Below are 56,542 nucleotides of genomic sequence, written 5' to 3'. Positions count from 1 at the left end.
TGCCGCTCTACACCTACGTCGTGAAGGCGCTGGACAAGCTCGGTCTCGCTTATCTGCACTTCATCGAGCCACGCTCCAGCGGCGCCGGCCGTGCCGACGTCCATTGGGAGAACGTGCCATCGGCGATGGTGCTGTTCCGTCCGCTCTACAGCGGCGTGCTGATGACCGCCGGCGGCTTCACCGGCGAGACCGCGAACGCGGCGATCGCCGACGGCCACGCCGACGTCATCGCCTTCGGCCGCATCTTCATCTCCAACCCCGATCTGCCGCACCGCCTCGCGCACGATTATCCGATCACGCCGTACAACCGTGCGACGTTCTATGGCGGCGAGGAAAAGGGGTATACGGATTATCCGGTGTATGACGAGTTGACGCCGGCTTAGCTACGGGACTCTTGTGTCGCTCCGCCGGCCATCTCAAACTCCGTCATTGCGAGCGCAGCGAAGCAATGACGACGGAGAGACACCAATGGCCAAAGCCGCCGCCGCCGCAGGGATCGCCGCCGGCCAATGCCTCTGCGGCAAGGTCACCTTCGAGATCGACGTCCCCGCGCGCTGGGCCTGGCATGATCACTCCGCGGCCAGTCGCCGCGCCCATGGCGCGGCCTACGCCACCTACGTTGGAAGCTGGAAGAAGCGCTTCCGCATCACCTCCGGCAAGACCGCGCTCACGCGCTATGAGGACAAGGCGACCAAGACCGCGCGCAGCTTCTGCTCGCATTGCGGCACGCCGATCGCCTATGAGCGTCCGCGCGGGCCCCATATGGTCAACATCCCCCGCGCGCTGTTTCGGGAACGCACCGGCCGGCAGCCGCTCTACCACATCGCGATCGAAGAGCTGCAGGAATGGGCCTATATCGGCGAGCCGCTGGTGCCGCTGAAGGGCTTTCCCGGCGTGGTCTGGCAGCGCTCGAAAAGGAAGAAGCGCGCGGGCGGCGAGGACCCGTTCGAGCTGGGGCGGGAGGAAATCTAGCCCGCCATTTGCTCCGCTCGTGCCCCGGACGCAGCGCGGCGCGAAGTGCCGCACTGCCGAGCCGGGGCCCATGCGTCAGCGAGCTCGGTGCGGATTCTAGGTCCCGGCTCTGCGTCGCAACGTTGCACGTTGCGCCGCGTCCGGGACACGAGACCGTCACACGCAACGCAGCCATGACCGCGCTTCCTTGCGCGCTCCCTTCGACTTCGGCCATCATGCCTTCAGTCCTTGCGGCAACGTCCGCTCCTGGAGGAAAGATGAAGAACAAGATCACCGGCCGCTCCGCCTTTCTTGCGCTGCTCAAGGACGAGGGCATCACGCATCTGTTCGGCAATCCCGGCACCACCGAGCTGCCGATCATGCATGCGCTGAAAGACCATCCTGACCTCACCTACGTGATGGCGATGCAGGAGAGCCTGGTGGTCGCGATCGCCGACGGTTATAGCCGCGCCTCCGGCAAGCTCGTCGCCTGCAACGTCCACGTCGCGCCCGGCCTCGGCAACGCCATGGGCTCGCTCTACAACGCCCAGTTCACGGGCACGCCGATGATCCTGACGGCCGGCCAGCAGGAACAGGGCCACGGGCTGATGGAGCCGGTGCTGTATGGGCCGCTCGTGCGCATGGCCGAGCCGCTGGTGAAATGGGCGGTCGAGGTGACGCGGCTTGAGGATTTGCCGCGCATCGTGCGCCGCGCCGCCAAGGTCGCGACCACGCCGCCGACCGGGCCGGTGTTCATTTCGCTGCCCGGCGACATCCTGAACAGCGAGGCCGGAATCGACCTCGGCCGCTCCACCCGCATCGACGCTCGCGTGAAACCGTCGGACGAAGCCTTGAAGGTTTTTGCCGCGCGGCTCCTCAGGGCGGAGCGCCCTGCCATTGTGACCATGGACGAGGTGGTGAAGAGCGACGCACTGAGGGAAGCCGCCGAGCTCGCCGAGCTGCTCGGTGCGGCCGCTTACCAGTCTTCGACGCCGTATGGATCGCACTTCCTCTCGGAGAGCCCGAGCTTCGTCGGCACACTGGCGCGCGTGCAGAAGGTCGCGCGCGATATGCTGGCGCCCTATGACCTCTTGATTGCGCTCGGCGGCGATCCCTTGCGGATGTCGGTCTATAGCGAGATCGATGCGCTGCCGGATGGACTCGGCATCGTGCAGATCGGTCTCGTCGATTGGGAGATCGCCAAGAATTACGGCGCCGAGATCGCGCTGAAGGCGGATCTGAAGGAAACGCTGCGCGCGCTGATCCCGGTGCTGAAGGAGATGGGCGGCCCGACGCTCGCGGGCCGCGCGAGGCAACGCCTCGCCGAGCTCGCGCCGAAGAACTGGACCGCACGCCGCGCGGCGCTGGTCGAGCAGATCGGCAAGAGCGCAGGCCGCGCGCCGATCGATCCGGACTTTTTGGTGCTGCAGATGATCGAGGCGATGCCCGACAGCGCCATCCTGATCGACGAAGGCCTCACCTCCAGCCGCCAGATCACGGCGCTGCGGCCGCATCGTGACCGCTATGGCTATCACGGCCTTGCTTCCGGCGGCATCGGCTGGGGCCTGCCGGCCTCCGTCGGCGCCAGCATCGCCAATCCGGATCGTCCGGTCGTCTGCTTCTCGGGCGATGGCAGCGCGATGTATTCGATCCAGTCGCTGTGGACGGCGGCGCATCACAAGCTGCCGCTCAACGTCGTCATCGCCAACAATGGCGGTTACCGCATCATCAAGCAGCGCCTGCTCGCCTTCCACGGCGACGACAATTACGTTGGCATGGACTTCGTCGATCCCCCCGTGGATTTTGCCGGCGTCGCGAAGGCGCTGGGCTGCGAGGCGATCAGGATCAGCGACCCCCGCGAGCTGAAGGCGACGCTGGCGTCGGCGTTCAATCGGCCCGGCACCAAGCTGATCGAGGTGATGGTGGACGGGAAGGTGTAGCCCCCTGTCGTCCCAGCGAACGCCGGGACCCATACCGCGTGATCTATCGATCGTGGATGGTGCTAATCCCGAACGACCAGCCTTCGCCAAACTGCTCCCTGGGGTTATGGGTCCCGGCGTTCGCCGGGACGACACCGAAGGTGTGGCGCGCTACTACCCCTCCCTCCCCACGCGATACCCGGCCGCCGGATGTGGCGCGTCGAGCCTTGCCCGGCCACCGCCGAACAGCTTCTCCCGCAGCGTGCCCTTGGCATATTCCGACTTATAGCGCCCGCGCTTGGTCAGCTCCGGCACCAGCATGTCGGCGATGTCCTCGAAATCGCCGGGCGAGATCGCGAACGCGACGTTGAGGCCGTCGACGTCGGTCTTCTCGAACCAGTCCTCGATCTTGTCAGCGACGCTTTCGGGCGTGCCGACCACGACCGGGCCGGCGCCGCCGATCCCGACATGCTCGATGACGTCGCGCACGGTCCAGACGCGGTCCGGATCGCCCCGCGTGACGTTGTCGAGCGCGCTGCGCCCGGCATCGTTCTGGACGTGACGCACTTGCTGGTCGAGCTCGTAGCCGGAGAAATCGATGCCGGTCCATCCCGACATCAGCGCGAGCGCGCCTTCCGGATTGATGTGCGAGCGGTAGTCGGCGTATTTCGCCGCCGCTTCGGCCTCGGTGTTGCCGAGGATGATCGTCATCATGTTGAACATCAGGATCTCCGCCGGGTTGCGGCCGAGTGCGGCGGCCTCCTGGCGGATCGCCGCCACGCGCGGCGCGATGATCTTGGCTGATGGTCCGGACATGAACACGCATTCGGCATGCTTGGCCGCGAACTGCCGGCCGCGCGGCGAGGTGCCGGCCTGGTACAGCACAGGCGTGCGCTGGGGCGAGGGCTCGCTGAGATGGATGGTGTTGTTGATGCGGTAGTTCGTGCCTTCATGATTGACGCGATGAACCTTGCTGGGATCGGTGAAGATGCCTCGTGCCCGGTCGCGCAGCACGGCGTCATCTTCCCAGCTGCCTTCCCACAGCTTGTAGACGACCTCCATATATTCGTCGGCGATGTCGTAGCGGTCGTCGTGGCCGGTCTGCTTGTCCTTGCCGGCGCCACGCGCGGCGCTGTCGAGATAGCCGGTGACGACGTTCCAGCCGATCCGTCCCTCGGTGAGGTGATCGAGCGTCGACATCCGTCGCGCGAACGGATAGGGCGGCTCGAAGGACAAATTGCTGGTGACACCGAAGCCGAGATTTTGCGTCACTGCGGCCATCGCCGAGAGCAATAGCAGCGGCTCGTTCGACGGCGTCTGTGCTGCGTTGCGCAAGGCTGCGTCAGGGCTGTTGCCATAGACGTCGTAGACCCCGAGCACGTCGGCCAGGAACAGCCCGTCGAAACGGCCGCGCTCCAGCGTCTTGGCGAGATCGATCCAGTAGGGCAGGCGATTATATTCAGCGGTGCGGTCGCGCGGATGGGTCCACAGGCCCGGTGATTGGTGTGCGACGCAATTCATCGCAAAGGCGTTGAGCCTGATCTCTTTGGCCATGCTGGTCCCCTGGCGCTCTGTACTGAGCGCTCTTCGAATGGTAGACGTGCGCCCGAACTTGACGTCCGACTGGGTGTCCTATTTGGCGAAGTTCTTGCATATCGCTTGCGCTTGGCAAGGCCAAAATCAGCGGCGCTGCTGCGCCTGGCAAGCCAATCTCAAGGATGCAAGGACGAAATCCCAAGAGAACTACAAGAGAAGTACAAGAACTATCCAACTCCCTGCCACTTTCGAAGGCCAACCCGTGTCGGGTAAGGTCCTTCGTCTCAAAGTCCCGAAAAGCAAGTCATGACCAGAGCCGACGCCATCGCCCGCGCCCGTGAGGATTTTAGGTCCGGCGCATTCCTCGCCGAGCTCGACCGTCGCGTCGCCTTCAAGACCGAGAGCCAGAACCCATCCCGTGGCGCCGAGCTGCGTGGCTATCTGGAACAGGAGATGCAGCCGGCTTTCGCCGCGCTCGACTTCACCAGCCGCATCGTCGAATCCCCCAGCGGCAAGGCACCGTTCCTGTTCGCCGAGCATCACGAGAGCGCGTCCGCACCCACCGTGCTGGTCTATGGTCATGGCGACGTCGTCGACGGCATGGAAGGTGAGTGGCGCGACGGCCGCGATCCCTGGCGCACCACGGTTGCGAGCACGCGGCTCTACGGCCGCGGCACCGCCGACAACAAGGGTCAGCACAGCATCAACATGGCGGCACTCCGCGCGGTGCGCGATGCCCGCGGCGGCAAGCTCGGCTTCAACGCCAAATTCATCGTCGAGATGGGCGAGGAGATCGGCTCGCCCGACCTCGGCAAGGTCTGCGACCTCAATCGCGACGCGCTCAAGGCGGATCTGTTCATGGCCTCCGATGGACCGCGCCTGTCCGCCGACCGTCCGACGTTGTTCCTCGGCTGCCGCGGCGGCATCCGCATTCATCTGGACGTGAACCTGCGCGACGGCGGCCACCATTCCGGCAATTGGGGCGGCGTGCTGGCCAATCCGGCGACCATTCTGGTCAATGCGATCTCGACGCTGGTCGATGGCCACGGCCGCATCCAGCTCGACGCGCTGAAGCCGCCGCGGCTCACCAACCAGATCCGCTCCTATCTCGCCGACGTGCAGGTGACGCCGGGGGCAGACGAGCCCGCGCTGGCGGAGAACTGGGGCGAGGAGGGTCTTTCGGCCGCCGAACGGCTCTACGCCTGGAATACGCTGGAAGTGCTGGCGATGTCGTCGGGCAATATCGAGAAGCCGGCCAACGCCATTCCGGGCCACGCTAATGCCGTGCTGCAACTGCGTTTCGTGGTCGGGACGAAGATTGAGGGCCTGATCGAGGCCATCCGCGCGCATCTGGTCGCAAAGGGTTTTCCGATGGTCGAGGTGCGGGCGGCGCAGAGTTTTGCTGCATCGCGCACAGACTTCGACAGTCCGTGGATCAAATGGGCGGCGGATTCGGTGCAGGAGACCACCGGCAAGGCGCCGGCGGTGCTGCCGAATTTCGGTGGCTCGTTGCCCAACGACGTCTTCTCCGAGATTCTGGGCCTGCCGACGATCTGGGTCCCGCACTCCTATCCCGGCTGCTCCCAGCATGCGCCCAATGAGCACATTCTGCTGCCATTGACGGAAGAAGCCTTGACGGTGATGGCCGGGCTGTTCTGGGATCTCGGCCAGTTGCCAAGGCCTCTAACAAGACCCCTCAGTTGAGCCGTTAACCTGAGCCGCGATCCAGCCAAAAGTCACATTCTAATCCAAGCCGTTTTGTGCTTGCATCCCGCCCGCATCATCCTGAAAGGGGACAAAAAAGTGAAACATTTCCGTAGCATTGGGCTCGCGCTCGCCGCGACCTTCGCCGTCAGCCAGGCCGGGGCCCAGGAGCTGACCGGCACGCTGAAGAACATCAAGGACACCGGCGCGATCACGCTGGGCTTCCGCGATTCCTCGATCCCGTTCTCCTATCTCGACGACAACCAGAAGCCCATCGGGTTCGCGATGGACATCTGCTACAAGATCGTCGACGCCGTGAAGAAGGAGCTCAAGCTCGACAAACTCGAGGTCAAACTCAATCCGGTGACCTCGGCGACCCGCATCCCGCTGATGGCCAACGGCACCATCGACTTGGAATGCGGCTCGACCACCAACAACGCCGAGCGCCAGAAGCAGGTCGCCTTCACCAACACCCACTATCTGACCGCCAGCCGCTACGTCTTCAAGAAGTCCAGCGGCCTGAAGTCGATCGATGATCTCAAGGGCAAGACGGTGGTCTCGACCGCGGGAACCACCAACATCAAGCAGCTCACCGAGGCCAACGTCGCGAAGAGCCTCGGCGCCAATATCATCCCCGCCAAGGATCACGCCGAAGCCTTCCTGATGGTTGAGACCGACCGCGCGGTCGCCTTCGTCATGGACGACATCCTGCTCGCGAGCCTCGTTGCCGGCTCGAAGTCGCCGGGCGACTACGTAATCTCCAAGGACGCCTTCTCCAAGCCCGAGCCTTACGGCATCATGCTGCGCAAGGACGACGCTGCCTTCAAGAAGGTGGTCGATGCCGCGACCGCTGCGCTTTACACCTCCGGAGAGGCCCAGAAGATCTACGACAAGTGGTTCACGCAGAAGATCCCGCCGAAGGGACTGAACCTCAACACCCCGATCTCGCCCGAACTGAAGAACGAGTTCGCCAAGCCGACGGACTCGCCGAATCCGGACGACTATAAGTAAGAAAAACCTCGATCTTTCGATCGGGATCATGTCCGGCCACTCTTGACACAGGGGTGGCCGGACATTTGCATAGGCGCCGGGACAACCATGACTGGCGCGTTCGCGCGGGGGACACGTGAACTACAACTGGAACTGGGGAATCTTTTTCCAGCCGAACCCGATGGGGACCGGCACCTATCTCGACATGCTGCTGTCGGGCCTGGTGCTGACCCTCAAGACCGCGGCGCTGGCCTGGATCATTGCGCTGATCACCGGATCGCTCGTCGGCGTGATGCGCACGCTGCCGTCGAAGGGGGCGAACTGGTTCGGCTTTGCCTATGTCGAATTCTTCCGCAACATGCCGCTGCTGGTGCAGCTCTTCCTGTGGTTCTTCGTGCTGCCGGAATTGCTGCCAAAAGCCGCCGGCATCTGGCTGAAGCAGCTGCCCAACGCGCCGTTCTGGACGGCGGCGATCGGCGTTGGTTTCTTCATGTCGGCGCGCGTCGCCGTGCAACTGCAGGCCGGCATCGGCTCGCTGCCGCGCGGGCAGAAGATGGCCGCAACGGCGCTGGGCCTGACCACCGCGCAGGGCTATCGCTACGTTCTGCTGCCGATGGCGTTCCGCATCATCCTGCCGCCGCTGACCTCCGAGTTCCTGAACACCATCAAGAATACGGCGGTCGCGATCACCATCGGCCTGCTCGAGCTGACCGGGCAGGCGCGCTCGATGCAGGAATTCTCGTTCCAGGTGTTCGAGGCCTTCACCGCCGCGACCATCCTCTACCTCCTCGTCAACGCCGTCGTCGTGACCGCGATGCGCTTCCTCGAGCGTTGGGTCGCGATCCCCGGCTACATCACGGGGAAATAGGCGATGTTCGGTAATCTCGATTTCGACGTCATCCGCCGCGCGCTGCCTTATCTGTTCTACGAGGGCATGACGTTCACGCTGACGCTGACCGGCCTCGCAGCCCTCGGCGGCCTCGTCTTCGGCACGGCGCTCGCCCTGATGCGGCTCTCCGGCTTCAAGATCCTTGGCCGGATCGCAGGCGTCTATGTCGACTTCATGCGCTCGCTGCCGCTGGTGCTGGTCATCTTCTGGTTCTACTTCCTGGTGCCCTATATCGGGCAATGGCTGACCGGCGCCTCGCGTCCCATCAGCGTCGGCGCGTTCGCATCCTCGCTCATTACCTTCATCATGTTCGAGGCCGCGTATTTCTCCGAGATCATGCGCGCCGGCATCCAGTCGATCTCGCGCGGCCAGCCGGCCGCAGCCAGCGCCCTGGGGCTGACCTACGCCCAGACCATGCGCTACGTCGTGCTGCCGCAGGCCTTCCGCAACATGCTGCCGGTTCTGATCACGCAGACCATCGTTCTGTTCCAGGACACGTCGCTGGTCTACGTCTTGTCGATCACGGACTTCCTCGGAGCCGCGAGCAAGGTCGCACAGCGCGATGGGCGCCTCGTCGAAATGTACCTGTTCGCAGCCGTGGTCTACTTCACCATTTCCTGTATCGCGTCCTTCGGCGTCCGCCGGCTGCAGGCGCGCATCGCCATCATTCGCTAGGGCTAGAAGCTCATGATCGAAATCAGCCACGTCAACAAATGGTACACGCCGAGCTTCCAGGTGCTGACCGATTGCACCACCAGCGTCACCAAGGGCGAGGTCGTGGTGGTCTGCGGCCCCTCGGGCTCGGGCAAGTCGACGCTGATCAAATGCGTCAACGCGCTGGAGCCGTTCCAGAGCGGTGACATCCTGGTCGACGGCACCAAGGTCAACGATCCCAAGACCAATCTGCCGAAGCTGCGGTCACGCGTCGGCATGGTGTTCCAGCATTTCGAGCTGTTTCCGCACCTCAAGATCATCGACAATCTCTGCCTGGCGCAGGAGAAAGTGCTCGGGCGGCCGCATGACAAATCGGTCACCAAGGGCATGCAGCTCTTGGAGCGCGTCGGCCTCAAGGAGCAGGCGCAGAAATTCCCCGCGCAGCTCTCCGGCGGCCAGCAGCAGCGCGTTGCGATCGCCCGCGCGCTCGCCATGGATCCGATCGTCATGCTGTTCGACGAGCCGACCTCGGCGCTCGATCCTGAAATGGTCAGCGAGGTGCTCGACGTCATGGTCGATCTCGCCCGCGAAGGCATGACCATGATGGTCGTCACCCACGAGATGGGCTTTGCCCGCAAGGTGGCCAACCGCGTGATCTTCATGGACCGCGGCGAGATCGTCGAGGACGCCCCGAAGGACGACTTCTTCGGCAAGCCCCGCAGCGACCGCGCGCAGAAGTTCTTGTCGAAGATCCTGTCGCATTAGCCGGTCGTCATCCCGGGGCGCGCGTAGCGCGAGCTATGGTGCGCAATTGCGCACCTGAGGATCCATCAGGCGGCGTACGCGGGGCGAAATGGATTCCGGGCTCATTCGCTGCGCGAATGCCCCGGAATGACGGATCGAGGGTTTATCGCGCTCGCTAAATCTCCTATACCGAGGGGCAATTCCCCCATTCCGCCAGGAGACCCGCCTTGGATCCTATCGCCTACGTCAACGGCTCATTCGTCCCGCTCTCGGACGCCAAAATCTCGGTCCTCGATCGCGGCTTCCTGTTCGCCGACGGCATCTACGAGGTCTCGGCCGTGCTCGACGGCAAGCTGGTCGACAACGCCTCGCATCTGGCGCGGCTTGAGCGCTCGGTCGGCGAGATCAAGCTGAAGCTACCCGAGACGGTCGAGCGCATCACCGAGCTGCAGAAGGAGCTGATCGCACGCAATAAGCTTGCGAACGGCCTCGTCTATCTCCAGGTGACGCGCGGCGCCGACAAGGGCCGCGACTTTCCGTTTCCCAAGGCCGACGTGAAATCCAGCCTGGTGATGTTCACTTCGGAGAAGGACATCATCAACGCCCCGGTGGCAAAGACCGGCATCAACGTCATCACGGTACCCGACATCCGCTGGGAGCGGCGCGACATCAAGAGCGTGGCCTTGCTGGCGCAGGTGCTGGCCAAACAGGCCGCGGCGGAAGCCGGTGCTGGCGAGGCCTGGATGCTGCAAGATGGCTTCGTCACCGAAGGTGGTTCTTCGTCGGCGTTCATCTTGACCAAGGACGACGTCATCGTCACGCGCAAGAACTCCAACGCGATCCTGCCCGGCTGTACCCGCAAGGCCGTGATCGCGCTTGCTGAGGAACGCCAACTCCGCGTTGAGGAACGCTCCTTCACGGTCGCCGAGGCGCTCGCTGCCAAGGAAGCCTTCATCACCAGCGCGTCCTCGTTCGTGCAGCCGGTGGTGGCAATCGACGGCAACAAGATCGGCGATGGCAGGCCCGGCCCGATGGCAACCCGGCTTCGCGAGATCTACGTGGAGTTCGCCAAGGCAACGGCGGTCTGAGCCACACGCTCAGCTCTCGTAGGGTGGGCAAAGCGAAGCGTGCTCACGTCTTCTCTCGCTGTCATCGCCCGGCTTGACCGGGCGATCCAGTATTCCAGAGGCGTTTGTTGCTGAACCGAGAGACCGCGGCGTACTGGATGCCCCGGTCGAGCCGGGGCATGACGGCCGAGATTGTGGAGGCGGTGCCGTGTGCATCGCGCCGTTGCCACTCCTCACGCCACCGACGCCTTCACCTTCACCGGATGAACCGCACGGAACGCGATCGCGATCCTGTTCCAGGCGTTGATGGCGCCGATCAGCATGGTCAGGTTCACCGTCTCTTCCTCGGAGAACTGCGCGCGGACCTGCTCGTAGACATCGTCGGGCGCGTGGGTCTGCGAAATCAGCGTCACCGATTCCGTCCAGGCCAGCGCCGCGCGTTCGCGGTCGGAATAGAGCGGGGATTCGCGCCAGGCATTGAGCAGGTAGATGCGCTGCTCGGTCTCGCCGCGCTTGCGGGCGTCCTCGGTGTGCATGTTGATGCAGAAGGCGCAGCCGTTGATCTGCGACGCCCGGATCTTGACGAGCTCGATCAGCGATTTCTCGAGTCCGGTGGACTGGATCTGCTGCTCCAGCGCCATCAGCGCCTTCATCGTATCGGGGGCGGTCTGGTAGAAATTCATGCGGGGCTTCATGGTCGTTCTCCTTGCTGGCAGGGCTGACGTCAGTGGGCACCGCCGGCCGAGGTCTGGCCGGGCTTCTTCAGGAACAGGACCGCGGTGAGCGCGACGATCAGCGCCATACCGAGCAGATAGAAAGTGTCGCTGAAGGCGAGGATATACGCCTGCTTCTGCACGGTATGGCCGATCGCGACATAGGCACGATGCGCGGTGTCTGCACGGTCGAGAACGCCGTGATTGACGAAATATTGCGTCAATTGTTCCAGCCGGGTGCGGGTGGCCTGCTCGAACGCCGAGACCGACTGCATCAGCACGTTAGAATGATACTGCTCGCGCTTGGTCAGGACCGTTTGCAGCAGCGCGATGCCGACGGCGCCGCCGAGATTGCGCATCATGTTGAACAGTCCGGAGGCCGAGCCCGCGTTCTCCGGCTCGATGCCCGCGGTTGCGACCGCGGACAACGGCGCCATCACCAGCGCCTGGCCGATCGCGCGGACGACGTTGGGCCACAGCAGCTGATCGGCGGCGTAGTCGTTGGTCATATAGACGTTCAGGAAGTTGGATGCCGCGAACAGCACGAAGCCGACGCCGATCACGAGTCGCGCATCGAATTTCTGCATCAGACGCGGCACCAATGGGATCAGCACGAGTTGCGGCAATCCGGTCCAGGCCAGCACCATGCCGATCTGCTCGGCGTTGTAGCCCTGGATGCGCGACAGATATTGCGGCAGGATGAAGACCGAGCCGTATAGCGCGATGCCGAGCAGGAAGTTCGCGAGCATGCCGAACCCGAAATTGCGGCGGACGAGCAGGCGCAGATTGAGCAGCGGCTTCTTCACCGTCAGCTCGATGATCAGGAAGGCGGTCAGTGCAACGGCCGCGATCACACTGAGCTTGACGATGAACGGCGAGCCGAACCAGTCGTCCTTGTTGCCTTCCTCCAGCACGGTTTGCAGCGCCGACAGCCCGATCGCCATGGTGACGATGCCGGCCCAGTCGCCCTCGCGCAGGAGCGACAGCTTCATCGGCTTCGCCTCGAGTGCATACCAGAGCATGCCGATCATGACCGCGCCGGGGACGAGGTTGACGTAGAAGATGTACTCCCAGCCGAGATTCTCGGTGAGATAGCCGCCGATGGTCGGGCCGATCGCGGGGGCGAACGTCGCGGACAGCGCGAACAGCGCAAGACCGACCGGCTGCTTTCCGCGTGGCAGCAGCGTAATGATCAACGTGAACGCCATCGGAATCAGAACGCCGCCGGTGAATCCCTGCACGGCCCGCAGCACGATCATCTGCGGCAGGTCCTGTGCCAGCGCGCAGGCCGCCGACAGCAACAGGAACAGGGTCGCATTGGTGAGAAGGTATATCCGGATCGAGAATACCTGTGCGAGCCAGCCGGAAAGCGGGATCACCACGATCTCGGCGATCAGATAGGAGGTCGAGATCCAGCCGCCGTCGTCGATGCCAGCCCCAATCGCACCCTGGATGTCCGCGAGCGAGGCGTTGACGATCTGGATGTTCAGCACCGCCATGAAGGCGCCGAGTGTGGCGCCGATCACCGCGATCCAGGTTTTGGCGGACACCGCCGGCGCCGCGGGCGCAGCAGGGGCGGAGAAGCCGGCAGCGGCGTTGACGGTCGGTTGGAGCGTGCTCATGGCTTCAGCCCCCGTTCGCGCGGGAGGTGTTGTCGGCGAGGCGCTTTTCCGTCTCGCGCTCGGCCAGCATCGCCTGCTTGGTGTCGACGGTCGGCACCACCGACATGCCGGGGCGCAGCAGGCCGGTGAGGCTGTGGTCGTCGAGCACGATCTTCACAGGAACGCGCTGCACGATCTTGGTGAAATTGCCGGTGGCGTTATCCGGCGGGAGCAGCGCGAATTCGAGTCCGCTTGCCGGCGACAGGCTGTCGACATGGCCGCGCAGCGTCTTGTTGCGGAAGCTGTCGACGTGCAGCTCGACCGGCTGGCCGGGGCGCACATGCGTGAGCTGGGTCTCCTTGAAGTTCGCAACGACATAGACCGCATCGAGCGGCACCACCGCCATCAACTGCGTGCCGGCCTGGACGTATTGGCCGATCCGCAAGCTCCGGGCGCCGACCGTGCCGTCGACCGGCGCGGTGATCTCGGTATAGGACAGGTTCAGCGCCGCCTGCTGCGCGACCGTGCGGGCGCGTTCGAGCTGGGCTGTTGCCTGCGCGCGCTGGGTGGTGAGCACGTCGATCTTGCGCTGCGCGGCGACGAGGCCGGACTTGGCGTGCTGCAACTGCGCGCTGCTCGCACGCAGCGCCGCGTCGGTCTGCTGCGCGCGCTGGATCGTGCCGGAGCCCGACTTCATCAAATCGTCGTAGCGGGCGCGCTCCTCCTGCGCGAATTTCAGATTGGCGTCCGCCGCGGTTACGTCGGCCGTGCTCTGCGCGATGACCGGCTGCTGCAGTTCGAGCTGGGCGTCGATATTGCGCACCGACGCTTCGGAGGCGGCGACGTCGGCCCTCGCCTGGTCGAGCGCCGTCTTGAAGTCGCGGTCGTCGATCTTGGCCAGCGTCTGGCCTGCCCTGACCTTCTCGTTATCGCCGACGAGCACCTTCGCGACATAGCCGGAAACCTTGGGCGCGATGATCGTGGAGTCCGCCTTCACATAGGCGTCGTCGGTGGATTCGAGGTAGCGGCCCGTCCTCCAATATTCGTAGCCGTAGTGGCCGGCGGTCGCGATCCCGAGCGCCAAGGCGAGGCCGAGCGCCACTCGCTGAATCGCCTGACGGGACGGGCGGAGGGTGATTTTCTTATTAGTTTCAGCGACATAAGAGGCGTTTGACATGGGTATCCTCGGATATTCCTACGTCCGTCCGGCGGCACGTATGTGATGCCGGTAAAATGCGCTGTCCCGCGCCTTGTGATAATCCGGTAAAAAGTGGAAGCATTATCCAGTAATAGCGGATAATCGGGGCTTCAGATCATGGATCGCTTCACCAGTCTCACCGCCTTCGTCCGGGTCGTCGAAAACGGTGGCTTCTCGGCCGCCGCTCGCCGGCTCGACATGTCGACCACCATGGTGAGCAACCACGTCCAGGCGCTGGAGGACCGCCTCGGCGTGCGGTTGCTGAACCGCACCACGCGAAAGGTAAGTCTCACCGAGGTCGGCCAGGCCTATTACGATCGCGCCACGCAAATCCTTGCCGATCTCGGGCAAGCCGACGACATCGCGAGCGAATTGCAGTCCTTGCCTCGCGGTACGCTGCGCATCCATGTCGCCACGCACATGGTACCGTTTGTTGCGCCTGTCGTGGCGCAACTGCTGTCGACTTATCCGGAGCTCAAGGTGGATTTGCGCATGGGGGAGGCTGATGTCGACCTCATCGAGGAAGGGTATGACGTGGCCCTGCGAATGACTCAGCCGCGGGATTCCAGCCTGATCGTGCGAAGCCTTGCCACCTGGCGCCACGTGCTGTGCTGCTCGCACGATTATCTCGAAAGGCACGGCCGCGTGCAGACGCTCGACGAGCTCTCCGGGCATAATTGCGGTCGGCACTTGAACTATCCATTTGGTGACGAATGGCGCTTTCTCGATCGCAAAGGCACGCCGGCCTCCGTGCGCATCTCGGGCAGCTTCGTGACAAATAGCGGGGAAGCGCTGCGGAAAGTCGCGCTAGCGGGGGGCGCCGTATGCCTGATGGCTGGGTTTCTCGTTCAGGACGATCTCGAATCGGGTCGGCTCGTACGGCTATTGCCGGACTATCGGACCGTCGAGCTGTCCATGAACGCGGTCTACCCGCATCGCCACCATCTGTCCGCAAAAGTCAGGACTTTCATCGACATGCTCGTCGATCACAGCGCTGAGCAGCAGAAGCTGATCAATCCCTATTCGTGAGAGGGCTGCTGTCAGGCGGCCCTGGCTGTGACCGGCCTTGCCAGAAGGGATTCGACCTCCGTCTTCACCGATGCGATCGCGGCCTCTTTCACCGGGCCATAGCCGCGGATCTCCATCGGCGCCTTTGCAATCGCAACGAGAGCCGGAAGACACGCCGCATCGAGCTCGCCCAACATCCGTTCGATCAGGCCTTCATACCACGCGATCAATTCGCGCTCGGTGCGCCGTTCCCGGGTGTAGCCGAACGGATCGAACGGCGTTCCGCGGAGCCCCTTCAAGCGCGCGAGCATGGCGAGCGGCATCTGGATCCACTGGCCGAAAGCGCGTTTGCGCGGACGTCCTCGTGCGTCGCGCTCCGAGGGAAGGAATGGCGGGGCGAGGTGATATTGGACGCTGAAGCCATCCTCGAATTCGCGCTTCAGCTCGTCGAGGAAGCCGCTTTGCATGTGCAGGCGTGCGACCTCGTATTCGTCCTTATAGGCCATCAGCTTGAACAGGGCGCGTGCGACGGCCTCGGTCAGAGCCGCGCTGTTCAGGGCAGCCTCGGCACTGCGAACCCTGGCGATTGTCCTTCGGTAGCGTGCCGCATAGGTGCTGTCCTGATAGGCGGTGAGAAAGTCGGCGCGACGGTCGATAATCTGGTCGAGCGTCTCGACCTCCGGCGCTTCCGGCACCTTCGGCAGGAAGTCGGGATCGGAAGCCGCAATCCGCCCCCAGGCAAACGCCTGCTTGTTGCGCTCGACCGCGACGCCGTTGAGCTCGATCGCGCGCAACAGCGCCTGCAACGAAATCGGGACCAGCCCGCGCTGCCAGGCAAAGCCGAGCATGATGATGTTGGCATAGACGGCATCGCCGAGCAGCCGTTCGGCCAGCGCGTTGGCATTGATCGTGCCGAGATCGTGCTCGCCGATGACCCGGCCAATCGCGCGCAAGCGGGCGGCGGAGGCGAGATCGGCGTCGCGGAAGCGAACGACGTCGCCGGTCGGCATCTCCGCGGTATTGACCGCGGCGCGCGTGCCACGGCGGTAGGTGCCGGACGCCTTTGCCGAAGAGCTGACGACCAGATCGCAACCGATCAGCGCATCGGCCGCGCCCTGGTCGATGCGCACCTGGTGCAGGGCCTCGGGCCTTGATGCGATCCGGATATAGCTCAGCACGGGTCCGAACTTCTGCGCAAAGCCGGTGAAGTCCAGCACCGAGACGCCGCGGCGTTCGAGATGTGCGGCCATGCCGATCAGTGCACCGACCGTGATCACGCCGGTGCCGCCGACGCCGGTCACGAGCAGATCGTAGGGCCGGTCGAGCGATACCGAGGAGGGCAGGGCAAGCGCGGCCGCGTGGCCGACGGCGTCGATCTGGCTTGCGGCCTTCTTCCGGCGCGTTGCGCCTTCGACGGTGACGAAGCTCGGGCAGAAACCGTTGAGACACGAAAAATCCTTGTTGCAGGTCGACAGATTGATCTGCCGCTTGCGACCGAACGGCGTCTCCTTCGGCTCGACGCTGAGGCAGTTGGATTCCACCGAGCAGTCGCCGCAGCCTTCGCAGACGAGATCGTTGATGTAGGCGAAGCGCTTGGGGTCGGTCATCTGCCCGCGCTTGCGGCGGCGCCGCTTCTCCGTGGCGCAGGTCTGCTGATAGATCAGGACCGAGACGCCGGGGATATCGCGCAGCTCGCGCTGCACGGCATCCATCTCCTCGCGCGGATGGATGGTGACGCCGGCTGGCAGGTCGGCGGGCGAGAACTGTGCGGGATCATCCGACACCAGCGCGATGCGCGCCACACCTTCGGCGCGGACGCTGTGCGCGATGGCATGGACGCTGATGGGACCGTCGACCGGCTGGCCACCTGTCATCGCGACGGCATCGTTGAACAGGATCTTGTAGGTGATGTTGGCCCTGGCCGCGATCGCCTGCCGGATCGCCATCGAGCCGGAATGGTAGTAGGTGCCTTCGCCGAGGTTCTGGAAGATGTGCTTGCGGCCGGTGAATCTCGACGAAGCTGCCCAGTTCACGCCTTCACCGCCCATCTGGATCAGCGACGAGGTCTCCCGGTCCATCCAGCTTGCCATGAAATGGCAGCCGATGCCGGCCAGCGCCTTCGATCCCTCGGGCACCTTGGTCGACGTGTTGTGCGGGCAACCCGGGCAGAAATAGGGCGTGCGCGTTGCGCCCGGGACGTTGATGGTGCGTGCGGCCTCCGGCATCAGGGCGGCTGCGCGCGCGGCGAGATTGAGATCGGGAAACATCGGATCGAGCCGGCGCGCCAGTACGCCCGCCAGAGCACGCGGCGACAATTCACCGATCCAGGAGATCAGCCTTGCCCCGGTTTCGTCGTGCTTGCCGACCATGCGCTCGGGCTTGCTGCCGGGATAGTCGTAAAAATACTCCTTGAACTGGCTCTCGATGATGCCGCGCTTCTCCTCGACCACGAGGATCTCGCGCTTGCCTTTCACGAAGGCCATGGCGTCGTGCAGCGCCAGCGGCCAGACCATGCCGACCTTGTAGACGTCGATGCCGATGCGGCGGCAGGCGGCCTCGTCGAGGCCCATCAATCGCAGCGCCTCCATCAGATCGAGATGAGCCTTGCCCGTGGTGACGATGCCGTAGGTGGCGTCCGGAATGTCGTAGACGTGACGGTCGATCGGATTGGCCTTGGCGAAGGCGTAGACCGCGTGCTTCTTCGCCTCCAGCCGCTCCTCGATCTGCGGACCCGGCAAATCGGGCCAGCGATAGTGCAGGCCGCCGGGCGGAGGCGTGAAGTCCGGCGTGCGGAAGGCGCGCGGCGGCCGCAGCGCGACGGAGGCGCCTGACTCCACGATCTCCGAGATCGCCTTGAAGCCGACCCACATGCCGGAGAAGCGGCTCAACGCGTAGCCGTACTCGCCGAACTCCAGATACTCGCTGACGCTGGCCGGATGCAGCGTCGGCATGAACCAGCTCATGAAGGCAACGTCGGACTGGTGCGGCATCGAGGAAGAGACGCAGCCGTGGTCGTCGCCCGCGACGACCAGCACGCCGCCGTGCGGCGAGGAGCCGTAGGCATTACCGTGCTTGAGCGCATCGCCGGAACGATCGACGCCGGGTCCCTTGCCGTACCAGAGCCCGAAGACGCCATCGACCTCGCGATCGCCTTGCGTCTCGACCTGCTGCGAGCCGAGCACCGCGGTCGCCGCGAGATCCTCGTTGACGGCCGGCAGGAACTCGATGCGGTCCCGCGTCAGCCGGTCCTGGATGCGCCACAGCTCGAGATCGATGCCGCCGAGCGGCGAGCCGCGATAGCCGGAGATGAAGCCGGCGGTGTTGAGGCCGGCCGCACGGTCGCGCCTGACCTGGTCGAGCGCGATGCGGACGATGGCCTGCGTGCCCGTGAGGAAGACGCGGCCCTCCTCGCGGTCATAGCGGTCGGAAAGCTCGTAAGCATCGAGTGATGGGATGGCGTCCATGGCAGACCTCGCGCGGCACCCTGCCGAACGGTGGAAGGGTATGCCCGGGGCGCTGGTAGTTCTTACCTATGTATTCGATTGGAAGCTGATTTCTGGTAAGGTTTTGCGCGATGCGGCGAAATTTGGTAGATTTGACTGAATTGTGAGATCCCATGATCGAAGACCAGGACACCCGGATTCTCGCCCACCTTCAGAAGGACGGCCGAGCCACTAACCAGCAACTGGCGGACGAGGTCGGCATGTCCACCTCCGCCTGCTGGCGACGGGTGCGCGCGCTGGAGGAGGCTGGCGTCATTCAGGGCTATGCGGCTTTGGTCGCGCGCGAACAGGCGGGCTTTGCGATGTCGGCCATCCTCCACGTCTCGCTGGAGCGGCACGACGCCAAGTTCGTTGACGAATTCGTCGCGCGTGTGATCAAGCGGCGCGAGGTGCTGGAGTGCTTTGCGACCACGGGTGATGCTGACTATCATCTGCGCGTCGTCGTGAAGGACATGGCGGCCTACAATCGCTTCCTCGACGAGTTCATGTTTCGCATCCCCGGCATCCGCTATGTCCGCAGCAACGTGGTGTTGAAGGAGATCAAGGCGAGCGTGGCGCTGCCGTTTTGAGACACGGGAAGTGCCGTAGGGTGGGTTAGCCGAAGGCGTAACCCACCATCGATGTCTCCGCGGAAAGCTGACGAGGTGGTTACGCCAAGCAGATGCGCTTCGCGCATCTCCAGGGCAAACCCACCCTACGGCACGGGTGCTGAGGCTGCTACCGCCCCTCCCGCACAAACCTGTTGCGCAATGTCCCGACGCCCGTGATCTCGATCTCTACGACATCGCCGTGCTTGATATCGGGCGATGCGCCGTCCGTGCCCATCCAGATCACGTCGCCGGGCCATAAAGTAAAATACTTCGTCAGCTCGACCAGGAACGGCACCACGCCGAAAATCATGTCGCCGGTCGCGAAGCGGTTGGTCTCCTTGCCGTTGACCCGGACGATTGTTTCCATCTTGTCGAGGTCGGCCTCGGTCTCGATCCATGGACCCATCGGCTTGAACGTGTCGGCGTTCTTCGAACGCCACAGACTGCGGTCTGCCTTCTGCCAACTTCGCTCGCTGACGTCGTTGCCGATGGTGTAGCCGAACACGCAATCCATCGCGTTCTCTTTGGTGAGATGCTTCACCTTCTTGCCGATGACGACGACAAGCTCGCCCTCGTAATGGATCTTCTCCGTCGCAAAGGACGGGATCACGACGTCCTCGTCATGTGCGATCAGCGCGTTCTGGGCGCGGTAGCCGATCTCGGGACGGTCGGGCACGGCCGGCACCTCGCCGCGCTTGTCGGCGGCTTCCTTCAGGTGCTTCAGATAGTTCAGGCCGACGCAATAGAAGGTGCGGGGGATCAGCGGCAGCTCGAACTTTACGTGCGACAGCGAATGCGCGCGCGAGGTGCGCTGCCATTCGCTGAAGGGATCGCCATCGACCGCGATGACCTGATCGCCCTCGACGAGTCCCCACGAGGTCTTGCCCGCGGCGGTAAATTTCAGCCAGCGCATGGTCTGTCCTCGTTATTCCGCGGCATCGCGCGGCTGCACCTTCCAGGCGCCGGCCGCCGGCCGCTTGAGCCCGAGATTCTCCCGCAGCGTCTTGCCGCGATAGTCCCTCTGGAACAGGCCGCGGCGTTGCAGTTCCGGCACGATATGCCGGACGAAATCGGCGTAGGAGCCGGGCACGTAGGTTGCGGCGATGACAAAGCCGTCGCAGCCACGCTCGACGAACATTTCCTCCAGCTTGTCCGCGATCTCCTTGGGGCCGCCGACCATGGCGTCCTGGACCTGGCCGCGGCCGGAGAAGGTGACGAAGTCACGCGCGCTCGGGTTGCTCTTGCCCGAATTCTTCAGCACGCCATCGCGGATGCCCAGGATACCTTGCATGCTCTTCAGCTCGTCCGTCGTCAGCGGCTCGTCGAGATCCTTGGAGGCGAAGTCGTAGTTGAGCGCTTCGGCAAGCAGCGACAGCGCGTCGATCTGCAGCGGCAGCTTGTTGATTAGGGCCATCTTGTCCTCGGCCTCGGTCTTGGTCGCGGCGCAGACCGGCGTCGTCAGATTGCAGAGGAGCATCTGGTCGGGATCGCGGCCGGCTTTGGCGGCCTCGTTGCGTACGGCCGCGTAGCCCTCCTTGGCCCCGGCGAGATTGCGCGCGGCCGTGAAGATCACCTCGCCCCATCGCCCCGCAAAGCGCTGGCCGCGGCCCGAGGCGCCGGCCTGGATGATCACGGGATGGCCCTGTTGCGAGCGCGGTACGGTGAACGGCCCGCGCGACTTGAATGCCGGTCCCTTGTGATCGAGCCGCTTCACTTTGCTCGGATCGGCAAAGCGGCCGCTTTGCTTGTCCATGATGAGCGCGCCGTCCTCCCAGGTGTCCCAGTGACCGAGCACGACCTCCATGAACTCGTCGGCGCGGTCGTAGCGGGAATCGTGCTCGGGATGCGAATCCCGGCCCATGTTGAGGGCTTCGCCGTCGTTGAGCGAGGTCACGACGTTCCAGCCCGCGCGTCCGCCTGACATCAGATCGAGCGTTGCGAAGCGGCGCGCGACGTCGAAGGGTTCGTAATAGGTGGTCGAGCAGGTCGCACCAAGTCCGAGCTTCTCGGTGACCATGCCCATCGTGGTCAGCACGATCAGCGGATCCATCTTCACGCAGCGGATGCCGTATTCGACGGTATGGGCGTGGTCGTTGCCATAGCGGTCCGGCATCGCCAGGCGATCGTCGAAGAAGGCCATATGGAACTTGCCGGCTTCGAGAATTCTGGCGATCTCCTGATAATAGTCCGCCGACATCGAATCCTCGCGCGAGTCCGGATGCCGCCAGGAACTCGGCAAGTTGGTGCAGTTCTGCGCCTGGAGGAAGCCGACCAGGACCATCTGTCGCGTCATGCTGCTGTTCTCCATTCCGTCAGGCCAGATCGAGCACGGTGTCGAGCCGGTATTCCCGCGCCAGCGCGCGCAGTTTTTCCCAGGTGGCATCCTCGATCTCGATGCCGTCGCGCAGGCGCTGTTGCTCGCGCAGGCCCTCGATCTCCCCGGGATAGTAGACGCCTTTGCTGCCCTCGGACGGCGGCGTCGATTTCAGATAATGCGCGAACTCGGCGACCTCGCGCTTGAACTCCTTCAGCGGGCGGAACGCGGCGACGTTGAACGCCGCCATGAAGCAGCCGTCATTGTGTCGCCCCGTCGGTTCGACGCCGAAGCCGAGACCGGTGAGCAAGCCGCACAGCACCTCGACCATGGCGGCGAGGCCGCTACCCTTGTAGCCCTCGGTGCCGCCGAGCGGCAGCAGCGCGCCGCCCTTGCGATATTGCGTGGGATCGGTGGTGTGCCGTCCCTCGGCGTCGATGATCCATCCCGTTGGGATTTCCTCGCCCCGCGCAACCGCAAGCTGGATCTTGCCGGCCGCGACCGCCGAGGTCGCCATATCCAGATAGAACGGCGCGTCGAGATCGGACGGCACCGCGATCGAGATCGGGTTGGTGCCGAGCCGCGCCTCCTTGCCCCCGAACGGCGCCACGTGCTTCGGCGAGCGGCCGGAATCCGCCGTCGCGATCCCGATCATGCCCTCGCGCATCGCCATCAGCGGATAGGCGGCGAGCCGGCCCACATGGCTCTGCCGGAACACCGTGCACGCCGCGACGTTCGCCGTCTTCGCCTTCTCGATCGTCAGCGCCATCGCCTTGGCGTTGACGTGGAAGCCAAAACCCCAATGGCCGTCGATCACGGTCGTGGTCGGCGATTCCTGGACGATGGTCCATTTGGCGCCGGGAACGATATGGCCGGCCTTGATGCGGTCGATATAGGTGGGAACGGCGATGATGCCGTGGGAATCGTGGCCGGCGAGATTGGCGTTGACGCAGCCGACCGCAACGGCGTCGGCCTCTTCCTCGGTGGCTCCGGCGGCGCGGAGCAGGGCGGCGCTGACGCGCGTGAGGCGATCGGCCTTGACGATCGGCATGGCGTTCCCCGAGGTTCGTGCCCTTGGCGGGCGCTGGTTGTTAAAGCCATCGTCTCAAAGCGCGGCGGCGATATCAATCTCCCGTAAACCAATACAGGGCTGCAAATTCGTAAAGAGAACGCGCCTTTGGTCGAAGGCCCGTGCCGCACGACGGTATTTCCGGCAGTTTGCCGCAACTCGTTCGCAGCTCGTTCACTTTGATCGACGGTTTGCAGCGCGCAATAACGACCACTTAGGCGATGGCCATTCATAAAGTCACCCGGGAGAAACAGGCAGAATGCCCGGGAGCTGAGATCGTGCCGACGACACTCGCGCGCACCTTTGCGGCGTTGAGCGCCATCAACGAAGCGATCCTCTACGCGAAATCGCCGGACGAGCTGTACCAGAAGGTCTGCGACGCCGGGTTTTCGAGCGGGGACTTCTTGGCGGTCGCCGTGTTCCTGGTCGAACCGGACGGCCGGCGGCTGTGCTTTGCGGCCGGCTGCGGCGACGACATTCCGCGACTGAGCTCGATCCTGATCACGACGGAAGCCGGCACCCCCGAGGGCTCGGGCGTCGGAGGCGAGGCGTTTCGCGAGCACAAGCTGTGCATCAGCAACGATTATCTGAACGATCCGCGCTCGCTGGCGTGGCGCGAGGGCGCGGCTTCGGCTGATATCGGTGCGGCCGCGGCCCTGCCGCTGCTTTGCAACGGCAAGTGTGTCGGCGTGCTGTTGGTGACCCGCAGCGAGCCCAATTCGCTGGACGACCAGATGGTCTCGCTGTTCGAGCGGATGTCGGCCAACATTTCCTACGCCCTGGACAATTTCGCGCGCGCAACCGCGCAACAGCGCAGCGAACGGGCGACGCGGCGGCTTAACCGCATGTTCGGGGCCATCAGCGCCACCAACGAGGCAATCCTGCGCGCCAAGACCGAGCAGGAGCTGTATCAGCTCGTCTGCGATGCCTCCGTTCACGGGGGCAAATCCCTCTCGACCTTCATTTTGCTGAAGGAGCCGGATTCCGATTGGCTGAAGCCTGTTGCGGGTACCGGCCAGAACCTGGAACTGGTTGCTCGAACCCGGTACTCGGTCGATCCGGCAAATCCGTATGGCCGCGGAATTTCAGGTGAGGTATTCCGCTCGCAGAAACCGTGCTTGGAAGACGATCTGCCCCGCCGCACCAAGGGGACGGCGTGGGAGCAAGCCAACATCAATTCCGGCGTTGCCGCCTGCGTCGCCGCTCCTCTGATCAAGCATGGTCAGAGCGTCGGCGTCATGCTGTCCTTCATCAGCCGGTCCTGGGCCAAGGAGGAAGAAGTCGTCGCGCTGATGCTGCGGATCGCCGAAAACGTCTGCTTTGCTCTCGACAATTTCGATCGCGAGTCCCAGAACGCCAAAATTGCGGCGGAGGAAGAGCGGCTGGCGCGCATGTACGCCGCGCTGAGCGCCACCAACGAAGCGATCATCCGGGCGACATCGCGTGCCGAGCTGTTCGATCTCGTCTGCGAAGCGTCCGTGCAGGGCGGCAAGTTCGGCTCGGCCACGATCGCGCTCACAGAGCCAGCCTCCGAGCTGCTGCGCGTCGTCGCCTCCGCAGGACCCAATTCCGATGAAGTGCGCAGGCTCAAATTTGCAACGACGGACAGGGTGCCGGAAGGACGAGGCCTGACCGGCATCTGTTTCCGCACCAGAAAGCCGTGCCTGACCAACGACCTGCTGGCCGATGATCGCCTCAAGCCGTGGCACGACAGCGCGCGCCGCACCGGCGTCAAATCCTCCGCTGCGCTGCCGTTGCTCAACGGCGATCGCACCGAGGGCGTGTTCCTGTTCAATTCCCTCGAGATAGGCGCGTTCACGCCCGAGCTGATCGAGCTGCTGGAACGTCTTGCCCGCAACGTGTCCTTCGCCATCGGAAATCTCGACCGCGCCGAGGAGAAGGCGAAGGCCGACAAGCAGCGAGACCGGCTGAGCGGCATGTTCGCGGCGTTGAGCGCCACCAACGAAGCCATCATGCGCGCCGAGACTCGCGAGGAGCTGTTCGACGTCGCATGTCAGGCGGCCGTGCTGGGTGGCATGTTCGCCTCGGCGACGATTGGAATCATCGACGAGACATGCGAGTTGGTTCGGGTCGTCGCCGTGAAGGGACGGCTCCAGGAGCGAATGGTCGGGCGCACCTGTGCGATTTCCCCAGACCATCCCGAAGGCCAGGGAATCATCGGAACTTCGGTGCGGACGTGCCGGCCGAGCGTCATCAACGACTATATGCACGATCCTCGCTCGGCACACTGGCACTCCAAGGCCGTCGAGGACGGAACCCGCGCGGCTGCCAGCTTCCCGCTTCTGCGCGACGGCCAGAAGCCGATCGGCATCCTGCTGTTCCTTGCGCCGGAGGAGGATACATTCACGCCGGATCTGGTCGAGCTGCTGGCTCGTCTTGCCGAAAACGTCTCGTTCGCGCTCGACAATTTCGAGCGTGCCGAGGAAAAGGCGCGCACCGAGGCGCAGAAGGAGCGGTTGAGGCGCATGTTCGCGGCCTTGAGCGCGACCAACGAGGCGATCATGCGAGCGAAGTCGCGCGCCGAGTTGTTCGACCTGGTATGCCTTGCGGCCTCGAACGGCGCCAAGTTCACCTCGACCACCATCGCCCTGGCCAAGGCCGACAGCGATCAGCTGGAAATCGTGGCCAGCGCAGGCCCGTCCTCCGACACCACGCGCAACGTCCGTCTCTCCATCGATCCCGAGCGGCCCGAAGGGCGCGGGATGAGCGGCACGGCGTTCCGCACGCGCCAGCCTTGCATCAGCAACGACTATCTCAACGACCAGCGCGTGAGTGCCTTCCATGCCATCGTCCGCAACGACGGGGCGCGCTCAGGCGCGGCGTTTCCGCTCATCGTGCACGACCAGGCCGTCGGCGTCATGATCTACATGTCGACCGAACCGGCGACCTTCACGGCCGAGTTCGTCGAGCTGTTGCAGCGTCTCGCCGACAACGTGTCCTTTGCGGTGGAGAACTTCGATCGCGCCGACGCCAAGAACGAGGCGGACGAACGGATCGAGTACCTCGCCTCGCATGACAGCCTGACGGACCTTCCGAACCGCGAGACCTTCAACGGGCTCTTGCGCGAGGCGATCGACGCGGCAGAGCGTCACGATCACCGTTTTGCGGTGCTGTTCATCGATCTCGACCGCTTCAAGGTCATCAACGATTCGCTGGGGCACGAGGCCGGCGACCTGCTTCTGCTCGAAGTGGCGAAACGCTTACGTGGCGCGCTGCGGGAAAGCGACGTGGTGGCGCGGCTCGGCGGCGACGAGTTCGTGGTGATCCTCGATCAGTGCGGCGAGATCGACGACGTTCAGCGCATCGCGACCGGGCTCCTGGCCGCACTCGCCCAGCCCATGGAACTGGCCGGGCACGAGTGCCACACCACGGCTTCGATCGGCATCGCGATGTATCCGGCCAATGGCTCCGACGCGCAGACGCTGACCAAGAACGCCGACATGGCGATGTATCTCGCCAAGGAAGACGGCAAGAACGGCTATCGCTTCTTCTCCAAGGAAGTGACGACGCAGTCGATCGAAAGGCTGTCGTTGGAGAGCGCGCTGCGCCGGGCGCTGGAGCGCGGGCAGCTCTCGCTGAACTACCAGCCCAAGGTGGAGATGGAGACCGGCCAGATCACCGGCGTGGAAGCATTGCTGCGCTGGACGCATCCCGATCTCGGCAGCGTCTCGCCGGCGCAGTTCATTCCGCTGGCGGAGGAAACCGGGCTGATCGTGCCGATCGGCCGCTGGGTGCTCAACGAGGCCTGCGCGCAGGCCATGGCCTGGCAGCGCCGCGGCCTGTTGCCGGTGTCGATGGCGGTCAATTTGTCGCCGCGGCAGTTCGCCGACGAGCATCTGTTGCAGGACGTCGACGAGGCGCTGGCGGCCAGCGGCATGTCGCCGGTGCTGCTCCAGCTCGAAGTCACCGAGAGCATGATGATGCGCAATGTCGGTCGCGCGCTCAAGGTGCTCGACGCCATCCAGAGCCGCGGCATTCGCCTCGCGATCGACGATTTCGGCACCGGTTATTCGTCAATGTCGCTGATGAAGCACTTCCCGATCGACACCATCAAGATCGACCGCTCCTTCGTGCGGGACCTGCCGCAGGATTCGGAGGACCAGGCGATCGCACAGGCGATCATCAGCATGGGCAAGGCGCTCGGCATGACCGTCGTCGCCGAAGGCGTCGAGAACGCCGAGCAGGAGGCGTTCCTGCGCGCCCATGGCTGCGACGAGATGCAGGGCTTCCTCATCTCAAAGCCCCTGCCGGCGCGGCAGATGGCCGAACTGCTGCGGCCGATGACACTGCCCGTTGCGCCGCCGCTCCAGCCGGAGCAGGACCTTGCCGCAACCGAAGCCGCAGCGTTACGGCTGAAACGCGCTGTCGTCTGACGGCAGCGGGTGCAGTTCGCGAGTCTCGTCATCCTTGCTTTTCGCCTTGCGCGGAAAATCCTCAGGCCAAGACACCGAGGTCTGGTCCTCGAACAGCGCGAGAAGCAGGCGCGCGCCCTCGGCAAAGGTCGATCCGTCTTCGAGGCCGAGCGTATGCGACCACGCACCGGGCATCGGCTGGCGCACGTCGAGCACTGCGATCGCGGGTCCCCACCACCAGGCCGGCGCCGGCGAGCGCTCTTCCTCGGGCACGGCGAGCCAACAGGCGAACTCGTCCACCACGCGCTCGAATTGCAGGCTTGCGGCCTGATGCATTCGCTCCGTGCTCCTTGCCGCGCCAGAAAGCAGGCCGATGCGCACACTCGGTCGTGGTCTTGAAGCTTTGCAGAACGGCGTCTCTCGGAGGCCGTATGCCGCTTCCATCGGCGGCCATACCACAAACACGCGACGGCCAGAAACGCGGCCGACGCGGTTGTCATAGTCTCTTCATTCTCTTTAGCGGCGGCAGGTGCCCACCGGCAAGGAGCAATATGGCTGGCTAACGTGGCCTGAACGGATGCGCCTTCTGGTGCCAGGCCCAGGCGGTGCGGATCACCGTTGCCAGGTCGGAATGACGCGGCACGAAGTTCAGCACCTTTCTCGCAGCAGAAGGATCCGCGACCAGATAGGTGGGATCGCCGGCGCGGCGCGGCTTGACGGTATGCGGTACTTCGCGCCCGGTCTCCTGCCGGATGGCGTCGAGGATCTGGCGCACCGAGAACCCGGAGCCGGTGCCGAGATTGAAGCTGCCGCCGGCATGCCCGCCTTCCAGAAGCTTCAGGGCCGCGACATGCGCCGCCGCAAGATCAGTGACGTGAATGTAGTCGCGGATCGCGGTTCCGTCGGGCGTGTCGTAATCGTCGCCGAACACTGCGAAGTCGACGTGGCCCTGCAACGCCATCATGGCGCGGGGAATGAGATGGGTTTCATTGTCGCGCAGTTCGCCGATGCCGCCGGCCGGATCGGCACCGCTGGCGTTGAAATAACGCAGGCAGAACGCGCCGAAGCCATAGGCTGAACGGTAATCGGCGAGCATCCGCTCGATCATCCATTTCGATGCGCCGTAGGGGTTGATCGGCGCGCAGGGAAAATCTTCCGGCAGTTCCTTGGAATCGGCATTGCCGTAGACCGCGCCGGTCGAGGAGAACACGATGCGATGGCAGCCTGCGTTGCGCATCGCCTGTAGCAGCGACAGCGTGCCTTGCACGTTGTTGATGTAATATTTCTGCGGGTCGGTCATGGACTCCCCGACAAGGCTCGCCGCCGCGAAATGCATCACTGCAGTGATGTTGTGATCGGCGAAGGCGCGTGCCAGCACCGGGCCGTCGAGCAGATCGCCGGTGACCAGCGGGCCGGCGACGAAACTGCGATGACCCGTCGAGAGATTGTCATACACGACGGGCTGATAGCCGGCGGCGGTCAATGCGCGGCAGGCGTGCGAGCCAATATAGCCCGCGCCCCCGGTGACGAGGACGGTCGGTCGGTCGGTCATATCGTCTTGTGCTCTTCTCTTAGCGGAGGGGTCGGTTGCGGCTGAAGAGAAGATAGAGCGCGCGGGGGTTGGTGGTCAAATAGCGCCAGAGCAGGCGGCGTGGCTCGAGCAAGGTGCGCCAGGCCCATTCGAGCCCGATTTTCTGCATCCATTGCGGCGCGCGGGAACGACTGCCTGACAAGAAATTGAAGAGGCCGCCGGATGTCTTGATAACGCCAACATTGGTGAGCTGCGGCGTGAATTCCTCGACGAATGCCTGCTCATTGGGCACGCCGAGCGCAACCCACAGATAGTCCGGCGCAAGCGCGTTGATCTCCTCGACCTTCTCGCGTAGCGCTTCGCCACGCAGATAGCCGTGGCTGTGCCCGACGATCTTGAGGTTCGGATACATCTTCTGGACGTTTTCGACCGCTGCGATGTTCTCGGCCTCGCTGGCGCCGAACATGTAGAAGGTGCGGCCCAGCGCCTCCGCCTTGCGCGCGACGACGTGGAACAGGTCCGTGGTTGCAACGCGTTCCGGCAGCGGAAACCAGGATTGCAGCTTCGAGGCGGCGACCAGCGGCTGGCCGTCGGCGTTGATCAGATCGGCGGCACGGAACAGGCGCTCGGTCTGCGGTTCGGTCGAGCAGCGCGCCAGCACCTCGCCATTGGCCGAGGTCAGGAACAGCGGACGGCCGATGCGACTGTCGGGATCGGTCGCCTCGATCATGAAATCGGCGGTCTCTTCCAGGTCGAGCGCGGCCATGCGAAGCCCGCCGACGGTGATCCGTGGCACGTCGGCAGTTGCTGCCCGTCCGTCGAGGTTGACGCGGCGCTCAAGCATATTGTCTGCCTCGCTGGCGCGTTTCGACTGCGGGGGTGAGCTCGTCGAGCACGACGCCGACGAGCTTGCGCTCGGCGCGGCCGAGCGCGGCCAGGATTTCTTCGAGACTGTCGTTGATGTCGAGGCTGGTCGGCAGCACGGCCACCAGCGCGTCGGTGTCATCGAGCAGCTTGCGGCTGCCGGCAGGAAGCGGCATCGCAGGGCCGTCGAGGATGACGAGGTCGTAGCCGCCTGCGGCGCGCGCCTGCGCGATCGCCTTGCGGATCGCGTCGGCGGCCTTGCCGGCATCGCCCTCGCCGGCCGGCAGCACCGAAATGCCGTTGACCGTCTTGATCTCGCGTGCGGCCTTGCTGCCGATCGAGAGCCAGCCGAGCCTGCTCGGTTCGTTCCTGCCGGGACGGCTGACCTTGTTCGAGAGCGCGTGGGCCTGATGGTCGGCGTCGATCATCAGCACGCGGGCGCCATCGCGCGCAGCCGCGAGCGCGAAGTTCAGCGCGCTCACGCTGCGCCCGGCGGTCTCGCCAGCGCCGACGAGCGCAATGACGGGCATTGTCTTGTCGCCGGCACGCCGGGCCGCGGCAGCGCGCATGTCGCGCCAGGCGTTGAGCAGCTTCGTCAGGGGAAAGCCGGGCCGCAATGTCGGCCAGCCCAGCCGGGTGAGATCGCCGCCGCCGCCGGTGGTGAGAATGGCGCCGAGCGTGTGAATGACGTCGGCCTCCTGAAGGCGGGCGATCAGCGGCTTTTCGACCAACGAATTTTCGACCATCGCGGGTTGCAGCGGCGGCGCGGCAAGTTCGGGCGGGATCTGCGCGACCTCGGCGGCCCGCGACGGCTGCTCGGGCCGCGAAGCTTCCTGCGCCCGCGAAACCTCGGGCGCGCGCGTTGTCTCCGGCACCGGCTTTCGTTCACGGCGGGCTGGCGCGGGCACCGGCGCGGTTGCGCCGGCGAACAGAAGCTCGGCCGCGACGAACCAGCTCGAGGCCGCAAGCGCGCCAAAGATGAAGCCGATCATGGCGAACAGGCTCATCGCCGGCGGGAACGAGCGCCGCTGCGGCACGGTCGCTTCGCCGATGACGCGGGCCGCGGAGGTGTTCAGGCTCTCCTGCTCCTCGGTTTCGCGCGAGCGCTTGAGGAAGGATTGGTAGACGTCGCGGCTGGCATCGGCTTCGCGCTCCAGCTCGCGCAGGCGCACGGCGGCCTGGCTGAGCTGGACGCTCTGCCGCTTCTGCGCTTCCAGCGCCCGGTTGAGCGAAGCTTCGAAGTCGCGGGCGCGCGTCAAGTCGTTCTTGGCGGACTGGGCGAAGCGGTCGATCTCTTCGTTGATGGTGCGCTTGAGGTCCTCGACCTGCTTTTCGGTCTGGCGCAGCGCCGGATGGCGCGGGCCGAGCTCGCCGGCCTGCTCAGCATACTTCTTGCGTGCATCGGCATATTGCGCGCGCAGGTTCGCAATGGTCGGCGATTGCAACGCTTCTGGTATAGCGCCGGCATCGGCAGCGGTACGGCGGCTCGCCTCGATCTGGTCGAGCCGCGCCTGGGCATCCATCGTCGCCGCGCGCGCCGCGGAAAGCCGCTGGTTGCTGGCGGAGAGCTGCTGGTCGCTGATCAGCGCATCCTGGGTGCCGACGAAATTGTTCTGGGCCTTGTAGGTGGCGAGCGCGGTCTCGGCGTTGCGCAGCCGCTCGCGCAGCTCCTTGAGGCGGCCGGAGAGATCGTTGGTGGCGCGCCGTGCGGCCGAAGCCTGGGAGTTGCGGGATTCGGCGAGGTAGGCATTGGTCAGCGTGTTGGCGAGCATCGCCGCCTTCGCCGGATCCGTCGACCAGACCTCGATGTCGACGATGAAGCTCTTCTCGGTCTTGCGGATCGTGATGTGCCTGTTCAGCGCCTCCAGCGCCGCAAGCTGCACCTCGTTGTTGGCCGCAGCGGAGGGCGCGGGAGGCTGAAGGCCGATCAGGCCGAGCAGCGACGACATCAGGCTCCTGCCGTCGCCGCCGCCGAATTCCGGATCCTTGTCGAGACCCGCCTGCTGGATCACCTTGAGCAGGACGCTGTTGGCGGTGATCAGGCGCGCCTGGCTCTCCACCACCATGGACATGCCGGAGACGTCCTGCGCGCGCGGCGTCAGCTCGCGATCGACAAGCTGAAGCTCGCGCGGATCGACATAGAGCTGGGCGGTGGCGGTGTAGCGAGGCGTCAGGCTCTTGCCAATCGTGACGGCAAGCGTTGCGCCGAGCAGGGCAGCCGCGGCAATCGCGATCTTGCGCCGCCAGAGCAAATTGGCGAGCTCCAACACGTTGAAGCCGGCCTGAGACCTCTGTTGCGGGAGCTCGGACCTCGCCCGATCGATCGGCTGGTTGTAGTCAAGCATGATCCCCAGCTTTCATTCTAAATGCCGCAGGCTGAGGGGTTAGTCTTCGCTCGACGCCATGCACCCGGGATATAGGTGCCCAATCAACGCAACAGGGAAAATTAACCATACTCATTGAGAGACTATTCACCGAAATGGCAAACAAAGCGTTTAAGCGCTTGCCACGCCACCGTGCGTCCTCGTGACGCTCGGGTCGAGCGGGCTCCCTGGAGATTAACGGTTCGTTACCGCGCACGGCTCGGATGCGAGGCTCCGCTTGTCCTGTGATGAGCCGCGCGCGCGCCATGATGGTCAGCTCTTCCGCAGGATGACGTGATAGTCGCCGCGGCGGACGTCGATGTCGCGCGGAAGCACGGCGTTCAGCACGGCCGCGCCGGCGTCCACGAGGGCCGCGAACAGCGGCTTGCGCCGGCGCATCTCGGGATAGCGCGGACTCTCGACCTCACGGCGGTAGATCATCTCGAGACCGTTGGCGGTCGCGAATGCTTCCAGCCGGGACAGCGTCACCAGCGGGTGAAAGAAGGTCGGGAATGGCGGCTCGCCGGGCAGACCGGCATCCTTGATGCCGCGAATGTGCCGATAGAACCAGACGTGAAACCAGTGCGGCGAATATTTGGTGACGATTCCGGACAGCGAGCGGGGATTGGGAGCGCCGATCAGGATCATGCCGCCGCGCTTGAGCGCATCGCGGAAATTCAGCAGCGCGGCGTCGACATGGGGCAGATGCTCGATCACGTTGTAGCAGATCACGAGATCGAAAGTCTCGCGCCCGAAACGGTAGGTCTGCACGTCGCCGAGGATCGCTTCGTCCGCGTAAGTGTTGTTGCGGACCTGGTCCTCGTCGATGTCGACGACGGTGACCTTGCTGCGGCCGAGCAATTCCGGCGGCAGGACGCTGCACGAGCCGCCGCCGGCTTCGTAGATGGCGAGTTGGCCTTTCGGCAATTCACGGCGCAGCACCTCGTGCACGGCCAGCAGGCTGTCGCGGGCTTCGCCGGGGACGAGATCGTGCAGCGCCTGCACGGGTGCGGCGCCCGCGGGGATCCGGATCGCCGTGGCTGTCGCGAAATCGATCGTGGCTGGCTTGTTCATATTTTCTGACCGCGCTTGTTCTAATCAAATTTACAGGAAAAGACTCGCTTGCCCGAAGAGCAAATCCGATGCCGCGCCGTCTCACCGATAGCAGTGCTTACGGTCGGGTTAATGCGCACACGCATTAACTACGGCATTGTTCATGTTGAGTCGGTTGCTGCCGCATGGACCGCGATTTGCAGTATCACGCGCAGATGATTTCGCGGGAGAAACAGGCGAAAGCGGTTAAACGCATGATATCGGTTCAGCGGGGCCGGGAGATCGGCGCGAGGCCTGGCGCGCGCCTTGGCCGGGCCGCTCATTTTGGGACGCATCTGTCTCGCTTCGATGTGCCGTCGCGGGATGCGTGACTGAAGCAGGGCTTTTTCAACATATCTCGGACATCTAGAACCACATGACATTGATCCCGACAGACCTGTCCGCCACGCGCATCTCCGATGCCCTGGGCAATCCCAACCGGGAGATCGCGGCGAGCTCCCGCGTCATCGACCTGTCGGTCGGCATCGTCGTCTGCATTCCCTGCTTCCGCCGTCCGCAACACCTGCGGCTGACGCTGGAATCGCTGGCGAACCAGCGTACCCCGCGCTCCTTTGCGGTCGTCATGGTCGAGAACGATACTGCACGGCGCGAAAGCGCGCCGGTCGCCGCGGAGTTTCTGGCCGCCGGCAGGCTGCAGGGTGTCTGCCTTGTCGAAAAACGGCAGGGCAATTGCCAAGCGATCAACGCTGCCTTCGAGACGGCGCAGGCGCTGTTTCCCGCCGCGACCCGCTTCCTGATGATCGACGACGACGAGATCGCATCGAGCGACTGGCTCGAGCTGATGGTCCGCACCGCGGAGGCGACCGGCGCCGACGTGGTCGGCGGGCCGGTGCTGCCGGTGTTCGAGGACGACAGCAAGCCGTGGCTGTCGCGTCATCCGGCCTTCCGTCCCGCCTACGACTATTCCGGCGCGGTGCCGCTGATCTATGGCTGCGGCAATTGCCTGATCACACGCTCCACCTTCGAGCGGTTCGATCGTCCCGCGTTCGACCTGCGTTTCAATTTCCTCGGCGGCGGCGATTGCGACTTCTTCGTGCGATGCCGCGATGCCGGCATGATCTTCCACTGGACGGCGGAGGCCGTCATTACCGAGACCGTGCCGCAAAGCCGAACCAGTTTTGGCTGGATCGCAAGGCGCGGTCTGCGCATCGGCGCGATCAATTATCGGGTGCAGTCGAAGGCTGCTCAGAGCGCAGGCGGCCGCGCGTGGGTGTTTGCGCAAATGCTCGGACGGCTGCCGCTGTCGCTGGTTCGGTCCGCTCGCCTGCTGGCGACGTCGAAGGCCGTCGTCGCCATGCATCCGGCGCTGGTGGCGCTCGGCTCCATGCTCGCGGCGTTCGGCTTCGCGCCGAAGCCCTATGAGGCCTCCAAGATCGTGTCGTGACGGCTAGATGCCGAAGCGGGCGAGGGCGGTCCTTGCCGTGGCGCGCGGCAGCGCCTTGAGTGAGCGCCGCCCGACCATCCCGAGATAGCCGAAGGCCTGGCGATATCGGCCGAAGCGAACCGCCTGCATCGCCGAATAGGTGATGAGATGAAGTTCGGCGGCGAGGCGCAGCCGGGGTGCCGTGCCCTCTGGCAATCTCGCCATGATCAGCCCGTCGTCGAACACCCGCGCGATGGCCGGGAAGAAGTCCTTCGGTGTCCGGACCGCGGCGTTCATGGTGTTGGCGGTGTGCAGACGATAATCGAGCAGCAGCTTTGGCGCGAATTCGAATTCGCCGATCGCGGCGAGGCGGCACCAGCAATGCCAGTCCTCGCAATACCGGAGGGAGGTGTCGAAGCCGCAGATGGCGCGGAAGGCCTCCGCCCGTGCGAGCGCGATACCGCCATTGACGATGAAATTGCCAGCCGCGAGCCGTGTCAGCACGTCGCCCGACGGCTTGCGGCGTCCCTTCAACAGGCCACGCCGGCCGATCTGGCGTCCGTCGCTGTCGATCGTGTTGTAGTCGCCGTAGACGAGAACCGCACGCGGAGCGCCGCGTGCCGCCGCCAGGAGCGCAGCCACAGCGCCGGAACGCAGGCGGTCGTCGGCATCGAGGAAGAGCAGCCACTCGCTGCTCGCATGACGTGCGCCGAGATTGCGCGCCGCCGACACGCCCGCGGACTGATTGTGGATCAGGCGCAGCCGCGGGTCGTGCACGGCGCGGACGATTGCCAATGTATCGTCCGTCGAGCCGTCGTCCACGACGATCACTTCGGCGACATCGCCTTGGGCCAGTGCGGTCGCGATGGTTTCCCTGACATAAGCCGCGGCGTTCTTGGCGGGAATGATGACGGAGACCAACGCGACCGAATTCACCGGCAGCGGCAGGCGCGCTGCCGACGTTGCGCGAGAGGCGGCCGGCAAGTCGAGGACGTCTTCGGCGGTGATCAAGCTGTGGCTCGTTTTAATGATCTGTTAACCAGGGCGCATCAGGCGGGTTGCCGACGTTGGCGATCGCAACCTCGGCGGCCTGCAGATGATACTCACATTGCGGTGGAATGGCTGTCGGGAAGGCATGCGCGGCGCTGGTTTCGTAGAATAGCGTTAAGCCGCTGGCATTAAGCCTGTGGCAAATTCGGAAGAGTGCGGCAGCCGGTCCCATGCGAGAATGCGCATTAGGCCGCCGCGGATGGATCCAGTGCCCGCAAAGACGTTCGAACACGACCCCGATGCGATGGTCCTCAACCTCTTTTACGAGGACAAGGACGATCGATGGTTTCCCGGCGACCGGCATCTGCGGCGCATGGCGCGCCGTATGCTGCTCGGCGAGCCGCGCATGAGCGGTCAGCTTCGCGTGTTCCTCAATCTCTGTGACGGGCTAGACCGGCTCGGCATCCGCTATCGTGTCAACGATTACGGCTACATCGCGCAGCATCCCGACGAGCTCGCCTGCATCATCGGCCGCACCTTTCTGCTCGACAAGTTTTCGTGGAAAAACCCGATCCTGCTCGGTGTCGCCGCCCATAATCATCCGCTCGACGATCCCGATCTGTTCAAGCGTCTGCCGGTGAAGAAGGTCGTGGTGCCCGGCCCCTGGTACGCCGACATGTATCGGCCGTACTGGCCCGACACCGAAGCCTGGCCAATCGGCATCGATACGGATCTGTGGGCGCCGTCGCACGCCTCTCAAAAGACGGTCGATGTGCTGATCTACGACAAAGTCCATTGGGACCGCGAGCGCTATGCGCCGGAGTTGATCGAGCCGGTCCGTGCCCGGCTCGTCAAGGAGGGGCGCTCGTTCACGGAGCTGCGCTACGGCAGCTACAAGGAGGAAGACTATCAGGCCGCGCTGGCGGCCGCGCGCGCGATGATCTTCCTGTGCCAGAACGAAAGCCAGGGCATCGCCTATCAGCAGGCCTTGTCTTGCGGCGTGCCTGTTTTCGCCTGGGATCCGGGCGGGCCGTGGCGAGATCCCGACTACTATCCGCACCGCGTCCAGTTCGCGCCCGTGTCGTCGGTGCCGTATTGGGACGAGCGCTGCGGCGCCAAGTTCGTCGACATCGCGGGGTTCGAAGCGGGGTGGCAAGGCTTCTGGGACGGCTGCGCCGCGGGCGCGTTCGACCCGCGCGGCTATATCCTGGACAATCTCACGCTCGAGCAACGGGCGCTGCAATATTACGAGATTGCACGGAGCATCGTGCGGCAGCCGGCGGCGCACAGCTCCGGCACGCCGGTTGACGGACGCGCACCAGGGGCGAGCCAGAACCTGGAGCTTCACCGCCGTCACCGGATGTCTTGAGCCGTGGACCGCAGCATGGACCGCAGCGCCGCCGACATGACCGACCTCGAGGCCCGATCGTTGGGCCAGATGCTGCGTGATGGCCTTAAGGAGCTGAATGCCGCGCAGGCGGCGCGCTGCCTTGTCGCCGTCGCGTCGCTGCTGCTGGTGCTGGTGACGCTCGATCCCTTCCCGGATCTGCGCAATCCCGACGTCACCACCGTCGTCGGCGGGCGAATGGCACTGGCCTATATCTCTTGGGCTTTCCTCGCTGCAGTCGCGGTGCTGTTCGTCGCTGGCACGGATGCGCCTGCGCTGAAGACCCTGGTGACGCCGCTTCATCTCTGTCTCGTGGGATGGCTGCTGATCAACATCGTGCTGTCCGAGAGCCGCGGCGTGTCGATGCAGCGCTTCGTGCTCCTCGTCAGCATGACGTCGCTCGCCGTCCTGCTGCCATTGCTGCCGCCGACGCAGCGCAGCTTCAACCTGTGCCTGGGGGCCGCTGCGCTGGTGCTGCTCGCGCTGTGCTATCTCGGTGTCGTCCTCGCGCCGCAATATTCGATCCACACCGCGCTCGATATCGCCGAGCCGCAGCTCGCCGGCGACTGGCGCGGCAGTTTTGGCCATAAGAACGTCGCCTCGCCCGTGATGACGATTCTGGTCTATGTCGGCATCTATCTGTCCGCCGTCGGCTCCTTCGTGATGGGACCGGCTATCGCCGTGCTGGCCGGCCTCTTCCTGATCTTCACCGGCGGCAAGACCTCGTCGGTGCTGTGCCTTGCGATCTACGCGCTCGCCTCGCTGACCTATGTCACGCCACACCTGTGGCTGAAGCGGATCATCTGCTTCGTGCCGCTGATCGTGATGAACCTGCTGACGGTCGGCAGTGTCCTGAGCCCGGCGCTCGGGGCCATGACGCGTCTGCTTCCGCTCGATCCCACCTTCACGGGCCGTTCCGACATCTGGGAGTTCGCGCTTGCGGCCGTCGCCGAGAAGCCGATCATCGGTCACGGCTATGCGGCCTTCTGGGACGACGTCACGGCACGGCAGACCGCCCAGGGTGCTGAATGGGCGACCTCGGCGGCGCACAGCCACAACAGCTATCTCGACCTCGCGGTCACCATCGGCCTGCCAGGGCTGCTGCTCGTGATCCCAGTCTTCGTGCTCGCCCCGCTCGGCAATTTCCAGTCCGCCCAGACACACAATCGCAGTGGTGCGCTGGCAAAGCTGTTCCTGACCGTGTGGTTGTTCGGCCTTTATTATGGAGCGACCGAGACCTTCCTGCTGGAGCGACAAAATCCGATCTGGTTCATGTTCGCTCTGGCCGCGGCCGGTCTGCACTTCCTGGCGAGGTTCCAATGCGTTGCGCAAGCGGAACCGAAGCCATGACGTTGCTCGGCGTCGAGCGATTGGATGGCCTCGCGTCCGGCGCATCGAGAATCGCGATCGATGTCGTGCGTGACTGGCGCCAGGCCGCTTTGCGCCTGAACACCGGGCATCGCACCGCCTTTCAGCATGGCTACTGGCTCGGCCCCTGGTACCGGGCGTTCCATGACGTCGCGCCGTTGATTGCCATGATCTCCGATGCCGCCACCGGCAAGGAGATCGCGATGGTGCCGATGATCAGCCATGTCAGGCGCGGCATCCGCATCGTCGAATTCGCCGATCTCGACGTCTCCGACAACAACGCGCCGATCCTGGCGTCCGATGCCACGCTGGATACGGGGGCGGCGCATGCAATCAGCAGGGCGTTGGTCGAGGCGTTGCGCGCCTTGCCGGACCGCTTCGATCTGCTCCGCCTCAGGAAGATGCCGACCCAGGTCGGCGGCAAGCCGAACCCGCTGGCGTCGCTCGGGCGGATCGGGTCCTCCTCGCTCAACGGCAATCTCGTGCTGATGGGCGACGACTACGAGGACTATCAGGCATCGATCAAGCGCACGCAGATGCCGCGTTCCTGGCGCGTCTTCAGCCGGCACCAAGGCGCACGATTCGAGATCGCCACGGACGTCACGCGCGCGCACGAGCTGCTGGACGTGATGGATGTCCAGCAGCAGGCGCGTATGCGAACGCTCGGCTCGCGGTTCGTCCTCAACGACGAGACTCACGCGCGATTTTATCGCGAGGTTGCCTGCCAGGGCCTTGCGGAAGGCTATGCCGTCGTTTCGGCATTGGTCTGCGACGAGGCTATCGTCGGCACGTCGTTCGGCGTCAGGCAAGGCACGACTTATTACCTGCTGCGCATCAGTCACGCCGGCGATTCATGGTCGAGCTGCTCTCCCGGGCGACTCATCATCGAGCGCACGATGGCGGCGCTGCATACAAAGGGCGTGCGCCGTTTCGACCTCAGCATCGGCAATCAAGACTACAAGCGCCGCTTCGGCGCCGAGAGGGTGCCGCTGACTGATGTCAGCGTTGCGCTGTCCTGGCGCGGCCTGCCCTTTGCCCTGCGCGACCACGCCGCGCAGGGCCTGCGCCGCTATCCCCAGGCTGCCGCCCTTGTTGCGCGGGCCCTGGGCAAAGGGGCGCGTTGAAGCGGCATTCCCGGACGGGAATGCCGCGAACGTATCGGCTGCAGATCAGCCGTGGAGTTTTTTGGCGGTCTCCGCGATCTGGCGTCCCTGATAGCGCGCGCCGGCGAGCTCGTTGGCGCTGGGCTGGCGGCTGCCGTCGCCGCCGGTGATCGTGGTGGCGCCGTAAGGCGCGCCGCCGGTGATCTCGTCGAGCTTCATCTGACCGGCGAAGCCGTAATTCATGCCGACCACGACCATGCCGAAATGCAGGAGGTTGGTGATGATCGAGAACAGCGTCGTCTCCTGGCCGCCGTGCTGGGTCGCGGTCGAGGTGAAGGCGCCGCCGACCTTGCCGTGCAGCGCGCCCTTGGCCCAGAGCCCGCCGGCCTGATCGAGGAAGTTCGCCATCTGCGAGGCCATCCGGCCGAAGCGCGTGCCGGTGCCGACGATGATCGCGTCGTAATTGACGAGGTCCGCGATCTCAGCGATCGGGGCGGCCTGAGCGAGCTTGTAATGCGAGGCTTTCGCGACCTCGGCCGGCACCAGCTCCGGCACGCGCTTGATGTCGACAGTCGCGCCGGCCTCGCGCGCGCCTTCAGCGACGGCGTTCGCCATCGCTTCGATATGGCCATAGGCGGAATAATAGAGGACGAGAACTTTGGTCATGGTGGTCTCCGTTGATTGGATTTGATTGCTGGCTGTTGGGTGTTACGCCGCGTCGACGAGCACGAGCTCGGAGTCTTCGAGCGCCGTGATCGTCAGCCGCTCCTCGTCGCGGATCGCGGCGCCGTCACGGGCGTTGACGCGCACGCCGTTGATCTCGACGGCGCCCGCCGCGGGCACCAGATAGAGGTGCCGCGACGTCTGCGGCGCGTACTCCGCGCTCTCGCCCGCCTTCAGCGTCGTCGCGAGCACCCGCGCATCGGCGCGGATCGGCAACGCGTCGGTGTCACCCTCAAGGCCGCTCGCAATGGTGACGAGCTTGCCGGAGCGGTTCGCCTTCGGAAACGGCTTCGAGCCCCAGGTCGGCTGTCCGCCGCGCACCGTCGGCTCGATCCAGATCTGGAAGATCCGCGTCTTCGTCGGCTCCAGATTGTACTCGGAGTGGCGGATGCCGCTGCCGGCGCTCATCACCTGGACGTCGCCCGCTTCGGTGCGGCCCTCGTTGCCGAGGCTGTCCTGATGGGTGATCGCACCCTCGCGCACATAGGTGATGATTTCCATGTTGGCGTGGGGATGGGCGGGAAAGCCGGTGTTCGGCGCGATCTCGTCGTCGTTCCACACCCGCAGGGCGCCATGACCCATGTTGTTCGGGTCATAATGGCTGGCGAAGGAGAAATGATGCTTGGCCTTGAGCCAACCGTGGTCGGCGCCGCCGAGCTTTGCGAAAGGTCTGAGTTCGATCATGCGTAGATCCTCTGGTGAACGTATGGGCAATTCGACTGCGATTGATCCCTTGGATAAGTCCTCGCCCATGGTATAGAAATAGAAACTGTTGAAATGCATTGTTTCCAAAAATACCAAAACTGGATCCGCCCCATGGCAAAACTCCCGGATTTCGAGGCCCTCGCGATTTTCGCAAAAGTCGTGGAATTACGGTCGTTTGCGGGGGCCGCGAGCGAGCTGGCGACGTCCAAGGCGACGGTGTCCAAGGCGGTCACGCGGCTGGAGGAGCGGCTCGGCGCGCGCCTGTTCAACCGCACCTCGCGCCGGCTTGCGCTGACCGATGCCGGGCACAAGCTCGCCGAGCGCGCGACGCGTCTTCTGGCCGACGGCGAAGCGGCGGAGAACGAGGCGCTGGCGCAATCGGTGGCGCCGCGCGGCCTGGTGCGGCTCGCCGTGCCCATGACGTTCGGCATCAAGGCGGTGGCGCCGCTGCTGCCCGAATTCTTCGAGACCTATCCTGAAGTTTCGGTCGATCTGCATTTGAGCGATGCGACCATCGACCTGATCGGTGAGGGCTTCGACATGGCGGTGCGGATCGCGCGGCTGCCCGACTCTTCGCTGATCGCGCGGCGGCTCTTCACCATGCCGCGCTTCACCGTGGCCGCACCGTCTTATCTGAAGCGCCATGGCCGGCCGACGCATCCGATGCATCTGGCCGAGCACAAATGTTTCAGCTACGCCTACATGTCGACGCCCAACATCTGGCACTACACCAATTCGGCCGGTGAGCAGGCCAGCGTGCGGCCGGGTGGCCAGCTCCGCGTCAACAATGGCGAAGCCGTGATGCCGGCGCTGGTCGCGGGCCTCGGCATCGCCGAGCTGCCCGAATTCATCGTCGGCGAAGCGATCTCGTCGGGCGCCGTCGAAGTGATCCTGAAGGACTGGAAGCAGGCCGAAGGCGCCGTCCACCTGGTGACGCCGCCCGGCGGCCCGCGCCCCGCGCGCGTCGAAGCCCTCGGCGATTTCCTCGCGGCCAAGCTGCCGGGTACCTGCAAGCGGCGGACGCGTGTGAAGGTCAAGGGGTCGTAGGAGAGCGAGCAGCTTCGACACCCCGTCATTGCGAGCAGAGCGAAGCAATCCGGAGTGTCTCCGCGGAGAGATTCTGGATTGCTTCGTCGCAAGAGCTCCTCGCAATGACAAGCGTGACTACGACACCTTCACACCGTCGATCGCCACGATGCGCAAGCTCGGCTTTAACGTCTCGTCGAGCTGCGACTTCAATTCGTGAACGCGCGGGTTGCTCGAGCGTGCGGCACACACCGCGTATTGATGGACCGATTGCGCCAATGCGCGCCGCGCTTCCGGCGTCCGCGTCAATTCGGGCTCTGCAAGCCGCAACACGATCGCCGCGAGATTCACCAGCATCTCGTCCAGCGCGACGTCGATGGTCGCCAGATTCCGCATCGCTCACTCTCCTTGAGAGGGCAACAGCGCGTCCGGGCATGCGTTCCTGGCGGAGCCGGACATGGCTAACGCTTCGTAAACGTCTTGTTCTTGCCGCTTGGCGGCGGTCAAGAAGATCGGCAAGGTGGAGTAGGTTCCAGAGCTGGTTTCACATTTTGTTGTTGGTCCAGAACCGGCTCCCGCCTCATTGATTGATGAAAATCGACGGGAATCGAGAAGGATCGGGACATGCGAACAGAGCGGATTGCGCTGGGTGTGGCGCTCGCGGTCGGCGGCATCGTCGCGCAGGGCGCAGCATTCGCTGAAGAGTATCGCGGAACAATGGAACAGCAGATGGCGTGTACGCCGGACGTCTGGCGGCTATGCAGCGACCAGATTCCCGACGTCAGCCGCATCACCGCCTGCTTGCAGCAGAACACGCCGCAGCTCTCGAGCGGCTGCCGCGCCGTGTTCCAGTCCAACAACCAGATGCCGCCGCAACAGCAGGTCCCGCGCAATCGCGCTGCACCGCCGCGCTATAACAATGCGCTGCCGCCACCTCCGCAGGCGCAACCGCGTCCCTATGACGAGGATGACTAGCCTCTGTTAAGGGCGGTGTTCGCAGACGTCGACCCATTCGGCCGCGGTGAGCTCGGCCATCCGCTCCGGCGTGATGCGCACCGCGCTGTGGGTTGAGCCGGCGGCCGGCACCACCACGTCGAACGCCTTCAGCGACACGTCGCAATAGACCGGCAGCGGCGCCTTCAGGCCGAACGGGCAGACGCCGCCGACCTCGTGTCCGGTGATGTCGGCGACCTCCTCCAGCCCGAGCATCTTCGGCTTGCCGCCGAACTGCGCCTTGACCTTCTTGTTGTCCATTCGCGAGGTGCCGGCGGCCACGATCAGGATCACGCGCTCGCCGATGCGCAAGGACAACGTCTTGGCGATCCGGCCGGGCTCGACGCCATAGGCTTCGGCCGCAAGCGGCACCGTGGCCGAGCTGATCGGCGATTCCATCACGGTGATGTCGGGGGCTTTCTTGGCGAAGAAGGCGCGAACGGATTCCAGGCTCATTCCGGGCAGCTCATGTCAGACTTGTCAGACTTACGGGCGGCGATGCCTAGGCAATCCCTGGCAGCTCGGAGAGCGCATGGACGCGGTGGTCCGGCGCAAAGCCAAGCTCGTCCATCTGGGTGCGGATCGCCCTAAACATGGTGAGCGGTGCCATGAGTTCGTTCTCGACGCAAGCCAGCGCCATGGCTTCCGGCGTCACCCGCTCGATCCAGGCGACGTTCAATCCAAACGACTTTGCTCCCGCCACGTCCCAGGGATTGGAGGACACGAACAGAACCTCGCTCGGCGCGGTACCGAGCACCTCGCCGATCAGCTCATAGGCCGCCGGGCTCGGCTTGAAGATTTTCTTGGCGTCCACGCTGATGGTCGCATCGAGCAGGCGGTCGAGCCCGGAATTGCGCACCAACGCATTCAGCATGTCCGGGCTGCCATTGGAGAGGATGGCAAGCTTTCGCGGTTTGAGCGCGGTGAGCGCTGCGGTGGCATCCGGATAAAGATCGAGCTGCAGGTACTTCTCAATGACGCGCTCGAACGCCTCGCTCTCGTAGGCCAGCCCCAGCACCCGCAACGTATAGGCAAGGGAGTCGCGGGTGACCGCGCCAAAATCCTGGTAGCGCCGCATCAGCGAGCGCAACCAGGTGTATTCGAGCTGCTTGATGCGCCAGACCTGCGTGATGATCTCGCCATAGCCCGGAAACGCATCCTCGGTGATCTCCGCGACCGACTGGATGTCGTAGAGCGTCCCATAGGCGTCGAAGACGACGGCGTTGATGCTCATGGGCTGTCCTTCCAGGTCGTTGCGGTCGCAAGAATTCCGCTTGGGGAGTGCGCATCATCGTCAGCTTACCAGAGCAAAGCGGAGGTCTGCCACTGCAAGTGTGATCGGCGGGTCGTTACCCGGAAGAGACGTTGAAGGGGTGCCATTTGTGTTTAGTCATATTGTTCGGGGCAGGAATACAACCGAGGGCTCGATCTCAACAAGGAACTCGTCCCTGGCGAGGCTCGTAACTCCGATCCAAGTTGTGCACGGTGGATTATCACCAAATACAGCCTTGAGGGCGTGAGATATGGCGTCACCTTGGTGGAGGTGGGTTTGCCTGATGTAAATCCGTAGCGATCCCACGTCATCAAGTCTGGCACCAACGGAAGCTAGGGCGACGCTGAGGTTTTCCAAACTCTTTTCCAATTGGCGTCCAATGTCATCAGTACCGACGATGTTTCCATTCGAGTCCCACGCGACTTGACCAGAAATGTGTATCGCGTGCCCTAGGGGCGTCGGAGTAACGGCCACCTGAGCAAGACCGAATTTCCGACTGTCAAAAAGCTCGGTTGGAATTTTCATAGACCGGGTCATTACAGCTTCCTAGTTGGGGCAGGTCGCGGCGTTGTTGCCGACAACACTAACCTACGCTTGCTCAGGAAGGGCACTTCCGTTTATGGCCCGTCGCGGACCATCCGTGGCAGTTACTCGAATGTCGGTTGTCGACTGTAATTCCGACCCGGCCGGGAGCGTCGACGGAAGCCTGGCGCAGTCTGAGGTCTTGAGCATGAGGGCTTCGGTCGTTCGATCGAATGCCGCAACAATGGAGGTATGCTCCCTCCCCCGCTTGCGGGGGAGGGCTGGGGAGAGGGTGTCACCACAGCGGGATAATCCCCTAGAGGAAAGAACACTCACCCGCCGCACGGGACGATGCTTCGCATCGCCCGGCGCGTCGGCCTCTCCCGCAAGCGCTTGCGGGAGGGGTGCACCGAGCCCTCGGCCGCGTGATTCAGCCTAAGCCCATTGCGCTCTAGATTCCCAAAATCTTCCTTGCGTTGGCCTTCAGCACCTTCGGCCGGATCTCGTCGCGGATGTCGATCTTGGCGAAATCCGACAGCCAGCGGTCGGGCGTGATCACCGGCCAGTCCGAGCCGAACAGCATCTTGTCCTGCAGGATCGAGTTGATGTAGCGCACCAGGATCGGCGGGAAGTACTTTGGTGACCAGCCGGAGAGGTCGATGTAGACGTTCGGCTTGTGGGTCGCGACCGACAGCGCTTCCTCCTGCCAGGGGAAGGAGGGGTGGGCGAGGATGATCTTGAGGTCGGGGAAATCGGCCGCGACGTCGTCCATGTACATCGGGTTGGAATATTTCAGCCGCATCCCCATGCCGCCGGGCATGCCCGAGCCGACCCCGGTCTGGCCGGTGTGAAACAGCGCGATCGCGCCGCCATTGTTGATTTCTTCATAGAGCGGATAGGCCATGCGGTCATTGGCATAGAAGCCCTGCATGGTCGGGTGGAATTTGAAGCCGCGCACCCCGTATTCCTCGATCAGCTTGCGTGCTTCGCGCGCCCCGAGCTTGCCCTTGTGCGGGTCGATCGAGACGAAGGGAATGAGGACGTCGAGATGGTCGGAGGCGACCTCCAGCATCTCGTAATTGTTGTAGCGGCGGAAGCCGGTCTCGCGCTCGGCATCGACGGGGAAGATCACCGCCGCGATGTTCTTGGAGCGGTAATAGGCCGCGGTTTCCGGCACCGTCGGCGGATGCTTGTTCGGCGATTTGAAATACTCCGCCATCTGCGCCTGGAAATCGTCATAGCCGTCGTCGGGGTGGCAGCCGCAGGGCTCCTCGGCGTGGGTGTGGATGTCGATGGCGACGACATCGTCGATATTGGGCAGCTTCAGCTTCGGCATGGGTTTCCTCCCGACGGGTTGCCAAATTGATTATATGATATAACGAATTTGGCAAGGCGTCGCCGAAAGGGGCTGATTTCTCTGGCGATAAATCGGGCCGATCCGGCCGTTTCTACTGTGCGTGGGGTTGTTCTCGAGAATTTGCCGGTTCGGAAGGCGGCAGTTAACATTGACATCACCTCCCGCCATGCCTTAAGAACCGCCCCGTCCCGGGCGGTCATCCGCCAGCGGGAAAAATCTCATTTTGCCACATTCGCGCGTGCCGCAACGGTAGTGCCGAACACGGCCTTTCGAACGTTCAGGATTCCGCCATGAAGGTCCGTAACTCGCTGAAATCGCTGCGCGGTCGCCATCGCGCCAACCGCCTGGTCCGCCGCAAGGGCCGGGTCTATGTGATCAACAAGGTGCAGCGCCGCTTCAAGGCTCGCCAGGGCTGATCGGTCAGTCCGATCTCTGCCCTCGCGGTCGCCTCGCGCGTTCCCGCAAGACCACGGCTCACACGAGTTTGACGCCGCCTTTGCTTTGCAAGGGCGGCTTTGCGCGTTTAGACTTTCACCATGGCAGTGAGATTCCAGTTTGCGCGCACTCTGTGTCTGGCCCTCGTGCTGGGAACCGCTGGGCTGGCTCCAGCCTGGGCCCAGCAGGTTGAGCCGCCCGGCAAGCAGAAGAAGCTGCCCGAGGCGCCGGCCAAGCTGCCGAAGGTCGATCGCACCAAGAATCTCGATTTCCTGTTCGGCGCGCTGAAGGCTGCACCCGACGAGGTCAGCGCCAAGCATGTCGAAGCGCGGATCTGGGCGATCTGGCTCCAGACCCCGAGCGACACCGCGGCGCTGTTGATGACGCGCGCCAAGACCGCGGTCGATGCGAAGAAGATCGATGTCGCGATCAAGCTGCTGGATTCGATCATCAAGCTCAGGCCCGACTACATCGAGGCCTGGAACCGGCGCGCCACGCTCTATTACATGCAGAACGACTATGGCCGCTCGCTCGCGGATATCCAGCAAGTGCTGGTCCGGGAGCCGCGCCATTTCGGCGCGCTTGCAGGCCTCGGCATGATCATGCAGGAGGTCGGTGACGAGAAGCGCGCGCTCGACGCCTATCGCAAGGCGCTCGCCGTCAATCCGCACCTCGAAAAGATCCCCGATCAGGTCAAGGCGCTGACCGAGAAGGTCGAAGGCCGCGATATCTAGCCGACAACTCGATCAGCTTTCGAGCAATTGCACCCTGCGCGGGTTAACCACGATCGGAAACGCCGCGGCGCAAGGACTATTGCCCGGCCTGCCGCAGGCCTACCTGCATGGCAGGAGCGAAAGCCATGAAGCGTTTGATCTTTGCGGGGTGCTTGCTGCTGGCGTCGGGGACGGTGAGCTTTGCCGACGGACTGTTCTGGGTGGTCGGCAACCGCGCCACCGGAAAATGCAATATCGTGAGCAGCAATCCGGTCATCATCGGCGATATCTGGTTCGGCGACGGTCCCTACAAGTCCAAGGCCGATGCCAAGATTGCCCGTTCGACGATCCGCGTCTGTCCCGCGCTCACGCCGGACGAGGAAAAAGACGAGGACGGCACGGATTAGCCTGCGTTCCAAGCCTGATCCGGACCCGAAGGGCCGCGTTCGCGAAAAGTGTGCAGCGGTTTTCCGACAAGATCATGCTCAGAGCCTAAAGTGCGATCGATCGCACTTTAGTGCAAAACGCTGCCGCCGCGCTCGACGAGGCCGTGATCGGCGGCTGCGGCATAAGCCTTTGCCAGCTCCGCCTCGAGATGCTCGTTGATCAGCAGCAGCGCCCGCACGGCACCGCGCAGGTCGCCGTTGCAGCTCGCGACGATTTCGTCGATCGCAGTGTCGTTCGATCTGAAGCTCATCGAAATTCCTCCGGTTCAAACCAGGACAAATTCTGCCGGTCTTTCCCACATCCCCTGAGGCTGCGAGGAGGATCGGCGCCCACCCGCGCCTAGATGGCGGAACCGACCATGGCGATTATAAGGAAGCCGCGATGACGGCCGCATGAAGCTGGTCCGAGGCTTGCGTGTCCTCTTGGAATATTGTTGATTCCATTGAGTTTTTACGTTCGGCAATTGTGCACATATCCACAGCCCCGGCATTTTCGGTGGAAGCACCGAAAGCCGAGGCTGCGAAACTGCCGCCCATCGGACCCGTAACTGCCCTGTGCCCTGGATCTCCCGGATTCTCTCCATGATCGTGATGTCAGTCTTGACGGCGCTGGTTCTGTTGGCGCTGGTCACGCAGGCCGGAATCGTCGCCGTGCAGCGCGCCTTTCCGCCGCAGGGCGAGATGGTCGAGGTCGACGGGGCCACGCTTCACGTCGTCGATATCGGCCCGCGCGATGCGGGGGTGCCGATCGTGATGCTGCACGGCGCAAGCTCCAATCTCGAAGCGATGCGGCGCCCGCTCGGCGACATTCTCGCCAAGGACCATCGCGTCATCCTGGTCGACCGCCCCGGCCATGGCTGGAGCACGCGGGCGCGGCGCCGGGATTCCACGCCGCAGATCCAGGCGCGGATGATCGATGAGGCGCTTGCAAAGCTCGGGATCGAGCGTGCGGTCTTCGTCGTGCATTCCTGGAGCGGCGCGCTCGGCGCGCGGCTTGCGCTCGATCACCCGGGCCGCGTCGCCGGCCTCGTCATGCTCGCGCCCGTCACCCATCCCTGGCGCGGCGGCGTCGGCCGTTACAACGAGATCATCGCGACGCCGGTGATCGGCCCGCTGCTTGCCTACACCATCACCCTGCCGCTCGGTTACGTCGTGGCCGAGTCTGGTGCGCGCAACGTATTCCTGCCGCAGATGATGCCTGATGGTTTCGTGCGGGATTCCGCGACGCCGCTGCTGCTGCGCCCGCGCGAATTCATCGCCAACGCCTATGATCTGGTGACGCTGAAGGAAGCCGTCGCGGCGCAAGCTCCGCGCTATGGCGAGATCAAAGCGCCGGTCACGATCATCGCCGGCGAGCCCGACAAGACGGTCAGGACCGGCATCCACGCCCGCCCCTTCGCGGCCATGGTGCCGAATGCGAAGCTGATCGTGCTGCCCGATCTCGGCCACATGGTGCAGAACGCCGTGCCGGATCGTGTGAAAGCGGAGATCGAGACGATGATCGGGAAAATCGCCCCGGCACAGGCGGCCGCCGATTAGAGCGAGATGGATGCTCCCGTAGCCCGGATGAGCGGATATCCGGGGGGCGCTCGCCCCGCATCTCGCGCTGTCCCGGATGTCGCTGCGCTCATCCGGGCTACGCAACCGTGCCTGTGTCGCGCTCTGTCAATCCGTCTCGCTAAAAATATTCCACTTTAACGAAATTCGGTTTTGGCGTATGTGTCGCGCATCCCGGCTCATCAAGAGGGGCGATCTTGTGGTCGTCACGTTCGCGAGCCGGGCTTGCGGCGGACGCGGCAGCGTCGGCACGAGATGGGACGGGCAGGGCGGGTAGTCCCTGTGAGCTCGAAACCCGCGTGCGGACGAGCGGCGCTGCTAGGCTTCGTCTCGTCTTGCAAGTTTCCGGCTTCGTCGACAGGGCTGGAAAAACTGCGGCGAATGGCGGGCCGTGCGTACGGCAAAACCGTGTGGTCCTGGCCGTCGTTGCTACGGTCAAGCCTTTCGAAGATGCGCGCGAACCCAACCGGGTGGACGGCATCGCCAATTCGAACGGCGAGGGAGGCCAGAAGGAAAGTTCGGCTCCTGGGAGATCACGGCATAAGCCGTCCGACCATCGCGCAGGGAAGGCCGAGTGATCGGCACCACCTGTATGCTGCTGTGCGGTCTTCTCTGCGTGTGCATTTCGCGCAGCGGACCGCGGGTGCGATGTCGGCACCCGGCCTTCCCTGCGCCCTCTTGGCTTTGAGAGGGTGGAGACCCAATCAAAGCTCGGGCGAAACGCGCCGCGAGGCTGCGAAGGCGCGTCTGCCACCACGCACACAGTGTCATCGCCCGCGAAGGCGGGCGATCCAGTATTCCAGAGGTAGTTGTGATTGAACCGAGAAGTCGCGGCGTACTGGATTCCCCGCCTTCGCAGGGAATGACAGCGTCACTTGGAGAAGCAAGCGGTCGGGCTCACACTCCGTCATTGCGAGGAGCCCTTGCGACGAAGCAATCCAGAGTCTTTCCGCGGCGGGGTTCTGGATTGCTTCCGCCTTCGCCAAGGCTTCGGCGGACAAGCCGCTATGCTTGCAATGACGCGGTGGAGCGCGTCGACACAGAAAGCTACAGCTTCGGTCCTGATTCGATCAGAACCGAAGCTGCCGCGACTACCTTATGCGCGCTTACTGCTTGATCTTCCCGTCCTTGTCGAACTGGGAGACGTAGGACCAGAGATTGTTGATCTCGGTCTCGTTCTTGATGCCGGCGAACGCCATCTTGGTGCCGGGGACCTTGGCCTTGGGGTCCTTGATGTATTCCTTGAACGTGGCCTCGTCCCAGGTGATGCCGGAATTCTTGTTCGCGTCCGAATAGCTGTAGCCCTCGACGGTGCCTGATTTGCGGCCGTTGAGGCCGTTGAGCTCGGGGCCGACCTTGTTCTTGGCGCCTTCGCCGATCGCGTGGCAGGCCAGGCATTTGTTGAACGATGTCTTGCCGGCCGCGACATCCTGCGCCATCGCGGCGGGTGCGGTGGCAATCATGGTGAGGATCGTCAGTGCGCCAAAAGTCAATTTTGTCATCGGATGCTCTTCGTCTCTCTTCCCTGGTGGGTCTGGCCTGGTCAGTCGCTTGCCGGATCGGCAGTCGCCCGACCGGGCGGTTTTGGCAGGCCTGCTCGGCTTGGACAAGCCACCAAACCATGACAGGTTTCACGATTTCCTACTTGTCCCAGAGCGAACTTGCGGAACATGGTCGATCCGACTTTCGGATGACCTACCCAAACAGGCGCGGACGTGATTGATTTGGCGAGACAAATTGATCGTGCGGCGTGAGCCGGAAGGATATGCCATGAAGGATTTGATATGGCCATCATGATGCCTGCGAGCGACCAGGCCGTGCTCGCGCGGCGCGCCGAGATCGTTGCTGCGTTGCGCGCAATCGTGCCCGGCGAGGGCGTGATCGATACGCCTGCCGAAATGCGGGCCTATGAATCCGACGGGCTCACGGCCTATCGGCAGCCGCCGATGGTCGTGGTCCTGCCCGATACGACCGAGCAGGTCTCGCTCATCCTGAAATATTGTGCAGGGCAGGGCATCAAGGTGGTGCCGCGCGGCTCCGGCACTTCGCTATCCGGCGGCGCACTGCCGCTCGAAGACGGCGTGCTGCTCGGTCTCGGCAAGTTCAAGCGCATCCGCGAGATCGATTTCGACAACCGCGTCGTCGTCACCGAGCCCGGCGTCACCAATCTGGCGGTCAGCCAGGCGGTCGCCCATGCTGGCTTCTACTATGCGCCCGATCCGTCCTCCCAGATCGCCTGCTCGATCGGCGGCAATGTCGCGGAAAATTCCGGCGGCGTGCACTGTCTGAAATACGGCATGACCACCAACAACGTGCTCGGCTGCGAGATCGTGCTGATGAGCGGCGAGATCCTGCGCATTGGCGGCAAGGGGTGCGAGAACCCGGGTTATGACCTGATGGGTGTCATCACCGGCTCCGAAGGCCTGCTCGGCGTCATTACCGAGGTCACGGTGCGGATCCTGCAGAAGCCGGAGACGGCGCGCGCGCTGATGGTGGGCTTTGCCGAGGTCGAGGCCGCCGGCGAATGCGTGGCGCGCATCATCGGCGCCGGCATCATCCCCGGCGGCATGGAGATGATGGACAAGCCCGCGATCCACGCCGCGGAGGCCTTCGTGCATGCCGGCTATCCGCTCGACGTCGAGGCGCTGCTCATCATCGAGCTCGACGGTCCCAAGATCGAGGTCGATGAGCTGATCACGCGGGTCGAGAGCATCGCAAGAGGCTGCGGTTCGGTGACGCTGCAGATCTCCAATTCCGAGGCCGAGCGCAACCTGTTCTGGGCCGGCCGCAAGGCCGCGTTTCCGGCGGTGGGCCGCATCTCGCCCGATTATCTCTGCATGGACGGCACCATTCCGCGCGGCGCGCTGCCGAAGGCGCTGGCCCGCATCCGCGAACTCGGCGAAAAATACCAGCTCGGCTGCGCCAACGTGTTCCATGCCGGCGACGGCAATCTGCACCCGCTGATCCTCTACGATGCCAACAAGCCCGGCGAGATCGAGCGCGCCGAAGCCTTCGGCGCCGATATCCTGCGTGCCTGCGTCGAGTTCGGCGGCGTGCTCACCGGCGAGCACGGCGTCGGCATCGAGAAGCGGGACCTGATGCCTGACATGTTCAGCGAGATCGACCTCAATCAGCAGCAGCGGCTGAAATGCGCCTTCGATGCGCAGGGCCTGCTCAATCCCGGCAAAGTGTTTCCGACCCTGCACCGCTGCGCCGAGCTCGGCCGCATGCACGTGCATGCCGGCAAGCTCGCGTTTCCGGATCTGCCGCGGTTCTGAAGGCCGTGGCGACGGTGCACCCTCTCCCCTTGCAAGGCCTTGCAAGGGGAGAGGGAAAGAAGAGCGCTCACAGCAGCCCGTATTGCGCCCGCTCGCGCTTGGCCAGCAGCGGCAGCGCTTCGCCGGCAATATATGTCTTGAAATGGGTGCTGTCCTGATGCGCCTTGAAAGCCGCCTCGTCGCGGAACAACTCGTAGAACAGGAACTGGGCCGGATTGTCCTTAGCCCGCGAGATCAGGAACAGCTTGACCCCGTCCTCGCGTTGCGCCTCCGGCAGGAAGCGGTCGAGAATCCCCGCGACCTTGTCGGCTTCGCCCGGCTTCGCTTCCCATTGCGCGACGACGAGCAATCCGCCGCCATCGACGGCGGCGCTAAGAGATTTCTGCACGGCATAATGGTTCATGATGTCTGTCTCCATCGGTGGGTCTCGATCGCGATCGTGCAAGCTTGTAGTGAGGCGCTGCCGGCTTTGGTTCGCCGCTGATCGAAGTGTCGATGTCGTGAACGCTTCGATCATGATCGAAACGTTGTTGTAGTGGGTGATGGATCCCGATCGCGCCATGGACGCCGGCGTCACGCCTCATTGATTTTGGATGCGAATTTCGCTACCGCCTTTTCCCGTGGATACGCTCAAGGTCAGAGACGCCAAAGACGTCGAAGAGGTCGTGCGCGCGGCGATTGCCAACGAGCAGCCGCTCGATATCATCGGTCATGGCAGCAAGCGCAGCATTGGCCACGCGATGGCGACCAACGCGGTGCTCGACCTCTCCGCGCTGAATGCCGTCACCTCCTACGAGCCGAACGAACTCATCATCACCCTCCAGGCCGGCGCGCCGCTTAACGACGTGCTGGCGCTGATCGATGCCAAGAACCAGCAATTCGCCTTCGAGCCGATGGACACCGCGCCGCTGCTCGGGACGGCGGTATCAGGCACCATCGGCGGCATGATCGCAGCCGGGCTCGCCGGGCCGCGCCGGATCAGGGCAGGCGGGGCACGGGACCACCTTCTGGGAGCGCACGCCGTCTCCGGCTTCGGGGACAGCTTCAAGACCGGCGGCAAGGTGGTGAAGAACGTCACCGGCTACGACCTCTGCAAGCTGCTGGCGGGATCCTGGGGCACGTTGTCGGTCATGACCGAGGTCACGCTGAAGGTGATGCCGAAGCCGGAGGCGGAGCGGACGCTGCTGCTCCGCGGGCTCGACGATGCCGTCGCCAACAAGGCCATGACCGCGGCGCTCGGCTCGCCCTTCGACGTCTCCGCCGCCGCGCATCTGCCGACATCGGCATTCCGGGCCAAGACCGAGGGGCTTGGAGATCTCGCCGGGGAGGGCGAGGCGCTGACCATGCTGCGGCTCGAGGGCATCACAGCCTCCGCCGCCCATCGCGCCGGCTCGCTGCGCGAATTGCTGGCGCCGTTCGGAGCCGCGACGCTGATCGAGGACGCGGCTTCCGCGGTGCTGTGGACCACGATCCGCGACGTGCTGCCGTTCGCGGCCAGCGGCGCGCTCGGCGCCTGGCCGGTGTGGCGGATCGTCTGCCCGCCAGCGTCGGGTGCTGTGCTCGGCACGCAATTGGCGCGCGAGACCGGGGGTGACGTGATCTACGATTGGGGCGGCGGCCTGATCTGGGCGGCGCTCCCGCCGAAGGGCGACGCACATGGCCCGGCGGTGCGCGCGCGTGCAAACGCGCTCGGCGGGCACGCCACGCTGATCCGGGCGGCCGAGGACGTCAGGCGCAATGTCGATGTGTTCCATCCGCAGGCACCCGGTATTGCCGCCCTGAGCGAGCGGGTCCGCGCCAGTTTCGATCCGAAGACCATCCTCAACCGGGGACGGCTCACGCGGAGCGCTGCTGAATGAAGACCGAATTCTCCCTGACGCAGCTTGCCGACCCCGACATTGCCGAGGCCGACAAGATCCTGCGCGCCTGCGTCCATTGCGGCTTCTGCACCGCGACTTGTCCGACCTATGTGCTGCTCGGTGACGAGCTCGATAGTCCGCGCGGCCGCATCTATCTGATCAAAGAGATGCTGGAGAAGGATCAGGCGCCGACGGCGGAAGTGGTCAAGCATGTCGACCGCTGCCTGTCGTGCCTGGCCTGTATGACGACCTGCCCCTCGGGGGTGAACTACATGCACCTCGTCGACCAGGCCCGGGTCAGGATCGAGCAACGCTATCAGCGGCCCTTGGCCGAGCGGCTGCTGCGTCAGGTGCTGGCCTTCGTCCTGCCGGACCCGCAGCGATTCCGCATGAGCGTGGTGCTGGCCCGGCTCGCCCGCCCGCTTGCCGTGTTCCTGCCGACGCCGCGGCCCTCGGCCACGCCCGGCCTGATCCAGCGCATCAAGGCGATGCTGGCGCTGGCGCCAAGCCGGCTGCCGGCGCCGGGCCCGCTCCCGGGCAGCGTGTTCGCAGCGCTCGGCAAGAAGCGCGGACGGGTCGCGCTGCTCCAGGGCTGTGCCCAGCAGGTGCTGGCGCCCCGCATCAACCAGGCCGCGATCAGCCTCCTCACCCGCCACGGCATCGAGGTCGTCCTGGTCAAGGACGAGCAGTGCTGCGGTGCGCTGACCCATCATCTCGGCAACGACCACGATGCCTTGGCCCGCGCCCGCGCCAACATCACGGCCTGGCAAAAGGAAGCGGCAGGCGAGGGGCTCGACGCCATCCTGGTGACGGCCTCCGGCTGCGGCACCGTGATCAAGGACTACGGTTATCTGCTGCGCGAGGACAAAGCGTTTGCGGCCGATGCGGCGAAGGTATCTGCGCTCGCCAAGGACATCACCGAATACGTTGCCGGCCTCGAACTGGAATCGCCTGCACGACAGGACAACATCGTCGTCGCCTATCACTCTGCATGTTCGTTGCAGCACGGGCAGAAAATCACGGGCCTTCCGAAAGAATTGCTTTCCAAGAATGGATTCGTGGTGAAAGATGTGCCCGAAAGCCATTTGTGTTGCGGTTCGGCGGGGACCTACAACATTCTCCAGCCCGAGCTTGCGGGCCGGTTGCGTGATCGCAAGGTCGCCAACATCGCAAGCGTCAAACCGGACATGATCGCTGCGGGCAATATCGGCTGCATGGTGCAGATTGCCAGTGGCACGTCAGTTCCGGTCGTACACACGATTGAGCTTCTCGATTGGGCTACGGGCGGGTCGCGGCCGGCACTGAACGCGTCAGTTTGAGCTTTCAGAGCCTGAACTTTCCTCCCGAGGTGACGACTGAAGACGCCCGATCGACCATTGTTCGGCGGCAACAGGAGGACCACGATGGCGAAAGCGAAGAAGAAGAAAAGCAAGAAGGCCAAAAAGGCCAAGAAGGTTGTAGCGGCGAAGAAGACCGCCAAGAAGGCAACCAAGAAGTCCGCGAAGAAGTCGGCCAGAAAATCGAAGAAGGCTGCCCCGAAGAAGGCCGCAAAGAAGTCGGCCAAGAAGGCTGTGAAGAAGGTCGCCAAGAAGGCTGCCCCGAAGAAAGCCGCGAAGAAAGCGGCACCGAAGAAGGCGAAGGCAGCTCCCGCGCCGAAGCCGTCAGCACCGCCGGCCGCTCCGGCTCCCGAGCCGGCAGCGGAGACAAGTTGGGCGATGCCTTCGTCTTCTACGGAAGCGGCACCGGCCGAGGGGCAGGGCTAGGTCCCAGCCAGCAACGGCGATCGCCAACGGAAGGGCCGCTGCGGTGACGCCGCGGCCTTTTTGCATCGCGACAGGGACCTCCGGAAGGCGTCCCTTCCCCGCGCGTGGCTGATTCGTTGCCCGGTTACCACGCGAGCTGCCGACCCGTACTTGCACGGTCCCTCCGTGCACTTCGGAATGCAAATAATGTGATCGAGAAGACACACAGGCCGACAACCTTTCGTGGAATCGTCAAAACGCCCAAAAAGGCGGCAGATGCCCGCGAATTTTGCTTCACGGCCCACGTCCCTCAATCCAGATTGTCGCAGTAACGCATTTTTGCACACAGGTCGTTCGCCGGGGGGCTTCCGGGATCCGACTGCGTAGAACTGGTGATGGGGATCGAAATGAAAAAAGTGGCTTTGTTAGCAACGGCGCTGGCAATGGTGACGACGGGCTCGGCTTTCGCCGCGGATATGGCGGTGAAGGCGAAGAAGGCCCCGCCGGTGGTCGCCTTCGATCCCTGGGATATCGCCTTCGGCGGCGCGATCATGAACGACTACATCTTCCGCGGTATCACCCAGTCGAACCACAAGCCGTCGGTCGCCGTCTATTTCGAGCCGCGCTACAACGTCACCAAGGACCTCCAGCTCTATGTCGGCGTGGCCGGCGAGAGCATCTCCTTCCCGAACCGCGCTGCCGCCGAAATCGACGTCTACGGCGGTATCCGCCCGACCTTCGGCGCGTTCGCCTTCGATATCGGCGTCTGGGGTTACCTGTATCCGGGTGGGACCTGCTTTTTCGGCGCGCCGACCGACACCGCCGGCAACCCGCTCAGCGCAGAGTGCGCCGCCAACGCCCTGCTCAACGGCAACGTGATGAAGAAGGACGTCAGCTTCTTCGAAGTCTACGGCAAGGTGAATTACACCATCAATGACAACTGGAGCGTCGGCCTCAACGAGTTCTATTCGCCGAACTTCCTCAACACCGGCGCTTGGGGCAATTACA

At 64.2% G+C, this 56,542-nt stretch carries 52 protein-coding genes (2 of these 52 running past the window's edge); 28 read left to right on the top strand and 24 right to left on the bottom strand.

What is annotated here, in order from left to right; translation table 11 throughout:
* From XH84_RS17190 to XH84_RS17180, 3 genes are all read left to right on the top strand, one after another.
* On the top strand, window positions 1-383 hold the 3' portion of the coding sequence (locus XH84_RS17190) for an alkene reductase (RefSeq protein ID WP_128921665.1). 745 nt of this gene lie to the left of the window's left edge; only the last 383 of its 1,128 coding nucleotides appear in the window; its start codon lies off the left edge, out of view; its stop codon occupies window positions 381-383.
* An 85-nt stretch (window positions 384-468) separates the two neighbouring features.
* On the top strand, window positions 469-972 hold the full coding sequence (locus XH84_RS17185) for a GFA family protein (protein WP_128921664.1): 504 nt from the start codon (window positions 469-471) through the stop codon (window positions 970-972).
* Between the two features lie 257 nt (window positions 973-1,229).
* Complete coding sequence (locus XH84_RS17180) at window positions 1,230-2,891, top strand: thiamine pyrophosphate-binding protein (RefSeq protein WP_128921663.1); 1,662 nt, start codon at window positions 1,230-1,232, stop codon at window positions 2,889-2,891.
* Between the two features lie 153 nt (window positions 2,892-3,044).
* Here the strand turns inward: XH84_RS17180 and XH84_RS17170 are convergent, their stop codons facing one another.
* Complete coding sequence (locus XH84_RS17170) at window positions 3,045-4,424, bottom strand: LLM class flavin-dependent oxidoreductase (RefSeq protein WP_128948490.1); 1,380 nt, start codon at window positions 4,422-4,424, stop codon at window positions 3,045-3,047.
* Between the two features lie 288 nt (window positions 4,425-4,712).
* Between XH84_RS17170 and XH84_RS17165 the strand changes: the two genes are divergently transcribed.
* From XH84_RS17165 to XH84_RS17140, 6 genes are all read left to right on the top strand, one after another.
* The gene (locus tag XH84_RS17165) at window positions 4,713-6,110 is read left to right on the top strand and encodes a M20 family metallopeptidase (protein ID WP_128921661.1); all 1,398 of its coding nucleotides are present in this window, start codon (window positions 4,713-4,715) and stop codon (window positions 6,108-6,110) included.
* Between the two features lie 99 nt (window positions 6,111-6,209).
* Window positions 6,210-7,121 (top strand): amino acid ABC transporter substrate-binding protein, encoded by a 912-nt coding sequence (locus XH84_RS17160; protein ID WP_128921660.1) that lies wholly within the window; start codon window positions 6,210-6,212, stop codon window positions 7,119-7,121.
* 115 nt (window positions 7,122-7,236) lie between these two features.
* Window positions 7,237-7,968 (top strand): amino acid ABC transporter permease, encoded by a 732-nt coding sequence (locus tag XH84_RS17155; RefSeq protein WP_128921659.1) that lies wholly within the window; start codon window positions 7,237-7,239, stop codon window positions 7,966-7,968.
* A gap of 3 nt (window positions 7,969-7,971) precedes the next feature.
* Complete coding sequence (locus XH84_RS17150; RefSeq protein ID WP_028140044.1) at window positions 7,972-8,664, top strand: amino acid ABC transporter permease; 693 nt, start codon at window positions 7,972-7,974, stop codon at window positions 8,662-8,664.
* A gap of 12 nt (window positions 8,665-8,676) precedes the next feature.
* Complete coding sequence (locus XH84_RS17145; RefSeq protein WP_128921658.1) at window positions 8,677-9,408, top strand: amino acid ABC transporter ATP-binding protein; 732 nt, start codon at window positions 8,677-8,679, stop codon at window positions 9,406-9,408.
* Window positions 9,409-9,614: 206 nt separating this feature from the next.
* The gene (locus XH84_RS17140) at window positions 9,615-10,475 is read left to right on the top strand and encodes a D-amino-acid transaminase (protein ID WP_128921657.1); all 861 of its coding nucleotides are present in this window, start codon (window positions 9,615-9,617) and stop codon (window positions 10,473-10,475) included.
* A 212-nt stretch (window positions 10,476-10,687) separates the two neighbouring features.
* Here XH84_RS17140 and XH84_RS17135 read toward each other — a convergent pair whose 3' ends face one another.
* From XH84_RS17135 to XH84_RS17125, 3 genes are read right to left on the bottom strand one after another with little or no spacing between them, the layout of a single operon-like run.
* The gene (locus XH84_RS17135) at window positions 10,688-11,149 is read right to left on the bottom strand and encodes a carboxymuconolactone decarboxylase family protein (protein ID WP_128921656.1); all 462 of its coding nucleotides are present in this window, start codon (window positions 11,147-11,149) and stop codon (window positions 10,688-10,690) included.
* Window positions 11,150-11,178: 29 nt separating this feature from the next.
* Window positions 11,179-12,789 (bottom strand): MDR family MFS transporter, encoded by a 1,611-nt coding sequence (locus XH84_RS17130; protein WP_128921655.1) that lies wholly within the window; start codon window positions 12,787-12,789, stop codon window positions 11,179-11,181.
* A 4-nt stretch (window positions 12,790-12,793) separates the two neighbouring features.
* Window positions 12,794-13,945 (bottom strand): HlyD family secretion protein, encoded by a 1,152-nt coding sequence (locus XH84_RS17125; RefSeq protein ID WP_128921654.1) that lies wholly within the window; start codon window positions 13,943-13,945, stop codon window positions 12,794-12,796.
* 138 nt (window positions 13,946-14,083) lie between these two features.
* Between XH84_RS17125 and XH84_RS17120 the strand changes: the two genes are divergently transcribed.
* Complete coding sequence (locus XH84_RS17120; protein WP_128921653.1) at window positions 14,084-14,995, top strand: LysR family transcriptional regulator; 912 nt, start codon at window positions 14,084-14,086, stop codon at window positions 14,993-14,995.
* Between the two features lie 11 nt (window positions 14,996-15,006).
* Here XH84_RS17120 and XH84_RS17115 read toward each other — a convergent pair whose 3' ends face one another.
* On the bottom strand, window positions 15,007-18,438 hold the full coding sequence (locus tag XH84_RS17115) for an indolepyruvate ferredoxin oxidoreductase family protein (RefSeq protein ID WP_128921652.1): 3,432 nt from the start codon (window positions 18,436-18,438) through the stop codon (window positions 15,007-15,009).
* Here XH84_RS17115 and XH84_RS39870 point away from each other — a divergent pair.
* Entirely contained in the window at window positions 18,437-18,577 is a 141-nt protein-coding gene (locus XH84_RS39870; protein WP_164936528.1) for a hypothetical protein, read from the top strand. The two genes, XH84_RS17115 and XH84_RS39870, sit on opposite strands and share 2 nt — an antisense overlap.
* A gap of 13 nt (window positions 18,578-18,590) precedes the next feature.
* Window positions 18,591-19,046, top strand: a complete 456-nt coding sequence (locus XH84_RS17110) for an Lrp/AsnC family transcriptional regulator (RefSeq protein WP_128921651.1) — start codon at window positions 18,591-18,593, stop codon at window positions 19,044-19,046.
* A 148-nt stretch (window positions 19,047-19,194) separates the two neighbouring features.
* Here XH84_RS17110 and XH84_RS17105 read toward each other — a convergent pair whose 3' ends face one another.
* From XH84_RS17105 to XH84_RS17095, 3 genes are read right to left on the bottom strand one after another with little or no spacing between them, the layout of a single operon-like run.
* Window positions 19,195-19,980, bottom strand: coding sequence for a fumarylacetoacetate hydrolase family protein (locus XH84_RS17105; RefSeq protein WP_128921650.1), 786 nt, complete (start codon window positions 19,978-19,980; stop codon window positions 19,195-19,197).
* 12 nt (window positions 19,981-19,992) lie between these two features.
* Complete coding sequence (locus tag XH84_RS17100) at window positions 19,993-21,360, bottom strand: LLM class flavin-dependent oxidoreductase (protein WP_128921649.1); 1,368 nt, start codon at window positions 21,358-21,360, stop codon at window positions 19,993-19,995.
* Window positions 21,361-21,379: 19 nt separating this feature from the next.
* A complete protein-coding gene (locus tag XH84_RS17095; RefSeq protein ID WP_128921648.1) occupies window positions 21,380-22,432 on the bottom strand; it encodes an Ldh family oxidoreductase in 1,053 nt (350 codons plus the stop codon).
* Between the two features lie 296 nt (window positions 22,433-22,728).
* On the opposite strand from XH84_RS17095, the gene XH84_RS17090 reads away from it, so the two are divergent.
* A complete protein-coding gene (locus tag XH84_RS17090) occupies window positions 22,729-26,844 on the top strand; it encodes a sensor domain-containing phosphodiesterase (RefSeq protein WP_164936527.1) in 4,116 nt (1,371 codons plus the stop codon).
* Here the strand turns inward: XH84_RS17090 and XH84_RS17085 are convergent.
* The 5 genes from XH84_RS17085 to XH84_RS17065 all read right to left on the bottom strand — a co-directional run bounded on the left by XH84_RS17085 (window position 26,818) and on the right by XH84_RS17065 (window position 32,655).
* Entirely contained in the window at window positions 26,818-27,159 is a 342-nt protein-coding gene (locus tag XH84_RS17085) for a hypothetical protein (protein ID WP_128921646.1), read from the bottom strand. The genes XH84_RS17090 and XH84_RS17085 overlap by 27 nt on opposite strands.
* Window positions 27,160-27,382: 223 nt before the next feature.
* A complete protein-coding gene (galE, locus tag XH84_RS17080; protein ID WP_128921645.1) occupies window positions 27,383-28,375 on the bottom strand; it encodes a UDP-glucose 4-epimerase GalE in 993 nt (330 codons plus the stop codon).
* 19 nt (window positions 28,376-28,394) lie between these two features.
* Window positions 28,395-29,198, bottom strand: coding sequence for a WecB/TagA/CpsF family glycosyltransferase (locus XH84_RS17075; protein WP_128921644.1), 804 nt, complete (start codon window positions 29,196-29,198; stop codon window positions 28,395-28,397).
* Window positions 29,191-31,563, bottom strand: coding sequence for an exopolysaccharide transport family protein (locus tag XH84_RS17070; protein WP_128921643.1), 2,373 nt, complete (start codon window positions 31,561-31,563; stop codon window positions 29,191-29,193). Before XH84_RS17070 ends, XH84_RS17075 begins: the two co-directional genes overlap by 8 nt.
* Window positions 31,564-31,854: 291 nt before the next feature.
* Complete coding sequence (locus tag XH84_RS17065; RefSeq protein WP_128921642.1) at window positions 31,855-32,655, bottom strand: class I SAM-dependent methyltransferase; 801 nt, start codon at window positions 32,653-32,655, stop codon at window positions 31,855-31,857.
* Between the two features lie 394 nt (window positions 32,656-33,049).
* Between XH84_RS17065 and XH84_RS17060 the strand changes: the two genes are divergently transcribed.
* Window positions 33,050-34,078 (top strand): glycosyltransferase family 2 protein, encoded by a 1,029-nt coding sequence (locus tag XH84_RS17060; RefSeq protein ID WP_128921641.1) that lies wholly within the window; start codon window positions 33,050-33,052, stop codon window positions 34,076-34,078.
* Between the two features lie 3 nt (window positions 34,079-34,081).
* On the opposite strand, the gene XH84_RS17055 is transcribed toward XH84_RS17060, so the two are convergent.
* Window positions 34,082-35,068 (bottom strand): glycosyltransferase, encoded by a 987-nt coding sequence (locus XH84_RS17055; protein WP_128921640.1) that lies wholly within the window; start codon window positions 35,066-35,068, stop codon window positions 34,082-34,084.
* Window positions 35,069-35,315: 247 nt separating this feature from the next.
* On the opposite strand from XH84_RS17055, the gene XH84_RS17050 reads away from it, so the two are divergent.
* From XH84_RS17050 to XH84_RS39865, 3 genes are read left to right on the top strand one after another with little or no spacing between them, the layout of a single operon-like run.
* The gene (locus tag XH84_RS17050) at window positions 35,316-36,416 is read left to right on the top strand and encodes a glycosyltransferase family 1 protein (protein ID WP_128921639.1); all 1,101 of its coding nucleotides are present in this window, start codon (window positions 35,316-35,318) and stop codon (window positions 36,414-36,416) included.
* Between the two features lie 15 nt (window positions 36,417-36,431).
* A complete protein-coding gene (locus XH84_RS17045; RefSeq protein WP_128921638.1) occupies window positions 36,432-37,784 on the top strand; it encodes an O-antigen ligase family protein in 1,353 nt (450 codons plus the stop codon).
* Window positions 37,781-38,926, top strand: coding sequence for a GNAT family N-acetyltransferase (locus XH84_RS39865; protein WP_164936526.1), 1,146 nt, complete (start codon window positions 37,781-37,783; stop codon window positions 38,924-38,926). The genes XH84_RS17045 and XH84_RS39865 overlap by 4 nt, the downstream gene beginning before the upstream one ends.
* A gap of 45 nt (window positions 38,927-38,971) precedes the next feature.
* Here XH84_RS39865 and wrbA read toward each other — a convergent pair whose 3' ends face one another.
* Both wrbA and XH84_RS17030 read right to left on the bottom strand, forming a co-directional pair.
* Entirely contained in the window at window positions 38,972-39,571 is a 600-nt protein-coding gene (gene wrbA / locus XH84_RS17035; RefSeq protein ID WP_128921637.1) for an NAD(P)H:quinone oxidoreductase, read from the bottom strand.
* Between the two features lie 42 nt (window positions 39,572-39,613).
* A complete protein-coding gene (locus tag XH84_RS17030) occupies window positions 39,614-40,312 on the bottom strand; it encodes a pirin family protein (protein ID WP_128921636.1) in 699 nt (232 codons plus the stop codon).
* Between the two features lie 132 nt (window positions 40,313-40,444).
* Here XH84_RS17030 and XH84_RS17025 point away from each other — a divergent pair, with 132 nt between their 5' ends.
* A complete protein-coding gene (locus XH84_RS17025; protein WP_128921635.1) occupies window positions 40,445-41,380 on the top strand; it encodes a LysR family transcriptional regulator in 936 nt (311 codons plus the stop codon).
* A gap of 117 nt (window positions 41,381-41,497) precedes the next feature.
* Here XH84_RS17025 and XH84_RS17020 read toward each other — a convergent pair whose 3' ends face one another.
* Entirely contained in the window at window positions 41,498-41,755 is a 258-nt protein-coding gene (locus tag XH84_RS17020) for a hypothetical protein (protein ID WP_128921634.1), read from the bottom strand.
* A 228-nt stretch (window positions 41,756-41,983) separates the two neighbouring features.
* Between XH84_RS17020 and XH84_RS17015 the strand changes: the two genes are divergently transcribed.
* Window positions 41,984-42,334 (top strand): hypothetical protein, encoded by a 351-nt coding sequence (locus XH84_RS17015; RefSeq protein WP_128921633.1) that lies wholly within the window; start codon window positions 41,984-41,986, stop codon window positions 42,332-42,334.
* Between the two features lie 6 nt (window positions 42,335-42,340).
* On the opposite strand, the gene XH84_RS17010 is transcribed toward XH84_RS17015, so the two are convergent.
* From XH84_RS17010 to XH84_RS16995, 4 genes are all read right to left on the bottom strand, one after another.
* Window positions 42,341-42,808, bottom strand: coding sequence for a YbaK/EbsC family protein (locus XH84_RS17010; RefSeq protein ID WP_128921632.1), 468 nt, complete (start codon window positions 42,806-42,808; stop codon window positions 42,341-42,343).
* Between the two features lie 46 nt (window positions 42,809-42,854).
* Complete coding sequence (locus XH84_RS17005; protein ID WP_128921631.1) at window positions 42,855-43,586, bottom strand: haloacid dehalogenase type II; 732 nt, start codon at window positions 43,584-43,586, stop codon at window positions 42,855-42,857.
* A gap of 156 nt (window positions 43,587-43,742) precedes the next feature.
* Window positions 43,743-44,150 (bottom strand): RidA family protein, encoded by a 408-nt coding sequence (locus XH84_RS17000; RefSeq protein ID WP_245471762.1) that lies wholly within the window; start codon window positions 44,148-44,150, stop codon window positions 43,743-43,745.
* A gap of 448 nt (window positions 44,151-44,598) precedes the next feature.
* Window positions 44,599-45,483 carry an amidohydrolase family protein gene (locus XH84_RS16995; protein WP_128921629.1) on the bottom strand — a complete coding sequence of 295 codons (885 nt, stop codon included), beginning with the start codon at window positions 45,481-45,483 and terminating at the stop codon, window positions 44,599-44,601.
* A gap of 311 nt (window positions 45,484-45,794) precedes the next feature.
* Between XH84_RS16995 and ykgO the strand changes: the two genes are divergently transcribed.
* The 3 genes from ykgO (at window position 45,795) to XH84_RS16980 (ending at window position 47,059) form a co-directional block, all read left to right on the top strand.
* Window positions 45,795-45,920 carry a type B 50S ribosomal protein L36 gene (gene ykgO, locus XH84_RS16990; protein WP_006611362.1) on the top strand — a complete coding sequence of 42 codons (126 nt, stop codon included), beginning with the start codon at window positions 45,795-45,797 and terminating at the stop codon, window positions 45,918-45,920.
* A 120-nt stretch (window positions 45,921-46,040) separates the two neighbouring features.
* Window positions 46,041-46,673 (top strand): tetratricopeptide repeat protein, encoded by a 633-nt coding sequence (locus tag XH84_RS16985; RefSeq protein ID WP_128921628.1) that lies wholly within the window; start codon window positions 46,041-46,043, stop codon window positions 46,671-46,673.
* A gap of 125 nt (window positions 46,674-46,798) precedes the next feature.
* Window positions 46,799-47,059, top strand: coding sequence for a hypothetical protein (locus XH84_RS16980; protein WP_128921627.1), 261 nt, complete (start codon window positions 46,799-46,801; stop codon window positions 47,057-47,059).
* A gap of 107 nt (window positions 47,060-47,166) precedes the next feature.
* On the opposite strand, the gene XH84_RS16975 is transcribed toward XH84_RS16980, so the two are convergent.
* The gene (locus XH84_RS16975; protein ID WP_128921626.1) at window positions 47,167-47,349 is read right to left on the bottom strand and encodes a hypothetical protein; all 183 of its coding nucleotides are present in this window, start codon (window positions 47,347-47,349) and stop codon (window positions 47,167-47,169) included.
* A 331-nt stretch (window positions 47,350-47,680) separates the two neighbouring features.
* Between XH84_RS16975 and XH84_RS16970 the strand changes: the two genes are divergently transcribed.
* The gene (locus tag XH84_RS16970) at window positions 47,681-48,637 is read left to right on the top strand and encodes an alpha/beta fold hydrolase (RefSeq protein ID WP_164936525.1); all 957 of its coding nucleotides are present in this window, start codon (window positions 47,681-47,683) and stop codon (window positions 48,635-48,637) included.
* Window positions 48,638-49,761: 1,124 nt separating this feature from the next.
* On the opposite strand, the gene cycA is transcribed toward XH84_RS16970, so the two are convergent.
* Window positions 49,762-50,157, bottom strand: a complete 396-nt coding sequence (cycA, locus tag XH84_RS16965) for a cytochrome c-550 CycA (RefSeq protein ID WP_128921624.1) — start codon at window positions 50,155-50,157, stop codon at window positions 49,762-49,764.
* 282 nt (window positions 50,158-50,439) lie between these two features.
* On the opposite strand from cycA, the gene XH84_RS16960 reads away from it, so the two are divergent.
* Window positions 50,440-51,933 carry an FAD-linked oxidase C-terminal domain-containing protein gene (locus tag XH84_RS16960; RefSeq protein WP_128921623.1) on the top strand — a complete coding sequence of 498 codons (1,494 nt, stop codon included), beginning with the start codon at window positions 50,440-50,442 and terminating at the stop codon, window positions 51,931-51,933.
* Window positions 51,934-52,000: 67 nt separating this feature from the next.
* Here XH84_RS16960 and XH84_RS16955 read toward each other — a convergent pair whose 3' ends face one another.
* Window positions 52,001-52,336 carry a putative quinol monooxygenase gene (locus XH84_RS16955; protein ID WP_128921622.1) on the bottom strand — a complete coding sequence of 112 codons (336 nt, stop codon included), beginning with the start codon at window positions 52,334-52,336 and terminating at the stop codon, window positions 52,001-52,003.
* A 217-nt stretch (window positions 52,337-52,553) separates the two neighbouring features.
* Here XH84_RS16955 and XH84_RS16950 point away from each other — a divergent pair, with 217 nt between their 5' ends.
* From XH84_RS16950 to XH84_RS16935, 4 genes are all read left to right on the top strand, one after another.
* The gene (locus XH84_RS16950) at window positions 52,554-53,792 is read left to right on the top strand and encodes an FAD-binding protein (RefSeq protein WP_128921621.1); all 1,239 of its coding nucleotides are present in this window, start codon (window positions 52,554-52,556) and stop codon (window positions 53,790-53,792) included.
* A complete protein-coding gene (gene glcF / locus XH84_RS16945; RefSeq protein WP_128921620.1) occupies window positions 53,789-55,111 on the top strand; it encodes a glycolate oxidase subunit GlcF in 1,323 nt (440 codons plus the stop codon). The genes XH84_RS16950 and glcF overlap by 4 nt, the downstream gene beginning before the upstream one ends.
* Window positions 55,112-55,195: 84 nt before the next feature.
* Window positions 55,196-55,555, top strand: coding sequence for a histone (locus tag XH84_RS16940; protein ID WP_128921619.1), 360 nt, complete (start codon window positions 55,196-55,198; stop codon window positions 55,553-55,555).
* A 386-nt stretch (window positions 55,556-55,941) separates the two neighbouring features.
* A protein-coding gene (locus XH84_RS16935; protein ID WP_164936523.1) for a TorF family putative porin crosses the window boundary here: on the top strand, window positions 55,942-56,542 show its 5' portion. 416 nt of this gene lie beyond the right edge of the window; only the first 601 of its 1,017 coding nucleotides appear in the window; the start codon lies at window positions 55,942-55,944; its stop codon lies off the right edge, out of view.

The sequence above is a fragment of the Bradyrhizobium nanningense genome (assembly GCF_004114535.1).
GTDB classification, from domain to species: domain Bacteria; phylum Pseudomonadota; class Alphaproteobacteria; order Rhizobiales; family Xanthobacteraceae; genus Bradyrhizobium; species Bradyrhizobium nanningense.
The sequence above is the reverse complement of the archived record's forward strand: the minus strand, read 5'-3'. Positions and strand labels throughout refer to the sequence as shown.

Bases quoted from the DNA above. Each gene is read 5' to 3' on its own strand.
- XH84_RS17170 (WP_128948490.1), bottom strand. From the start codon at position 4,424: ATGGCCAAAGAGATCAGGCTCAACGCCTTTGCGATGAATTGCGTCGCA.
- galE (WP_128921645.1), bottom strand. From the start codon at position 28,375: ATGACCGACCGACCGACCGTCCTCGTCACCGGGGGCGCGGGCTATATT.
- XH84_RS17065 (WP_128921642.1), bottom strand. From the start codon at position 32,655: ATGAACAAGCCAGCCACGATCGATTTCGCGACAGCCACGGCGATCCGG.
- XH84_RS16980 (WP_128921627.1), top strand. From the start codon at position 46,799: ATGAAGCGTTTGATCTTTGCGGGGTGCTTGCTGCTGGCGTCGGGGACG.
- XH84_RS17120 (WP_128921653.1), top strand. From the start codon at position 14,084: ATGGATCGCTTCACCAGTCTCACCGCCTTCGTCCGGGTCGTCGAAAAC.
- XH84_RS17135 (WP_128921656.1), bottom strand. From the start codon at position 11,149: ATGAAGCCCCGCATGAATTTCTACCAGACCGCCCCCGATACGATGAAG.
- XH84_RS17110 (WP_128921651.1), top strand. From the start codon at position 18,591: ATGATCGAAGACCAGGACACCCGGATTCTCGCCCACCTTCAGAAGGAC.
- XH84_RS16995 (WP_128921629.1), bottom strand. From the start codon at position 45,483: ATGCCGAAGCTGAAGCTGCCCAATATCGACGATGTCGTCGCCATCGAC.
- XH84_RS17060 (WP_128921641.1), top strand. From the start codon at position 33,050: ATGACATTGATCCCGACAGACCTGTCCGCCACGCGCATCTCCGATGCC.
- XH84_RS17020 (WP_128921634.1), bottom strand. From the start codon at position 41,755: ATGCGGAATCTGGCGACCATCGACGTCGCGCTGGACGAGATGCTGGTG.
- XH84_RS17150 (WP_028140044.1), top strand. From the start codon at position 7,972: ATGTTCGGTAATCTCGATTTCGACGTCATCCGCCGCGCGCTGCCTTAT.
- XH84_RS16970 (WP_164936525.1), top strand. From the start codon at position 47,681: ATGATCGTGATGTCAGTCTTGACGGCGCTGGTTCTGTTGGCGCTGGTC.
- XH84_RS17025 (WP_128921635.1), top strand. From the start codon at position 40,445: ATGGCAAAACTCCCGGATTTCGAGGCCCTCGCGATTTTCGCAAAAGTC.
- XH84_RS17045 (WP_128921638.1), top strand. From the start codon at position 36,432: ATGGACCGCAGCGCCGCCGACATGACCGACCTCGAGGCCCGATCGTTG.
- XH84_RS17095 (WP_128921648.1), bottom strand. From the start codon at position 22,432: ATGCCGATCGTCAAGGCCGATCGCCTCACGCGCGTCAGCGCCGCCCTG.
- XH84_RS17185 (WP_128921664.1), top strand. From the start codon at position 469: ATGGCCAAAGCCGCCGCCGCCGCAGGGATCGCCGCCGGCCAATGCCTC.
- XH84_RS17010 (WP_128921632.1), bottom strand. From the start codon at position 42,808: ATGAGCCTGGAATCCGTTCGCGCCTTCTTCGCCAAGAAAGCCCCCGAC.
- XH84_RS16960 (WP_128921623.1), top strand. From the start codon at position 50,440: ATGGCCATCATGATGCCTGCGAGCGACCAGGCCGTGCTCGCGCGGCGC.
- XH84_RS17105 (WP_128921650.1), bottom strand. From the start codon at position 19,980: ATGCGCTGGCTGAAATTTACCGCCGCGGGCAAGACCTCGTGGGGACTC.
- XH84_RS17145 (WP_128921658.1), top strand. From the start codon at position 8,677: ATGATCGAAATCAGCCACGTCAACAAATGGTACACGCCGAGCTTCCAG.
- XH84_RS17100 (WP_128921649.1), bottom strand. From the start codon at position 21,360: ATGACGCGACAGATGGTCCTGGTCGGCTTCCTCCAGGCGCAGAACTGC.
- XH84_RS17085 (WP_128921646.1), bottom strand. From the start codon at position 27,159: ATGCATCAGGCCGCAAGCCTGCAATTCGAGCGCGTGGTGGACGAGTTC.
- XH84_RS17165 (WP_128921661.1), top strand. From the start codon at position 4,713: ATGACCAGAGCCGACGCCATCGCCCGCGCCCGTGAGGATTTTAGGTCC.
- XH84_RS17030 (WP_128921636.1), bottom strand. From the start codon at position 40,312: ATGATCGAACTCAGACCTTTCGCAAAGCTCGGCGGCGCCGACCACGGT.
- XH84_RS16985 (WP_128921628.1), top strand. From the start codon at position 46,041: ATGGCAGTGAGATTCCAGTTTGCGCGCACTCTGTGTCTGGCCCTCGTG.
- XH84_RS17005 (WP_128921631.1), bottom strand. From the start codon at position 43,586: ATGAGCATCAACGCCGTCGTCTTCGACGCCTATGGGACGCTCTACGAC.
- XH84_RS16940 (WP_128921619.1), top strand. From the start codon at position 55,196: ATGGCGAAAGCGAAGAAGAAGAAAAGCAAGAAGGCCAAAAAGGCCAAG.
- cycA (WP_128921624.1), bottom strand. From the start codon at position 50,157: ATGACAAAATTGACTTTTGGCGCACTGACGATCCTCACCATGATTGCC.
- ykgO (WP_006611362.1), top strand. From the start codon at position 45,795: ATGAAGGTCCGTAACTCGCTGAAATCGCTGCGCGGTCGCCATCGCGCC.
- XH84_RS17070 (WP_128921643.1), bottom strand. From the start codon at position 31,563: ATGCTTGACTACAACCAGCCGATCGATCGGGCGAGGTCCGAGCTCCCG.
- XH84_RS17075 (WP_128921644.1), bottom strand. From the start codon at position 29,198: ATGCTTGAGCGCCGCGTCAACCTCGACGGACGGGCAGCAACTGCCGAC.
- XH84_RS17115 (WP_128921652.1), bottom strand. From the start codon at position 18,438: ATGGACGCCATCCCATCACTCGATGCTTACGAGCTTTCCGACCGCTAT.
- wrbA (WP_128921637.1), bottom strand. From the start codon at position 39,571: ATGACCAAAGTTCTCGTCCTCTATTATTCCGCCTATGGCCATATCGAA.
- XH84_RS39870 (WP_164936528.1), top strand. From the start codon at position 18,437: ATGGCAGACCTCGCGCGGCACCCTGCCGAACGGTGGAAGGGTATGCCC.
- XH84_RS17180 (WP_128921663.1), top strand. From the start codon at position 1,230: ATGAAGAACAAGATCACCGGCCGCTCCGCCTTTCTTGCGCTGCTCAAG.
- XH84_RS17130 (WP_128921655.1), bottom strand. From the start codon at position 12,789: ATGAGCACGCTCCAACCGACCGTCAACGCCGCTGCCGGCTTCTCCGCC.
- XH84_RS17000 (WP_245471762.1), bottom strand. From the start codon at position 44,150: ATGAAAATTCCAACCGAGCTTTTTGACAGTCGGAAATTCGGTCTTGCT.
- glcF (WP_128921620.1), top strand. From the start codon at position 53,789: ATGAAGACCGAATTCTCCCTGACGCAGCTTGCCGACCCCGACATTGCC.
- XH84_RS17015 (WP_128921633.1), top strand. From the start codon at position 41,984: ATGCGAACAGAGCGGATTGCGCTGGGTGTGGCGCTCGCGGTCGGCGGC.
- XH84_RS16975 (WP_128921626.1), bottom strand. From the start codon at position 47,349: ATGAGCTTCAGATCGAACGACACTGCGATCGACGAAATCGTCGCGAGC.
- XH84_RS39865 (WP_164936526.1), top strand. From the start codon at position 37,781: ATGACGTTGCTCGGCGTCGAGCGATTGGATGGCCTCGCGTCCGGCGCA.
- XH84_RS17125 (WP_128921654.1), bottom strand. From the start codon at position 13,945: ATGTCAAACGCCTCTTATGTCGCTGAAACTAATAAGAAAATCACCCTC.
- XH84_RS16955 (WP_128921622.1), bottom strand. From the start codon at position 52,336: ATGAACCATTATGCCGTGCAGAAATCTCTTAGCGCCGCCGTCGATGGC.